Below are 57671 nucleotides of genomic sequence, written 5' to 3' on the forward strand. Positions count from 1 at the left end.
CCCCGAGAATATTTGAAGCCCAAAGAAGTGCGGGAGTGGCGCGCGGTCCCGGGTGAGAGTGTCAGTGAAGCGCCTTCCGAAGGCCCGCCGGCATCCGAACCGGACGGTCGTCCGGGCCGAGCGCGACAAGTGTCACCATCGCGCGGAACAGAACCTGCCCGTCACGCGTGACGTCCTGCTGCAGCACGATCCGGGCACCGCCGAGCTGATCGGTCTGGGTCACCACCTCGAGTTCATCGTCGAACTTTGCCGGGGCGAGGTAGTCTGCCTCCAGCCGGCGGACGGCGAAGACGATCCCCTCCTCCGCCTTCAGGCGGGTCTGGTCGACGCCGAGCATCCGCACCCACTCGGTCCGGGCGCGCTCGATGAACTTGAGGTAGTTGGCGTAATAGACGATCCCGGCGAGGTCGGTATCCTCGTAATAGACCCGAACCGTGAACCTGTTGATCATGCCTTCGCCCCTTTGCGTGAATTCGGGGCGATCATGCAGTCTGTGCCATCCGGCGCAAGGCCGGGATCCCCAGCGCATCGTCGAGCAACGGCCGGCGGTTGGATCGATGGCGCAGGATCAGCCGCCGTGCGCGCCGCCCGGTCGCCAGCGGGCGGGCGGCGCGCATAGGATGGCCGGCCTGCCCGAGCAGGGGGAAGAACTTCGCGATCTCATCCCGGTCGGTTGTGGAGAGGCCGGCGATCGCCTGGTCGCCGAGGAGCAGGCTCTCGCTCGGCAGGTCTTCGGCGAGGAGCAGTTCGAGCGAGGAGAGCAGCAGGTGGTGGTAACCGAGCAGCCGCAGGTCGCGTTGCCGGGTGATCCCGAGCATCCCGACAAGTGCGTGCGCCGGAACAATCACCTCCCCCGCGGCGACGGTCTGGCCGTTCATGTCGATCGGTTCGGTCGTGTCCTGCGACAGGTCGCCGCCCTCGAAATCGGGATCGCCATCCTCGACATCGATCAGGGTCGGACCGGCGGCCACCGAGAACACCGTGCCGACAGCGGCGCTGTCGAAGCTCGTGTCGCTCGCGAAGGGATCGACGCCGGAAAGGATCGTGACGTCGGCGATGTCGTATCCAGCGACCGTGTAAATGGCCATGACGCCCCCTGAAGCAGGCTCGCGGCGGCCGCAGACTTCGGCCGGCTCAGCACGTCCGGTCTATTCGGCACACCTTTCCCAAAGATGAAGGACGCCGCCGAGTCCGTTGAAAATCGGGTAAAATCAGAGCGATCGGGTGATCCGCGCATAGAGGCGAAGGGCGTGGCTCGGATCGTTCGCCGCGACGGGAAGAACCGGGTCGTAGGCCGCCCGGATGATTGCGCCAATCTCCGGGCGCAGGACCGCGGTACCGTTGGCCATCGCGAGCGGTGAGCGGTTCGCGAAGGTCTTGTCCGACCAGTGCAGGATGGCCTGCGCGGCCTGCGTCAGGGCCAGTGTCTCCGCCGGCATGTCGGCCATCGCGCCCTCGAGCCGCAGAAACAGGATCACGGCACGGATCGCGCCGGTCTCCTCGAACCGGAACAGGCGGTACTGGTGCGCATTCGCCGCGGCGAGGCGCCCGGCAAGATCACCCACACCGCCGACCAGCCGGTCGAGGTCGGGCACCGCTGCCAGTTCCGACCAGTCCCGGCAGAAGAAGATCATGAAATTGGCGCCAAGCTCCGGATCGGTCTCGGCCATCCGGTGCCCGGCGAGCGACACGATCGCCTCGATCGCGCCTTTCAGGACCGGCAGGCTTTCGTCGCCCACGCCGAAGATGACGGGGACCACCGGCCTCTCCCACCGGGCGAAGGCGTAGCGCCCGTCGGATTGGGTGAAGCAACCCTCGACATCGGCCGGGGTCAGAACGTCGTCAGTCATGAGTCACCAAGCGTTCGGGCATACATCAGTCGAACAGCCCGCCCTGTGATTTCGGCACGGCGAGGCCGAGGTGACGCCACGCCCCCTCCGCCAGCATCCGCCCGCGCGGCGTTCGCTGGATCAGGCCCTGTTGCAGCAGGAAGGGCTCGATCACTTCCTCCAGCGCGTCGCGGCTTTCGGACAGCGCGGCGGAGAGCGTCTCGATCCCGACCGGGCCGCCACCGTAGCTTTCAGCGATCAGCCGGAGATACCGACGGTCCGCCCCGTCGAGCCCCAGCCCGTCGACGCCGAGCCGCGTGAGCGCACGGTCGGCGATCTGCTCGGTCACGGTACCGTCGCCTTCGACCACGGCGAAATCGACGACCCGGCGCAGCAGCCGCCCCGCGATCCGGGGGGTGCCCCGCGCGCGGCGGGCGATCTCGTGCGCGCCGGCCTCGGTCGCGGGGGCGCCCATCAGGCGGGCGCCCCGGGTCACGATGTCATGCAGTTCCGCCACCGTGTAGAACTGGAGTCGCACCGGAATGCCGAACCTGTCGCGCAGCGGCGTCGTCAGCAGCCCCATCCGGGTGGTCGCGCCGACCAGCGTGAAGGGCTGAAGCTCGATCCGCACGGTCCGCGCGGCTGGCCCCTCCCCGATCACGAGGTCGAGTTCGAAATCCTCGAGCGCGGGGTAGAGCACCTCTTCGACCGCCGGGTTCAGGCGGTGGATCTCGTCGATGAACAGCACGTCCCGCGCTTCGAGGTTTGTGAGGATCGCGGCGAGGTCGCCCGCCTTGGCCAGCACCGGGCCGGAGGTCATCCGAAAGTTCACGCCGAGCTCCCGGCTGACGATCTGCGCCAGTGTCGTCTTGCCGAGGCCGGGTGGCCCGTGAAACAGCACGTGATCCATCGCCTCGCCCCGGCGGCGGGCGCTTTCGATGAAGACCGCGAGGTTGGCGCGCGCGTCTTCCTGCCCGATGAACTCGGCCAGCGCCTGCGGTCTGAGGGCGCGGTCCTTGTCCTCCGGCTGTCGGTCGGGGCGCAGGGTCGGGTCGGGTGCGTCCATGCCCTACCCCTTCGGCGCCAGCGCCTTGAGCGCGGCACGGATCAGCGCCGCCGTATCGCCGGCGCCGCCATCCGCCGCCTCGGCGACGGCGCGGGAGGCTTCGGCGGGCGCGTAGCCGAGGTTGACGAGCGCGGAGAGCGCGTCGGACTGGGCGGCGCCGTCATGCACCACGGGGTTCGGCGCGGGCGCGGCGACGGGGTCGATCACCGCGTCCGTATCCACCTCGGCCGGCGGGGTGCCCATCGCCGCCGCCATCGTCCCGGCGAGCGCCATGACGCCCGGCGCCTTGTCCTTCAGCTCGTGGACGACGCGCTGTGCTGTCTTCGGGCCGACCCCCTTGGCCACCGCGATCGCGCGCGCATCGCCGAGCGCGATCGCGCGGCTCACTCCCTCCGCCCCGATCGCGCCGAGGATGGCGAGCGACGCCTTCGCGCCGATGCCCTGCACCGACATCAGCAGCCGGTGCCACTCCTTCTCGACCAAGGTGGTGAAGCCGAAGAGCTGCAGCAGGTCCTCCCGCACCAGCAGGTCGGTATAGAGCGATACGGCCTCACCCGATCCCGGCAGGGAGGCCATGACCCGTTCGGAGACGTAGACCACGTAGCCCACGCCGCCGACCGAGATCAGCACGTGGTCGCTCGCCCGGTAGTCGAGCCGTCCCGTCAGTCGGCCGATCATGCGCCCGCCCTCTGAAGCGCAGCGGCGAGATGGCCGGAGGATTGCAGGTGATGGACGTGGCAGATCGCGATGGCGAGCGCGTCAGCGGCATCCGCCCCGTCGAGTTCCACCCCCGGCAGGTGCAGCCGCACCATGTGGGCGACCTGGCGCTTGTCGGCGTGGCCGACACCGACGACGGCCTTCTTCACCGCGTTCGGCGCATATTCCCCGATGGCGAGCCCGGCCTGCGCCGGCACGAGCATCGCGATCCCTCGCGCCTGGCCCAGCTTCAGCGTGCCCGCACCATCGCGGTTGACGAAGGTCTGCTCCACGGCCGCCGCGTCGGGCGCGTGCTGGCGGAGCACTTCGGCGAGTTGCAGGTGAAGGGACAGCAGCCGTTCCGCAAGGGTCGTCCCCTCGGAATTGCAGGTCCCGTTCGCGACATGGGAAATACGCGACCCGGACGAATCAACGACGCCCCAGCCGGTGTGCCTCAGCCCCGGATCTATCCCGATCACCCGCATTCTGCCCCTGCCTTCTTGTGTTTGAGAGCGACGCTAGCACAAAGAGCGAACATCGACCAACCCCCGTACGTGTCCCGAATGCGAAATCCAGCGGCCCGTTTGCGACATCAACAGAAAAACGCCGTCGTTTTTCAGCGGCTTACGCCGCTTTTTCGACATGCGCACAGAACATGGATGACATGCAATTTTCCCCCTTCCCGCCCGTTCAATTTCCGCCTAATTGCGCGGCAGAGAACGTAACGGAAGCTCATGGCTTCCCCACAGAAAGGACGACCGCGATGGCGATCTTCGACACGACCCGCTCCTACGCCGCCCCACGCGGTGTCTTCGGCCCCGGCCGCGCAATCGCGCGCATGGTTGCCTCCCTCAACGCATGGCACGAGGCGCGGATGACCCGCACCGCGCTGTCCAAGCTGACGGCTCACGAACTGGCTGACATCGGCCTCGATCACGGCGACATCGACGTCGTCGCGGAAGGCCGCCGCAGCCGCCGCTGAGAGCCACACTCACGGACAGTCGAAAAGGCCGCGATCCTCGTCCGGGATCGCGGCCTTTTCTCTTTCCGGGAGGCGGAAACTCAGCCGAAGACGCCGTGGGCGGCGTCGACGATGAAACGGGTCGCGGGATCGATCTGCATCACGAAGGCGCCGATCAGTTCGACCGGGTTCTCGCGATCAAGGCCGGAGAGCTTCGCGGCATAGGCCGCGTCGCCGAGGTAGTAGACGAGGAAACACTTGAAGAGGAAGAGCGCTGCAAGGACGTAGACAGCCGGCCGCAGGCTCAGCTTCAGGCCGCCGCGCCGGCCGCGCATGACCACGAGCCCGTCCTTGTTCAGCTTCGGCGTGCCGCCATTTTCGCGAATGCGCTCATGCTCGCGCGTGATGCGTTTCACACGTTCGTGGAAGGGGCGTTGGGCCGTGCCCATGGATCGACTCCGCGCGTAGGTCCTGTTCTGCGCAGGATGGATAATCCCGAAATCTGGCCATTTCGCGGCCCGGATGCGGAAAGGTCAGCGCTGCATCAGCAGCGTGGTCCAGTCACCGATCGGCTCCCGGCGGACAAGGCTCAGCCCCTGTTCCGAATAGGCGGCGATCACGTCATCGGCCTGCTCGTTCAGCAGTCCGGACAGGATCACGTGCCCGCCGGGCGAGAGGACGCCTGTCAGCGACGGTGCGAGGTCGACGAGCGGCCCTTTGAGGATATTGGCGAAGATCAGGTCGAACGGCGCGGCGCCGGCGATCTCCTCGCCCTCGACTCCGGTCGCCTCGAGGCAGCGCACCCGGCCGACGAGGTCGTTGGCGGCGACGTTCGCCTCCGCCACATCCACCGCGACTTCGTCGATGTCGGACGCCAGCACCCTGCCCGGCCAGAGCCGGGCCGCAGCCATCGCCAGAACGGCCGTGCCGCAGCCGACGTCGATCACGCTTTCCTTGGTGACACCCTCGTCCGCCAGCCCGTCGAGCACGCGAAGGCAGCCCAGCGTCGTGCCGTGGTGGCCGGTGCCGAACGCCATCGAGGCCTCGATCAGCAGCGCGATGCGCCCCTCGGGCACGCGGTCGGCATCATGGCTGCCATAGACGAAGAAGCGTCCCGCCTCGACCGGGGCGAGTTCACGCCGGACCTTCGCGACCCAGTCGGTCTCGGGCAGTTCGGAAACGAGGAAGGGCTTCGCACCCTGGCTCGCCGCCAGGAGGTCGAGCGCGATGACGTCCGGCTTGTCGGTGAAATAGGCTCCGACTTCCCAAAGCCCGGAGCCGTCTTCCATCTCGAACACCCCGACGCCGGTCGGAGCCGGATCGAGGTCCTCCAGGAACTCGCCCAGCGCCTCGGCAGAGGCTTTTGCCCCGACGGTGGTCATGGCGGTGAAAGTGGGCATGTGGGCGCTCCTCGGACAAGTCGCGGCCCCTATGCTCCGCCAGCGGCGAAGCGTCAATGGAGGCCGGGCGCGTCGGCGCCCGACCCCGGGTCGTCCGTTGGCCGATCAGGCGGCGGCGACGCCGATCGGGCAGGTCACGCCCGTGCCGCCAAGCCCGCAGTAGCCCGCCGGGTTCTTGGCAAGGTACTGCTGGTGGTAGTGCTCGGCGAAGTAGAACTCCGGCGCGGGAACGATCTCCGTCGTGATGTCGCCGTAGCCAGCCTCGTCCAGCTTCGGCTGGAAGGCCTCGCGCGACCGCGCAGCGGCCTTGGCCTGCGCGTCGGTGTAGGTGTAGATACCCGACCGGTACTGCGTGCCCATGTCGTTGCCTTGGCGCATGCCCTGCGTCGGGTCATGGCCTTCCCAGAACACCTTGAGCAGCTCGTCGTAGCTGACCTGGTTCGGGTCGTAGACCACGCGCACCACTTCGTTGTGACCGGTCTGACCGGTGCAGACCTCCTCATAAGTGGCGTTCGGCGTGTGGCCGCCTGCATAGCCCACCATGGTCAGCCAGACGCCGGGGACGTTCCAGAACTTGCGCTCGACGCCCCAGAAACAGCCCATGCCGAACATCGCCACTTCCATGCCCTCGGGCACCTCGGCGGTCAGCGGGCGGCCGGAGAGGAAGTGCGTCTCCGCCGTGGGGATCGGCCGGTCGCGGCCCGGCAGGGCTTCTGAGGGGGCGACCAATTCCATCTTCTTCGACTTCAGTCCGAACATGCGACTCTCCCTTCGGGGTTGCTTGCCCCCGATATAGGGGCGCGAGCGCGGTCCGGCTACTCGGCAGGGGCCGCGAGGGGGCCCGAAAACACGGTCTCGTGACCCGGCTCCGGGTGGCGCGGCACCATCATCGCCAGGACCAGCGACGTCACGGCCATCCCCGCCGCGAGCACGAAGACCGCGCCCGGCGAGACCAGCCAGAGGTAGCCGAGCAGCGCCGGCAGGAAGACCGCCGCGATGTGGTTGATGGTGAAGGCCACGGCCGCCGTCGGCGCGATATCCCCCGGATCGGCGATCTTCTGGAAGTAGGTCTTCAGTGCCAGCGCCAGCGCGAAGAAGATGTGGTCGATCACGTAGAGGACCGAGGCCAGCACGACGCCCCAGCCGAAGGCGTAGATGCCCCCGTAGGCAAGGAACACGATGGTCAGGCCGACATATTCGAACACCAGCGCGAACCGCTCCCCGAAGCGGCCGACGACGCGCCCCAACACGGGGGCGAGGATCATGTTCGCGACAAGGTTGATCAGGAACAGCGCGGTCACCTGGTGAACCTGGAAGCCGAACCGCTCGACCATCATGAAACCCGCGAAGACCACGAAGATCTGCCGCCGTGCGCCCGACATGAACTGCAGCGCGTAATAGAGCCAGTAGCGCTTTCTCAGCACGAAGGTCTTGAGCTGCGGGTTGGGTGCTTCGAACTGCGGATAGGCGAACAGGCAGAACAGCGCGATCAGGGCCGTGAAACCGCCGGAAACCCAGTAGACGAAGCTGTAGGACAGCTCGAACGTCTCCCAGGTCATGACGATCAGCACGTAGGCCACCAGCGTCGCGGCGGAGCCCGCCGCCATGATGAAGCCGAGCATCTGCGGCGCGCGCAGCTTGTCGATCCACTGCAGCTGCAGCGACTGGTTCACCGTCTCGAAATAGTGGAAGCCGATCGAGGACAGCATGGTGATCGTCAGGATGCCGCCCATGCTTGGAAACTGCGCGGTGACGGCCGTCGCAAGGCCCAGCATGATCAGCGCCACGATGCCGAGCACCTGCTCCCGGATGACCATGATGAGCGCGATCACCCCGATGGCGAGGAAGCCCGGTATCTCGCGCACCGTGTGCAGCCAGCCGATGTCCTGCCCGTCGAAGTCGGCGACCTCGATGACGAAGTTGTTGAGCAGCGAGGACCAGGTCGCGAAGGCGATCGGCTGGGCCATGGCCATCAGGAACAGCAGCGACACGGGCCGTCTCCAGAGCGGCAGGTGACGCGCTTCAGAGAGGGGTACAATGCGCATGGGAAAAGCCATTAGACCGCTTTTCGGGCTTTGACGAGACCCCTGTCCACCGATGGCTGCACAGGCCGTTGCGCATTTCCCGACGTGGCGTAACCTGTCGGCGTCTCGGGGGCCGAGTCCCCGGCTTTGTCAGTGGAACATTTCGATGCGCAGCTTCAGACGTATCGCCTTGGCCCTCGGTTTCGCCCTGCCGGGCGCGACGGCCTCGGCGGATCATTTCATGGCCACCGCCGACCCGGAGGTCGTCTACGCGATCAACCAGATCGTCGGCTATTATTACGGGGCCTGCCAGGCCGGCAACCAGATGGGCTGCCAGATGGCGGAAATGGCGCAGCAGGAGGGCTACGCCATGCTGAACGCCGGCTATGACTGCATGATGTACAATTACGAGGAGGGCTGCTGGTACTACAACCAGTCCTACCAGCGGCTCGGCATGCACCTCGCCCAGCTTCAGCAGGCCCAGCAGAGCGGGATGATCGGCGGGGGCGGCAACCCGCTCGGCGCGACTCACGAGGAGCGGATGACCAACATCCACAACTGGGGCCAGTCGCGGCTCGCCTGGGGCCAGCAGCAGAGCCAGCTGATGGACCAGCGTCACGAGCAGTTTATGCAGACCCTGCGGGAGTAGGCTCGGGTCAGGTGTGCCGGGGTACCGGGCGGGTAATTTGGTCGGGTGCGCCCCGTCCCCTCACCCTGCCCTCTCCCCCGCGGGGAGAGGGTTCCACCGCCCCAACGTAGGGTGCGCGCTCGATGCGCACCCGTCGTTACACACCGCCCCCTCACCCTGCCGTCTCCCCTGCGGGGAGAGGGTTCCGCCGCCCCGGCGTAGGGTGCGCGCTCGATGCGCACCCGTCGTTGCGCACCATCCCCCTCACCCTGCCCTCTCCCCCGCGGGGAGAGAGTTCCACCGCCCCAACGTAGGGTGCGCGCTCGATGCGCACCCGTCGTTGCGCACCTCCCCCTCACCCTGCCCTCTCCCCCGCGGGGAGAGGGTTTCACCACCCCGGCGTAGGGTGCGCGCTCGATGCGCACCCGCCATCCACCACCATCAATAAAAACTCTGCGGATCGATATCGATTGCCATCCGGGTCTCGCCCTTCAGCCGCACCTGCGCCGCCCATTCGGCCAGCGCCGCCTGGATCGGCGCGCCCTTGTCGGCCTTCACGAGCAGCCGCACCCGGTGCCGCCCCCGGATCCGGGCGATGGGGGCCGGGGCGGGGCCGAAGACCTGCGCCCCGATCCGCCGGAGCGGTCCGTCGTGCCGGGCGAGGTGGTTGCCGAGGTCGAAACACACCTGCACGTCCGGGCTCGACAGCACGATCCCCGCCATCCGGCCATAGGGCGGCACACCCGCGGCCTTGCGCTCGGCGGCCTCGGCCATCCAGAACGCCTCCTCGTCGCCGCCGAGGATCGCACGGATCACCGGGTGCTCCGGCTGGAAGGTCTGAAGCAGCGCCTCGCCCTTCGCCTCCGACCGCCCGGCACGGCCGGCGACCTGCCGCATCAGCTGGAACGTCCGCTCCGCCGCGCGCAGGTCCGACCCCTGCAGGCCAAGATCGGAATCGATCACGCCCACCAAGGTCAACTTCGGGAAATTGTGCCCCTTCGCAACGAGTTGTGTGCCAATGATGATGTCGGCCCCGCCGGCCGCGATCTCTTCGATCACCGCCTTCAACTGCCGCGCCGTGCCGTAGAGGTCGGACGACAGCACGACCACCTTCGCGTCGGGAAACCGCGCCACCGCCTCCTCGGCCAGCCGCTCGACCCCGGGTCCGACGGGGGCGAGCTTGTCTTCTGCCTCGCAGCTCGGGCACTTCGTGGGCATCGGTTTCGTCTCACCGCACTGGTGACACATCAGCCGCTTGAGGAACCGGTGCTCCACCATCCGCGCGTCGCACTGGTCACAGCCGATCTGGTGCCCGCACGCCCGGCAGACCGTCACCGGCGCATATCCCCGGCGGTTCAGGAACAGGAGCGACTGCTCGCCCCGCTCGAGCCGCGCCTCGACCGCTTTCTGCAGCGAGGGCGAGATCCAGGCCGAGCCCGGCAGGTCTTCGTCGCGCATGTCGATGGCCCGCATGTCCGGCATCACCGCCTCGCCGAAGCGCGAGGTCAGCTCGACCCGGCGATACTTGCCCTGCTCGACGTTGGCCCAGCTCTCGAGAGAGGGTGTGGCCGACGCCAGCACGACCTGCGCGTCGTTGATCGAGGCCCGCAGCACCGCCATGTCCCGCGCGTTGTAGAGCACCCCGTCCTCCTGCTTGTAGGAGGTGTCGTGTTCCTCATCGACGACGATCAGGCCGAGGTCGCGGAACGGCAGGAACAGCGCGGAGCGGGCGCCGACGACCATCCGCGCCTGCCCGTCGGAGACCATCTTCCACGCCCGCCGCCGCTCGGTCATCGTCACGCCGGAATGCCATTCCGCCGGCATCCCGCCGAACCGCGCCTCGACCCGGGCGAGGAACTCCGCCGAAAGCGCGATCTCGGGCAGCAGGACAAGGACCTGCCGGCCGGCGCGCAGGCATTCAGCCACCGCCTCGAGATAGACTTCGGTCTTGCCCGACCCCGTCACGCCCCGCAGCAGCGTCGTGCCATACTTGCCCGAGCGCACCCCGGCGCGCAGCACCTCCGCCCCGGCGAGCTGGTCGGCGGTCAGCGCCTTGGCGCCGTGGTCAGGATCGAGCGTGGCGTAGGGGCCGTCGCGCGGCGCGGCCTCCTCGTTCACGACGCCCTGCTTCACCAGCCCCTTGATGACCGAGGTGCCGACCCCCGCCATCTCGGCCAGCTCGCCCAGCGTGAAGGACAGCCCGCCGTACTCCTCGAGCACCGCCAGCACCTTCTCGCGCGCGCTCGTCATGCGGTCGGGCTCCGCATCGCCCAGCCGGTAGACCGTGCGCAGCGCCGGCGGATCGCCGAGGCCGGGGTTGCGGGTCGCGAGCCGGAGCATCGCGGGCATCGGCGTCAGCGTGTAATCGGCGGCCCGGCCAAGGAACTGGCGCATCTCCTCCGCCATCGGCGCGGTGTCCAGCACGCGGCTCACGGAGCGCACCTTGCTGTAGTCGAAATCGCCGCGCCCGGCGCCCCACACGACGCCCATCACCTTGCGCGGCCCCAGCGGCACCTCGACATAGGCCCCCTGCCAGCAGCCGCCCTCGGGCGCCTTGTAGTCGAGCAGCCGGTCGAGGGGTTGCGTCGTCAGCACCCCCACCAGCTCGCCCTCGTGAAAGAACGGAGTATCGCTCGCCATGGCCGTGATTTGCGCCTTCGGCCGGCCATTGTCGAGAGCGACCTCGGAACAGCTGTCCGGCGCGAACGTTCGGAAGAGAGGAACACCCCGCTCCGCCGACTTCCCCGTTAGCGCCTGACATGCTAGAGGCGACGCGAAGCCGGCGGGGCCCCCGCCTAAGGCAGCCTTGAAGGAGCAATCCCGTGAAATTCTTCGTAGACACCGCCGAAATCGACGCCATCCGCGAACTCCATGCCCTCGGCATGGTCGACGGCGTGACGACCAACCCCTCGCTGATCGCCAAGTCCGGCCGTGACATCAAGGAAGTCACCAAGGAGATCTGCGATCTCGTCGACGGCCCCGTCTCCGCCGAGACGGTCGCGCTCGACGCCGAGGGCATGATCAAGGAAGGCCACGAGCTGAAGAAGATCGCCGACAACATCGCGATCAAGGTTCCGCTGACGTGGGAAGGCCTGAAGGCCTGCAAGACGCTCACCGACGAAGGCCACATGGTCAACGTGACGCTCTGCTTCTCGGCCAACCAGGCGCTGCTCGCCGCCAAGGCCGGCGCGACCTTCATCTCGCCCTTCATCGGCCGCCTTGACGACCTCAACATCGACGGGATGGAGCTGATCGCCGACATCCGCGAAATCTACGACAACTACGGCTTCACCACGCAGATCCTCGCCGCATCCATCCGCTCGGCCAACCACATGAGCGAAGCCGCGAAGATCGGTGCCGACGTGGCGACCGCGCCGCCGGCCGTCATCCATGCGATGGCGAACCACGTCCTGACGGACAAGGGCCTCGACGCCTTCCTGAAGGACTGGGAGAAGACCGGTCAGAAGATCGTCTGATCGACCGCGTCCCCTCGGGGCCAGACAGGAACGCCCGGCTTCCGCCGGGCGTTTTTCGTTTCGGTCCCCGTGCGGGTGCGCATCAAGCGCGCACCCTACAGTCATCGTCGAACCACCGTAGGGTGCGCGCTCCATGCGCAGCCGACACCCCCCGTCGCAGCACATCCGAACCACCGCAGGGTGCGCGCTCGATGCGCACCCGACACCCCCGTCGCAGCATACCCGAACCACCGCAGGGTGCGCGCTCGATGCGTACCCGACAGCCCCCGGCACAGCACAGCCGATCCACCGTAGGGTGCGCGCTCGATGCGCACCCCGGACCGGCCACCTACTCCACCGGCGCCCCCAGCACCGCCATCGTCGCGCCCAGCACCGCCAGCCCGAACCACCCGACGGCGCGGCCTCCCTGACCGTCCCGCCGCGCGGCGATCCCGGCGATCAGCGCCTGCACGCCATAGTAGAGCGCGAACGCCCGGCTCGCATGGGCGATGATCTCGAACACGTTGAACGTCCAGGTCATCACCAGTCCGAGCCCCACCAGCACCACGTAGGACAGCCGCGGCCCCAGTTTGCCGCCTGTCAGCTCGTGCATGAGGCCTCCGGCACCGCTGGTGTCCGCCACGGCGGCGGAGAACTGCGCCGACAGCGCCGCCGCCACCAGCAGGACCGGCAGGACCGCCGCGACGACCCGCATCATGTCGATGATCGCCGCCTCGTCGACCTCGGGCATCTCACCGCCGAGCGACCACGCCAGCAGCACCACGTAGACCATGTAGATCGCCGCCGAGAGCATCTGCGCCAGCCGCATCGACCGGATACGCGTCGCCGCGTCGTAAGTTCTGCCGAGGTAGCGCGACGTCTCGAACCCCTGCACCGTCACGATCAGCCCGAAGGCCAGCGTCGTGCCCTCCCACCAGCCGACATGCACCGGCGTCAATGTCAGTTCACCGGCAGAAACCCTGCCGGCGAAGAACCACGCCAGCCCCGCCAGCAGCCCCGCGATGATGGCCAGCTTGATCCCCACCGAAACCTGCTCCATCCGCTCCAGCGCCTTGAAGCCCCAGGTCCAGCCGACAAGGAGGATGACGAGGAATACGGCGGTCGTCACGATCCGGGCATGGACCGGATCGTTCCACGGCGTGAGGTTCACGGCGAAGGACCCGAACAGGTTCAGGTAATAGGCCACCGCGATGAAATAGGCCCCCACCAGCGCCCAGGAGGCGGCGGCGTCGAGGCCCCGTTCCGCGCGTCCGCGCTGATCCTCGCCGTCGGCAAGGTCGGCGATGTTGCGCCGGATCGCCATGCCGAAGAGCCAGGCCACGACGCAGAGCAGCGCCATCATCGCCGGCGCCCAGAGCCCGTAGGCATGGCTCAGCACCGGCCCGAGGACGAGAAACCCGCTCCCGATGATCGAGGCAAGCGGCGTCATGGTGGCACGCCACCAGTCCTTCCGGGCGAGCGCCGGGCGGGCGAGCAGGAAACCGGTGGCGGCGACGACGATGAGGATAAGCACGTTCAGCATGGCAATAGCGCTAGCCCGACGCGTGGCGAACCGCCAGTGCCTGCGCGATGGCCGCGCATTAAGGACTAGGCGCAGACCCGCCGGATCTGCTATGGTTTCGGCAACAACAAGACGAGACAGGCATGAGCACCAAACCCCAGATCGACGCCGCCGTGCGCGAGCGGATCATGTCGGATCCAGAGTTCCTGCTCGAGGATCAGGACCTCATGCGGGCCCTCGTCGCGGCCAACGAGTCCGCGATGGGCAAGAACATCGTCGACCTGCGTGGCATCGCGATGGAACGTCTTGAAAGCCGGCTCGACCGGCTCGAGGACACCCACCGCAACGTCATCGCCGCCGCCTACGAAAATCTCGCCGGCACCAATCAGGTCCACCGCGCGGTGCTGCGCCTGCTCGACGCCGTGAAGTTCGAGGAGTTCCTCGGCAGTCTCGGCGGCGACGTGGCCGACATCCTGCGGGTCGACGCGATGATCCTCGTGCTCGAAAGCGATCATGGCGCGGAGGAGGAAGGCACCCTCTCCCGCCTCGGCGACGTGCTGCATGTCGGCGGTCCGGGCTACGTGTCCGACTACATCACCCGGGGCCGCAACATGGCGATGCGTCCGGTGACGCTGCGCCAGATCAAGGCCGAGGACGACAGCCTCTACGGCGACAAGGCGGAATACATCCGCTCCGAGGCCTGTATCCGGCTCGACTTCGGCGAAGGCCGGTTGCCGGGGATGCTGGTCATGGGCTGCGAGGATCCGCACCAGTTCACGCCCCAGCAGGGCACCGACCTGCTCGCCTTCTTCGGCGGGGTGTTCGAGCGCGCCATGCGGCGCTGGCTCTCCTGATCTCTCCCGCGCTCCGCGACGCGGCGCAGGCCTGGCTCGACCACGCCCGCGCGCTGCGCGGTGCGTCCGAGAAGACGATCGACGCTTACCGCGCGGACGTGCTCGGCTTCCTGTCCTTCATGACGCTGCACCATGGCGAGGCGCAGGGCCTCGGCCCCGTCTCCCGCGTGACGGTCAGCGACATGCGCGCCTGGATGGCGCACGAGCGTTCGCGCGGCGTGTCCGCCCGGTCGCTCGCCCGGGCGTTGTCGGCGGTGAAGGGGTTCTACCGCTGGCTCTCCGACCGCGAGGGGTTCGAACCGACGGCGGTGCTCTCCACCCGCTCGCCCAAGTTCCAGAACAAGCTGCCCCGCCCGCTGGCCGTCGACGCCGCGCAGGCGATGATCGACCGGGTGGAGCTTCAGGCGACCGCCCCCTGGGTCGCGGCCCGGGATGCGGCAGTCGTCACCCTGCTCTACGGTTGCGGGCTGCGGATATCGGAGGCGCTGTCCATCACCTTCGCCGACACACCGCTCGCCGACACGCTGCGCATCCGCGGCAAGGGCAACAAGGAGCGGATCGTCCCGGTCATCGGCCCCGCGCGTGACGCGGTGGACGCCTACCTGCGCCTCTACCCCGGCCCGCGTGAGCCGCAGATGCAGCTGTTTCGTGGCGTGCGCGGCGGTGCGCTGAACGCGCGCGCGATCCAGAAGGTGATGGAGCAGGCGCGGATGCAGCTCGGCCTGCCTGCCAGCGCGACGCCCCACGCGATGCGCCACAGCTTCGCGACGCACCTGCTCGGCGCCGGCGGCGATCTGCGGACGATCCAGGAACTGCTCGGCCACGCGTCACTCTCGACCACGCAGGCCTACACCGCAGTGGACACCGCCCGGTTGATGGAAGTCTATGACGCCGCCCACCCGAAGGCGAAACGCTGATCGCCGGACCAGTCGCCTCGGACGGCACTCCGGTCCGCCTTCCCTGCCGCGCCCCCTTTCAATCCGGGACCAATTCGGACATGACAATACCATGAAACCCGTCCGCCAGGCCGCGCTCGCCGTTCATTTCCTTACCGCCACCGGTGCCGTGTTCGCGATGCTCGCGCTGCTCGAGGCGGTCCAGCAGGACTGGCGCGCCATGTTCCTCTGGCTGGTCGTCGCCTTCGTGGTGGACGGCGTCGACGGGCCGCTCGCCCGCAAGTACGTGGTGAAGACCAACGCGCCGGAGTTCGACGGCGTCCTGATGGACCTCATCATCGACTACCTCACCTACGTGTTCATCCCGGCCTACGCGCTGTTCGGGTCGGACCTCCTGCCGGGCTGGACTGGCTGGGCTGCGATCCTCGTCATCACCTACACCAGCGTCGTCTACTTTGCCGACACGCGGATGAAGACGGCGGACAACAGTTTCTCCGGCTTCCCGGGATGCTGGAACATGGCGGTGCTCGTCTTCTTCGCGACAGAGCCGTCGCCCGCCGTGATGCTGCCGATCATCGTGATCCTCGCGGCGCTGATGTTCGTCTCCGTGAAGTTCGTCCACCCGGTGCGCACGGCCCGCTGGCGGTCCGTCACCCTGCCCGTCGCGCTGGTCTGGACGCTGCTGTCGGCCTATGCCGCATGGCGCAACTTCATCCTCCCCGACATCATCGAGGCGGGGCTGGTGCTGACGTCGATCTACCTGCTCTGCGTCGGCGGCGTGCAGCAGCTGATTCCGAGATCCCGGAAGAGCGGCTAGACCCGCGACAGCGGCCCGGTCGCGGACGGCGTTGATCGCTTGAAGCAGCCATGTCCCGCGCGGACCAAGGCATGACCGCCCCGGCAAAAACCGGGACGGTCAGTTTGCTTCAGCCGAGCGCCTCGTCGCAGCGGGCGCAGGTGCCGGGATGGGAATGGGTGCCGACGTCCGGCAGGACCTTCCAGCACCGCTCGCACTTCTCGCCCTCGGCCTTCTCGAACACCACGCCGATACCGGACACGTCCGTCAGCCGGAACGCTTCGGCCGGAGCCGGGTCCGATGTCAGACGGATGTCCGACGTGATACAGATGTCGTCGAAGGCGACCGTCTTCAGCGCCTCCAGCGTCTCCGCATCCTCCACGTGGACGACCGGCGCGGCCTCGAGCGAGGCACCGATCACCTTCTCCGAGCGCTGCACCTCCAGCGCGGCGGTCACGACCCGGCGCGCGCGCCGGACGTTCGCCCACTTGGCGGCCAGCGCGTCGTCCCGCCACCCGGCGGGCGTCTCGGGCATGTCCTCGAGGTGGACCGAACTCGTCTCGCCCGGGAAGCGTTCCAGCCAGACTTCCTCCATCGTGAAGACCAGCACCGGCGCGAGCCACGTCGTCAGCCGGTGGAACAGCAGGTCCAGCACCGTGCGCGCCGAGCGGCGGCGCAGCGTGTCGCCGTCGCAATAGAGCGCGTCCTTGCGGATGTCGAAATAATAGGCCGACAGCTCCACCGTGGAGAAGTTGAACAGCGCCTGGAACATCCCCTGGAAGTCGAACGTCCGGTAGCCCTCGCGGACCACGTCGTCCAACTCCGCCAGCCGGTGCAGGACCCAGCGCTCCAGCTCGGGCATCTCCGACGACTCGACCCGGTCGCTTTCCTCGAAGTGGGACAGCGCACCCAGCATGAAGCGCATCGTGTTGCGCAGCCGGCGATAGCTGTCGGCGACCCCTTTCAGGATCTCCGGCCCGATGCGCTGGTCGGCAGTGTAGTCCGTCTGCGCCACCCAGAGCCGCAGGATGTCGGCGCCGTACTGCTTCGTCACGTCCTCGGGCGACACGGTGTTGCCCAGCGACTTGGACATCTTGTTGCCCTTCTCGTCGAGCGTGAAGCCCGCCGTGACGACGTTCCGGTAGGGCGCGTGACCCGTGGTACCGACCGATTGCAGCAACGAGGAGTGGAACCACCCCCGGTGCTGGTCGGTGCCCTCGAGGTAGACATCGGCGATGCCGTCCTCCGTCCCGTCTTCGCGGTCACGCAGGACGAAGGCGTGGGTGGAGCCGGAATCGAACCAGACGTCGAGGATGTCGAACACCTGCTCGTACTCGTCCGGGTTCACCATGCCATCGAGGAACCGGGCCTTCGCCCCGTCCTTGTACCACGCGTCCGCGCCCTCGGCCTCGAAGGCTTCGGCGATCCGGGAATTGACCTTTTCCGACCTCAGAAGGAAATCCGGGTCCGTCGGAAGCAGTCCGACTTTCACAAAACAGGTCAGGGGCACGCCCCACGCGCGTTGGCGGGAGAGCACCCAGTCGGGCCGCGCCTCCATCATGGAGAACAGCCGGTTCCGCCCGGAGCGCGGGTGCCAGTTCACCTTGTCGATGGAGGTCAGCGCACGCTCGCGGATGGTCGTGCCGTTCTCGTCCTGCCCGTCACCGACGGGCCGGTCGATGGCGGCGAACCATTGCGGCGTGTTGCGGAAGATCACCGGTGCCTTGGACCGCCACGAATGCGGATAGGAGTGCGCCACGCGACCGCGCGCGATGATGCCGCCGGCCTCGACCAGCTTGTCGATCACGGCAGCGTTGGCCTTGCCTTCCTTGCCCTTGCGGTCGAACACCTGAAGCCCCGCGAAGAAGGGCACATGCGGCAGGAATTCCGATTCCTCGCCGACATTGTGCGTCATCCGGTCGAGCCAGTTGCGGCGCATGAAGCACTCGTAGTCGTCGGCCCCGTGGCTCGGCGCGGTGTGGACGAAGCCCGTCCCCGCATCATCGGTCACGTGGTCGCCGTCGATCATCGGCACCTCGTAGTCCCAGTAGCCATCCGCCCCGTCGAGACCGGCGAAGGGATGGCGCATCACCATCTGGCCAAGCTCTTCAGGCGAGACGTCCCGGACGCGCGTCCACATGCCCGGCTCCAGCCGCGCCTTGGTCAGCACCTCTTCGGCCAGCGCGTCGGCCAGCAGGTATTTGTCGCCGACCTTGCACCAGCATTCGTCCGGCGTGCCCGTCACCTCGTAGAGGCCGTAGGCGATCTTCGGATTATAGGCGACAGCCTTGTTGGACGGGATCGTCCAGGGCGTCGTCGTCCAGATCACGGCCTTCGCACCCGAGAGCGGCCCCTCGACCACCTCGAACGGCACCCAGATCGTGTGGCTCTTGTGGTCGTGATACTCGATCTCCGCCTCGGCGAGCGCGGTCTTCTCGACCGGCGACCACATCACGGGTTTGGAGCCCTGGTAGAGCGTGCCGTTCATGAGGAATTTCATGAATTCCTCGGCGATGACGCGCTCGGCGTGGAAATCCATCGTCAGGTAGGGCTTGTCCCACGTGCCCGTGACGCCGAGCCGCTTGAACTCTTCCCGTTGCACGTCGACCCAGCCGGCGGCGAAGTCGCGGCATTCCTGCCGGAACTCGAGCACCGGCACCTTGTCCTTGTCGAGACCCTTCTGGCGGTACTTCTCCTCGATCTTCCACTCGATCGGCAGACCGTGGCAGTCCCAGCCGGGGATGTAGCGGCTGTCGTGGCCCATCATCTGGTGGCTGCGCACCACCATGTCCTTGAGCACCTTGTTCAGCGCGTGGCCGATGTGCAGGTGTCCGTTTGCATACGGGGGGCCGTCATGCAGCGTGAAGGGCGTGCGGCCCTCCTTCTCGCGCAGGCGGTCGTAGACCCCGATTTCCTCCCACCGGGCGAGCCAGTCGGGCTCGCGTTTCGGCAGACCGGCCCGCATGGGGAAATCGGTCTGCGGCAGGTTGAGCGTGGTCTTGTAGTCGGGCGTGGCGACGGTATCGGCGCACATCGGCGGCGTCTCCTCGAAAATCGGTCGGTTGGGGAATAGTGCGCGTCACGCTTGGGCGCAACGACTTGACCCGGCGGCTCCGTGCTTCAGAGCGCCGGGAGGCTAATTCGACCGATGGGAAGGGCGAAATACGTCATGGCCGGCTTCTACGCCCCGCGTGCCGGTGGTGCAAGCGGCGCCTTCCCCGCCGCGCTGTCCCGCCATAAAGTTGCGCCCATGAGGTATCGGATTGCCATCGCCGGCGCGGGGATCGGGGGACTCGCCTGCGCGGGGCTGCTTCACGACGCGGGCCATCACGTCACGCTCTTCGACCAGTTCGACGCGCCGCGGCCCGTCGGTTCGGGCCTCGTGATCCAGCCCGTGGGCATGGCGGTGCTGGACCGGCTCGGCGCAGGTGAGGCCGCCGCGACCTTCGGCACGCCCATAACGCGGATGCTCGGGCGCGAATGCAAAAGTGGCCGGCGCGTCCTCGACGTGCGCTATGGCAAGGTGCCGGGTCTCGGCATTCACCGCGCATCGCTGTTCCAGTCGCTGCTGGAGGCGGTGGAGGCGCGGGGCATCGAGCTTCGGACATCGGCGATCGTTACCGGACAGGCGTCGGGCAGGCTGCACCTGTCCGATCACCGGACAGAGGGGCCGTTCGACCTGATCGTCGATGCCTGCGGAGCGGGATCTGCGCTCTCGCCGCTCCGGTCGCGCGCCCTGCCCTACGGGGCGATCTGGGGCACGGTCGACTGGCCGGAGACGGACCTGCCCGCCGACCGGCTCAGCCAGCGCTATCGTCGCGCCGACCGGATGCTCGGCATCCTGCCCATCGGACAACTTCCCGGAAGCGGACAGCGCAAGGCGGCGATCTTCTGGTCCCTGCCCTCGGGCGGGCACGCCGACTGGATCGGCGGCGGGCTGGAGCGCTGGACGGCGGAGGCGGCGGAACTCTGGCCCGCATTCATGCCCTTCATCGAACAGGTGTCCGATCCCGGACAGATGACGATGGCGCGCTACACCCACGGCACGCTTCACCGCCCCTGGGGCGACGGGATCGTCCACATAGGCGACGCCGCGCACCGGGCCAGTCCGCAGCTTGGCCAAGGGGCCAACATGGCGCTGCTCGACGCCGCGGCGCTGGCGGATGCGCTGACGCATTTCCCGCTTGCCGACGCGCCCCGGGCCTACGCGCTCGGCCGGCGCTGGCACGTCCGGGCCTACCAGACGATGTCGGCGGCCTTCACGCCGCAATATCAATCGGATAGCCGCTGGTTGCCGGTGCTGCGCGACCGCGTGCTCTTCCCGCTGAGCCAGGTGCCGCCGCTGCCGTGGGTGCTGTCGCACCTCGTCAGCGGCACGCTGCTGCCGGCATCGGGATCGCTGCCTACTCCCGCTCGCCGAAGAGCCCGGTCAGAGCCCGCCGCACCAGCGCGGTGACCGAGGGCCGCTTGACCGCGCCGAAGGGCAGCGGGCGGCAGACCTCGATCGCGGCGACGCCGACCCGCGCCGTGAGCGCTCCGTTCACCACGCCCTCGCCGAAGCGGCGCGACACGCGGGCGAGCAGACCGCCGCCCGCGACCGACCCGACGAGGTCGTCGCCGACTGCGACCGCGCCCGTGGCAATGAGGTGGGTGAAGACCGACCGCGTCAGCCGCCACGCCGACAGGCCCCCCGACCGTCCGCCGTAGACCTCGGCCACCCGGCGGATCATCCGCAGGTTCGCGGTCAGCGCCGTGATGACGTCCGCGAAGGCCAGCGGCACGACGGCGGTGACCGTCGCCACCTGCCGGGCGGACGCCTCGACCTCGCGCATCGCGCGCTGATCGAGGGGGACGAGGATGTCCGTCTCGATCAGGCCAAGCAGGCCGTCGGCATCCATTACCTCGGCCCGACGCTCGGCGAAGCGGGCGCGGCCCCACTCCGTATCGGGGCGCCCGGCATAGAGCGCGACGACGCTGTCGGCCACCTTGCGCGCGCCGGTCAGGTCGTGGTTCGTCAGCGCCTCGGCCGCGCCCCGGTGAATATCGTCGAGCCGTTTTAATCTGTTGAACGCCGCGAGCTCCTTCACCGCGATGATGAGCAGGACCAGCGCGAAGCAGGCCAGCAGCACCAGCGCCACGAAGCCGAGCAGCGGCGAGGCAAGTAGCAGGCCTTCGACGAAGCGCCAGGCGGCGACCGAGATCACGAAGCCGAGGATCGTCGCCAGCAGCGACCAGAACCAGCGCGACAGGGGCGAGGGTTTCGACGCGGCGAGCGCGGCGACCTGCACCATGGCCGCTTCCCGCGTGGCGGGATCAAGCTCGGGGACCGGCGCGGCATCCGCCGGCGAGGGGCCGGGCGCATCCTCGTCGAGGTCGATCAGGACCGGGCCGTCACGCTCCGCCATGGGACCACTCCATCCTGACGTCGGGCAGGCCCTCGTCGTTGTCGCCGTCCGTCGCCTCCACCTCGCGGAACCCGTGCCGGGTGTAGAAGGCGATCGCGCCGTCATTGGCGCGGAAGGTCCAGAGCGACAGCTGTACGGTTTCGGACATTGCCTGTTTCAACAGGGCCGAACCGATCCCCTGCCCCCGCCATCCGGGATCGAGGTAGAGCGCCGGGATTTCGCCGTCGCGCCGCGCGAGGAAGCCCGCGACGCCGGTGTGCAGGTCGGGCGACGCGGGTCCGGTTCCGGTCGCGTGCCCGGTATCGGCCACAGTGATGCGGGCGGTGCTGAACAGGCGTCCGAGAAAGCCGAGGTCCTCGGCCCGCGTGTGCAGCGACGGCATCCAGATCGTATCGCGACACCAGTCGCCGAGGATGCGCGCGCAGTCGGGCAAATCGTCGTGGGTCGCGGGGCGCAGGGTGACAGTCATAGCCGGTCTCCGAACAGGAACTGGGCGGCCCGGTCGAGCCGGATGTGCGGCGGCCCGTCGCCCGGCTCGAGCGTCAGGCGCGCGGGCGCGAAATCCATGATCTCGTAATCCGCGTCGAGCCACCGCTCCGCCCCTTCCCGCGCCGGGGCCAGCAGGTGACCGGGATCAGAGGGCAATTCACCGGGATAGAAGGCGGCCTGCTTGCCGGTGCTCTTGAGCCGGCCGCGCACCACGTCGAGCGTGCGGCCACCGTGCTCCACCCGGTCCTCGACCGTGGTACGCAGCGAGGCGATCGACATCGCCTCCGTCTTCGCGCCGGCGAAGGCGGCCCGGTCGCGGGCGTCGCGCAACAGCGCCTCGGTGATCGCCGTCAGTTCGGGGTGTTGCGTATGGTGCAGGTGGTCGGCCTTGGTCGCGGCGAAGAGGATCTTCTCCACCCGGCGGCCCTGGAAGATGCGGGACAGGAAGGAGTTCCGCCCCGGCTGGAACGCCGACAGGATATCGGCGAGCGAATGGCGCAGATCCTCGACCGCCCGCGGCCCGGCGTGGATCGCGCCGAGCACGTCGACCAGCACGATCTGCCGGTCGATCCGGCTGAAATGGTCGCGGAAGAAGGGGCGCACCACGTTGCGCTTGTAGCTTTCGTAGCGGCGCTCGAACTCCCGCCAGAGCGAGCGGCGGCCGGTCTCTTCAGGTTTGGCCAGCGGCGCGAAGGTCAGCACGGGCGAGCCTTCGAGATCGCCGGGCAGCAGGAAGCGCCCCGGCGTGCAGTCCGACCAGCCCTTCGCCCGCGCGACGTTCAGGTAATCGGCGTAGGCCGACGACAGCCGCTTCGCCGTGGCCTCGTCGAGGTCGGCGGCGCCATCGGTGGCGCTGGCCATGGCGAGGTAGCCCGCCGCCTCCTTGCGGTTGGCGATACGTGTCAGCGTCTCGTCCGACCAGCTGGCGAAATCCTTGTCCATCAGCCCGAGGTCGAGCAGCCACTCGCCCGGATAGTCCACGATGTCGAGATGCACGGTGCGCGGCCCCTGCCAGCCCGACAGGAGCCCCGTCGGCTGCACCCGGAGCGACAGGCGCAGCTCGCTGATCCGGCGCGTGCCCTCGGGCCATCGCGGCTCGGGCGAGGTGAGCGCGGCGAGGTGGTCCTCGTACTCGAACCGAGGGATCGTGTCGTCCGGCTGCGGCTGGAGGTAGGCGGTGCGGATCGCGCCGTTCTTGGCGGCCAGAAGCTGCGGCATCCGTCCCCGGTCCATCAGGTTCGCCACCAGCGAGGTGATGAAGACCGTCTTGCCCGCCCGGCTCAGCCCCGTGACGCCGAGCCGGATCACCGGGTCGGAAAACGGCGCCGAGGCATAGTCCGTCATCGTCTCGACACTGCGGGATATTCCGTCCGCTATCGCGGTGATGACCAAGACCTGCCCCTTTCACTTCTTTCGCGGCAAGATAGGGCGGGTGTGCCGCGATGTGTAGGGCCGACTGGCCCGCTTGCTCCGGACACGGCCTTCGGCTACGCGCCGGACATGCCCCGCTACGCGCTCAAGGTGGAATATGACGGCGGCCCGTTCTCGGGCTGGCAGCGGCAGGTCGACCTGCCGACCGTGCAGGGCGCGATCGAAGCCGCGCTCGCCCGGCTGGAGCCGCGCGACCACACGATCGCCGCCGCGGGCCGGACCGATGCCGGGGTGCATGCCTTCGGGCAGGTGGCCCATGCCGACATGGAAAAGGACTGGGACCCGTTCCGCCTGTCGGAGGCGCTGAACTTCCACCTCAAGCCCGCGCCGGTCGCGATCATCGCCTGCGCCAAGGTCGCCGACGACTGGCACGCTCGCTTCACGGCGATCGAACGGCGCTACCTGTTCCGGCTCGTGGCCCGGCGCGCGCCGCTGACCTTCGAGAAGGGCCAGGTCTGGCAGGTGGGCCATCCGCTCGACCTCGCCGCGATGCGTGAGGGGGCGGCGCATCTCGTCGGGCGGCACGACTTCACCACCTTCCGGTCGTCGATCTGCCAGGCGGACAGCCCGGTGAAGACGCTCGACAGGTTCGAGATCGAGGAGATCACCCGCCCCGACGGCTTCCCGGAATACCGCTTCCGCCTGCGCGCCCGGTCGTTCCTGCACAACCAGGTCCGCAGCTTCGTCGGCACGCTGGAGCGGGTCGGCGCGGGGGCCTGGGCGCCCGACCGCGTGGCCGAGGCACTCGCGGCGAAGGACCGCGCGGCCTGCGGGCCGGTGTGCCCGCCGCATGGGCTGTATCTCGCCGGTGTCACATATCCGCACGATCCGTTCGGCCAATGACGTCCCTTTGACCGCCGACCCCACATCTAGGTTTTGACCCCGCCGCTTCGCCCGTTATGATGCGTGAGACCGGCGTTAAGACCGTCCTTTTGGCACTGGGGAGCCATCTTTTGAAATCGATTGCGAAGAGTACCGTCGCGGCCGTGGCACTGTTGGCCGGAGCGGGGCTCCCTGCACTTGCCCAGACTGTCGAGATCACGACGACGGACGAAGACCTCGAGGACTCGCTGAGCGACGCGTCCCTGCTGCGCTCGCTCGAAGACAACGAGACCGAGGCCCCGGCACCGTCCGACTTCGTGAGCGCCGCGCGCGCCGACTACCGGCGGATGCTGACCGCCCTCTACAACGACGGCTACTACGGCGGCACCGTGTCGATCCTGATCGACGGGCGCGAGGCGTCGGGGATCGAGCCGCTCGACGCACCGTCGTCCATCGGGCGCATTCAGGTTCTGGTCGATCCGGGCCCCCGCTTCACCTTCGGCCGCGCGGTCATCGAGCCCGTCGCGCCCGAGACCGAAGTGGACGAAGGGTTCGCCCCGGGCGAGCCCGCACGGTCGGGCGTCGTGCGCTCCGCCGTGTCGGACGTCATCGGCGGCTGGCGCGACTACGGCCATGCCAAGGCCGACGTTGCGGACCAGCAGGTCACCGCCAACCACGCCGCCGACCAGCTGAACGTCGATGTCGCCATCGCGCCGGGGCCGCTACTGACCTTCGGCCCGCTCGTCGTGTCGGGCAACCGCCGCGTCCGGACCGAACGGATCATCGCCATCGCCGGCCTGCCGACGGGCGAACGCTTCGACCCCGAGGAAATCGACCTCGCCACCGAGCGGCTGCGCCGCACTGGTGCCTTCTCCGCCGTCTCGCTCGAAGAGGCCGAGGAGATCGGCCCGAACCAGACGCTGCCGATCGAAGGCCTGTTCGTCGAGGACAAGTTGCGCCGCGTCGGCTTCGGCATCGAGGTCAGCTCGGTCGAGGGGCTGACGCTGTCGACCTTCTGGCTGCACCGCAACCTGCTTGGCGGGGCCGAACGGTTCCGCATCGACGGGGAGATCAACGGCATCGGGGCCGAGACGGACGAGATCGACTACGAGGTCGACCTCTCCTTCAACAAGCCCGCGATCTGGGGCCCGGACGTCGACCTCTACGCCAACCTCGGCTTCGGCGCGATCCAGGATCCGGCCTTCGACCTCCTGCTGGCGGAGGGTGAAATCGGCCTCACCCGGATCGTCACGCCGGACCTTACGGTCAGTGGCGGCGTCGGCTTCCGCGCCGCCGAAGTCACGATCGACTCCCAGACATCGGATTATTTCCTGCTGACGCTGCCGCTGTCGGCGGAATTCGACCGTCGCAACAACGAGCTGAACCCCGAGAGCGGCTATTACATCGATGCCGAGCTGACCCCCTTCTACGGCGTCGAAGGGTCGGAAAGCGGGGCGCGGCTCTACAGTGATGCGCGCTACTACCGGAGCTTCGGCAACGACGACCGCTTCACCCTTGCTGGTCGGCTGCAGTTCGGCTCCGTCGTCGGGCCGACCGGGGCCGATGCGCCGGCCGACTACCTGTTCTACTCCGGGGGTGGCGGCACGGTGCGCGGGCAGGAATTCCAGTCGCTCGGCGTCACCATCGACGGCACCGATTTCGGCGGCAACGCCTTCCTCGGCGCGCAGGCGGAAGCCCGGATCGGCGTGACCGACCGGATCGAGGCCGTCGCGTTCTACGATTACGGCCAAATCGGCGAGGAGTCCCTGCCCGCCTCCGGCGACCCGAGCCACGCGGGCGTCGGGCTCGGCATCCGGTACGACACGGGCATCGGCCCGATCCGCCTCGACCTCGCGACCCCTGCCTCGGGGGATGATGCCTACAACTCCGTCGCCGTCTACATCGGGATTGGACAGTCGTTTTGAAGACACGTGTCTGGAATCGGGCGTTTGCTCTGCTCGCCCTGCTTCTCCTGCCATTTCAAGCTGTTGCACAGGATGAGGACGACGACGTCGGCTACCTGACCCGGCTGTTGCAGGACAACCTGTCCGACGTCAGCCGCGATGTCCGCATTCGCGGCTTCGAAGGCGCCCTGAGCACCGCCGCGTCCATCGAGTCGCTGTCCATCGCCGACGGCGAAGGGGTCTGGCTGGAGGCCGAGGGCCTCGTGCTCGACTGGAACCGCTCCGCCCTGCTGCGCGGCCGCGTCGATGTCGAAACGCTCTCGGCCGAACGGATCGCCATTCTGCGCGCGCCGATCCCCGACCCGAACCTCGACCTGCCGCCGCCGGAAGCGCGCGTTTTCAGCCTGCCGGAACTGCCCGTTTCGATCGAGATCGGTGAGCTGCTGGTCGAGCAGATCGAGCTCGGCGAGACGCTGATCGGCCAACCGGTCGAGATGCGCCTCGAGGGGGCCGTGTCGCTGATCGGTGGCGAAGCCACCGCCGACATCCGTGCCGACCGCACCGACGGTGTCGAGGGGAGCTTTGTCATCGCCGGCGATTTCTCCAACGATTCCCGCAACCTCGAGATTTCCGCGCGGGTCGATGAGGCCCCCGGCGGCATCGTGGCAAGCACGCTGGACCTGCCCGGCGACCCGTCCGTTTCCATGCTGCTTGAAGGCAATGCGCCGATCGACGACTTCAGCGCCGAACTCTCCATCGACACCGATGGGGAAGAGCGGATCGCCGGCAGCTTCGCACTCTCCACGGAGCGGGAGGAAACCGACGGCGACGGGCCCCTGCCCCCGGCGACCCGCGCGTTCTCGGTCGATATCGGCGGCGACGTCACGACGCTCTTCGCGCCTGATTACCGGGAGTTCTTCGGCCCCGACATCCGTCTGGCCGCAAACGGACGCCTGTCGCCCGACGGCGCGCTGGACCTGCCGGAGCTGTCCATTACCGCACAGTCGATCAATATCGACGGCTCGCTGGAGCTCGGCCCCGGCGGCTGGCCCGAACGGTTCGCGCTCGACGGGACGCTCGAAGGTGACGGCGAACAGGTGCTGCTGCCGCTCGGCGGGCCGCGCACCTACGTCGACCGTGGCGAGATTTACGTGGCCTACGATGTCGAGACCGGCGACGAATGGAGCGGCTTCGCCCTGCTCGAAGGGTTCGAGCGGCCTGGCCTCTCCCTCCCCTCGCTGTCGCTGTTCGGCGACGGTGTCATCACGCAGTCCGAGGGCAACGCGCTCGGCGATGCGACGGCGAACCTCAACTATTCCGCCTCCGGCATCGTGATCGACGACCTCGGCGTCGCGGAGGCGCTCGGCGACACGATCAGCGGCCTCGCCAACATCCGCTTCGACGAGGGCGAGCCGGTCGAGATCGAACAGATCACGATCGAGGGCGACGGCCTCTCGGCAGAGGCGAACGCCACGCTCGAACTCGTCGGCGATCTTGCCGTGCGCTTCGCCACGGTCGCGGAAGTCGCTGATTTCGGACGGTTCTCCACGCTCGCCGGCACTCCGCTGGAGGGCAGTGGCCAGATCGACGTGTCGGGCAACTACCTCGCCCTCGGCGGGTCGTTCGACATCGACCTGACTGCCGAGACCGCCAGCCTCGCCATCGGCAACGAGATGGTTGACCCGCTGATCGGCGGCGACGGCACCGTGCGCCTCGTTGCGGAACGCGACCTCGCCGGCACCCGGGTGGAAACGTTTTCGGTCAGCACCGATGCGGTCACGGCAACGGGCGATGCCTCGCTCACCAGCACCGTCGCGACGATCGACCTGAACGCGGAAATCAGCGACCTCGGGCTCGTCTCACCACAGCTCGCCGGGCCGGGAACGCTCGATATCGCGCTCGAACGCGATGCGGAGCTCGTGACCGTGTTCGACGGCGACCTGGTGGCCGGCACCGCGAACCTCGCGATCGACGGCACCGCCCAGTCGGAGGAGAACGGCTACCTCACCGATTTCACCGTCAGCGGCATGGTCGAGGACCTCGCCAGCTTCGCCGATATCGCCGGACAGGATCTGGCCGGTAGCGCACAGCTGGAGGTTACCGGACAGGTGCAGCCTGTCGATCAGCTGTTCGATATCGATCTCGCGGCCGAGACCGAGAACCTCGCCATCGGGATCGAGCAGGTCGATCCTCTCATCGCCGGGTCGGGCCGCCTGAACGTCAGCGCGGCGCGCGACGCGGCGGGGATCACCGTGGACCGGCTCGACCTGACGACCGACGAGGTCACCGTGACCGGCACCGCCCAGCTTGGCGAGGCGATGCGCAGTGCCGACATCGACGCGGAGCTTCGCGAAGTGGCGCTTGTGCTCGACGGGTTGTCGGGGCCGGCGACCCTGTCGCTGACCGCCGATCAGGACAACACCGGAAACGTTGCCGTCGACCTGTCCGCAACCGCGCCGGAGACGAGCGTGTCCTTCGACGGCACCGTGGCGCCGCCCGAGCAGGACTATGTCACGCAGGGCGTTCTGACCGCGGACATCGCGACGCTGGCGCCGTTCGGCGACCTAGTCGGCCGGCCGCTGGCCGGTGCGGTGGAGCTGAGCGCATCAGGCATGGTCGAACCGCTGACCCGGTTCTTCGATCTGGACCTTCAGGCCGATACCGAGGACCTCGCCATCGGGGAAGAGCGGGTCGATCCGCTGATCGGCGGCACCGGCCGGCTGCGGGCGGACGCCAAGATGGATGCCGAAAGCCTGCTGGTGCGCAGCTTCTCCCTGACCACCGACGCGATCGAGGCGTCGGGCGAAGGCGAGTTCGGTGACGAGCGCCGCTCCGCCCGGATCGACGCGGCGCTGTCCGATGCCGGACTGGTGTTGCCGCAGCTCTCGGGCCCCGCAAACGTTTCCGGCACGGCCGAACAGGATGCCCAAGGCAACGTCGACATCGACCTGACCGCCACCGCGCCGAGCGCGACCGTCTCGGTCGATGCCGTCGTCGCACCGCCGGAGCAGAACTACCGCACCGAAGGCACGGTGAGCGCCGATATCACCTCGCTCGCGCCCTTCTCGGAGATCGCGGGCCGGCGGCTCGCCGGTGCGATCCAGCTCCAGGCGTCGGGGATGCTCGAGCCGATCAACCAGTATTTCGACCTCGAAGTGGCTGCCGATACCGAAGACCTCGCTGTCGGACTGGGCCTTGTCGATCCGTTGATCGACGGCACGGGCCGCTTGCGGGCCAACGCGGCGCGGGACGCCGAAAGCCTGACTGTGCGCAGCCTCGAGCTGACGACGGATCAGCTCGACATCACCGCCGAAGGGCAGCTTGGCGACGAGGTGCGGACCGCCCGCATCGATGCGCGGCTGAACGAGGCGGGCATCCTGCTGAACGGCATTTCCGGTCCGGCGACGCTCGTCGGGACGGCGGATCAGGACGCGGCCGGAAACGTTACGGTCGACTTCACCGCCACCGCGCCGGAGACCCGCGCAGAGATCGACGCGGTGATCGCGCCGCCGGAGGAGAACTACCGCGCGACGGGCAGCCTGTCGGCGACGGTCGGTTCACTCGCACCGTTTTCGCGGCTTGTCGGACAGCAGTTGCGCGGGTCTGTCGCGCTCGAGGCGGAGGGCAGCGTCGCCCCGCTCGACGCGGCATTCGACCTTGACGTCAACGCGCGGACGTCCGACCTCGGCATCGGGATCGAGGCGGTCGACCAGCTTCTGCGGGGACCGGGCAACCTGAACGCCAGTGTCGCGCGGGGCAGTGACGGGGCACTGACCGTGCGCGCGCTGAACGTCGGCCTGCCGAACCTGACGGTGTCGGGCGGAGCGACATCGGGCAGCAACGGCGACACGGTGCAATTCGACGCCCGGCTTGCGGATGTCGGCATCTTCGTCCCCGACCTGTCGGGGCCCGTCACCGCGAGCGGCACGGCAAGCCGGAACGGCACCGTCTGGACTGTCGACACGGATATCGACGGCGCGGGCGGCGTGAGCTCGTCCATTTCCGGACAGGTGTCGCAGAACGGCAATCTCGCGCTCAATGCGAACGGGTCCGTGAACCTCGAACTGGCCAACAATATCCTCGCGCCGCGTCGGCTGGCGGGCACGGCGAACTTCAACCTGTCCGTTAACGGACCGCCGTCGTTCAACGCGATTTCCGGCACGATCAGCAGCAGTGGATCCACGCTCTCCCTGCCCTCTTTCGACAATGCGCTGGAGGATATCCAGGCGAACCTGTCGCTGGGTGGCGGGACCGGCACGCTCGACGTGCAGGCGCAGGTGGCGAGCGGCGGGTCGGTATCGCTGACCGGGCCGGTTACCGTGACTGTGCCGTTCAACGGCAACCTCGACCTGGCCATCAACGAAGTCGTGCTTCGCGATCCGCAACTCTACGAGACCACGATCAACGGCAACCTGTCGGTCGACGGTCCGATTTCGGGCGGTGCGACGGTGTCCGGTGTCGCGGTGCTTGGCCGCACCGAGATCCAGGTGCCGTCCTCCTCGGTCGGCGCTCTCGGACCGCTGCCCGAAGTCAGACACGTGAACACGCCCGGCGACGTGGCGGCGACGCTGAACCGGGCGGACGTCTCGCTCGACGGGACGGATCGGGATGACGACGCCGAAAGCGACGGCGGTCGCGACCGCCCCTACCCGCTCGACATCCGGGTGGAGGCACCGGCGCGGATCTTCGTGCGGGGTCGTGGCCTCGACGCGGAACTGGGGGGTGAGCTCCGGATCACCGGCACCTCGGACGACATCCTGCCGGTGGGCCGGTTCGACCTGATCCGCGGCCGGCTCGACATTCTGCAACAGCGGTTCGAGCTGTCGGAGGGTTACGCGCAGCTTCAGGGCGATTTCGAACCCTACCTGCGTCTCGTCGCCTCGACCGAGGCGCGGGACGGCACGGTCGTTACCATCACGCTCGAAGGGCCGGCATCGGACCCGGACGTGTCGTTCACCTCTTCGCCGGAGCTGCCGCAGGATGAAGTGCTGTCGCGGCTTCTGTTCGGGCGCGACCTCGCCAGCATCTCGCCCCTGCAGGCGGTGCAGCTCGCGGCGGCGGTCGGCACGCTGGCCGGGCGCGGCGGTGGTGGCCTGATCGGCGGCGTGCGCAATGGACTCGGCCTCGACGATCTCGACATCACGACGGATGACGAGGGCAACGCGGCTGTGCGGGCGGGTGTCTACCTGTCGGAGAACATCTACACCGACCTGACCGTGAATGCCGAGGGCGAGACCGAGATCGACCTCAACCTCGACATCACCGACAACGTCACCGCGCGCGGCACGGTGGGCGGCGACGGGGAGACCTCGCTCGGCATCTTCTACGAGCGCGACTACTAGAGCGGCAGGCCGACGTAGTTCTCCGCGAAGGCGGCCTGCGCGCGGGGTGACGTGGCGAGCAGGTCGAGCTCGGCCTCCCGCAGGTGCTGGTCGAACGGGTGCTGGTCCGGGAAGCGGTGCATCAGCGTCGTGAACCACCAGCTGAAACGGGTGGCTTTCCAGACGCGCGACAGGGCGCGGGCCGAATAGCCGTCGATGGCTGCGCGGTCGCCCTCGTACCAATGCCGGAGCGCCTCATGCAGGTAGTGGACGTCCGACATGGCGAGGTTCAGCCCCTTGGCACCGGTCGGCGGCACGATGTGGGCCGCGTCGCCGACGAGGCACAGCCGGCCCCATCGCATCGGCTCGGCCACGAAGGAGCGCAGCGGCGCGATCGACTTCTCGATCGAGGGGCCGGTTTGCAGAACCTCCGCCGCGGCCGAGGGGATGCGCTTGCGGAGTTCGGACCAGAAGGCGTCGTCCGACCAGGCGTCGGCCGTGTCGGTGTTGGGCACCTGCAAGTAATAGCGGCTGAGGTTGGCGTTGCGCATGGAGCAGAGCGCGAAGCCACGGGCGTGGTTGGCGTAGATCAGTTCCTCCGCGACCGGCGGCGTCTCGGACAGGATGCCGAGCCAGCCGAACGGATAGACCCGTTCGTATTCCGTCAGGACGCTGGCGGGGATCGACCGGCGGGAGACGCCGTGGAACCCGTCGCACCCGGCGATCCAGTCGCAGTCGAGCCGGTGTTCGGTGCCGTCCTTCACCCACGTGACGTGCGGCGTCTCTCCGCCGGCGTCGTGGAGCGTCACGCCCTCGACCTCGTCGATGATGGTGCCTTCATGCGCGTCGCGTGCGGCGTAGAGGTCCTTGGTCACCTCGGTCTGGCCGTAGACGATCACCTGCTCGGAGACGAGCGCCTCGAAGTCCACGCGGAATCCCTGATTGCGGACAGAGAGATGCGTGCCGCCGTGGGGGTGGCCTTCGCGGTCCATCCGGTCGCCCACGCCGGCGCGGCGCAGCAGGCGCGCCGTCCCCGGCTCGAGGACGCCGGCCCGGATGCGGCCCATCACGTGCGCGCGCGAGCGACGCTCCAGCACAACGCTTTCGATGCCAGACAAGTGGAGCAATTGCGACAGCAGCAGGCCCGACGGCCCGCCCCCGACAATTGCAACCTGCGTCCTCACCCGTTCATGTCCGACAAGCGGTCGAGGTTGGCCATCATCCGCTGCATGGTGGACAGCAGCTGTTCGAGGTCCTCTTCGTCGATCCCGCGCAGCAGCGTGTTTTCCCGGTCGAGCGCGATCGGCAGGATCATGTCGTGTAACGTGTCCCCTTTTGCCGTGGGGCGCCACGATTTGCGCCGGGGGTCGCTCGGGTCCTCTTCGTATGTGATGTGGCCGAGGCGATGCAGCGTGGCGAGCGACCGGCTCACCGCGCCCTTGTCTATCATCACCAGTTCACTCACGCGCTTGGCGCTCACATTGGGGTAGACTGACAGGCTCGCCAGCACGCGCCAGTCCACGACGCCGATGCCGAACCGGTCGAGGTAGACGCGCGAGGATCCGCGCGAGATGGCGTTGGTGATGGAGACGAGCATGTAGGGCAGGTAGCGGTCGAGATCGAGAACGTGTCGGCCGTCCCTCTCTTGCGTCGGAGGCCGTCGCTTCGTCATGGTGTCCTCCCGTTGGTGTCGGACGGGGATGATCTCCCTATCCGTTCCCTCAACCTCCGAAACTAACCTTGAGTTGCATCAATCCGCAATCTCGACAACATCGACCGCCTGCGACGTGCGTTGCTTGCCGGAGGTGCGCAGCGCGCCACGGACCGGGGCGACGTCTGCATAGTCGCGGCCGCGCGCGATCACGATATGATCGGCGCCCGCGCGGGTGGCGTTCGTGGGGTCGAGCTCGACCCAGCCCATGTCGGTGCCGCACCATGCCATGATCCACGCGTGCATCGCGTCCGCCCCCTCGAGACGGGCCTGCCCCTTGGGCGGAATGGTGCGGAGGTAGCCGCTGACGTAGCCCGCCGGAATGCCGAGGCTGCGCAGCGCCGAGATGGCGAGATGGGCGAAGTCCTGGCAGACGCCGCGTTTCAGCTCGAACGCTTCTTCGATGGGGGTGTCGACCATCGTGGCCTGCGAGTCGAAGGTCCATTCCTCGTGCAGCGCGTTGCTCAGCGTCTCGGCGATGCGATAGGCGGAGCTCGCGCCGGCCGTCCGCTCCGCCGCCCATGCGGCAAGCGGCCCGTGCCGATGGATGCGCTCGCTGGTCCAGCGGAAATGGTGGGGCGAGAGCGGCTGAACGGAGGTGAGCGTATCGAGCTGGCGCTCGATCCCGTCCATGTCGGGCGAGACGTCGAACAGTTCGTCGGGGTCGAACCGTTCGATGCGCGAGCGGACCTTGAATTCGGTCCGCTTGACCGCCCCGTCATAGCCGATGTCGGCCCATGAGTTGCCGAAGAAGTCGGTGTGCCAGGTCTGCTCGGTCGGGGACGGATCGACGGTGAGGGACGAGGCGATCACCCGCTGCTCGCCCGGCAGGTCCGCGGGCATCAGGCAAAGCTGGTGCCGGCCGGACTCTGCGGCGGTCTCGTAGGCGTAAGTGATCTTCAGCGTGATGTCGTAGAGCATGGCCCTATCGCAAATGGGTTTGGGCAAGCAGTCCGGACAATCCGGCCACCTGGTTGGCGATCTCTTCCAGCGCGGCCTGGTCGAGGTCCGGCGGCTCCGCCACGGCGAGACGGGTCTCGAGCTTCATGACCTCGCGGCGCAGCGGTGTCATCTCTCCGCCCCCGGCGGGGATCGGCAGATACTTGAGGTGGGCGTGGATCTCGCTCAGCTGGTAGAGCACGGAGCGCGGGTTCATCGCGTCGAGCATCAGCAGGTCGATCACCGTCTCGCGGCTGTCGGACACGACGTAGCGGCGGCGGTGGGTCATCACGGAATCCCCGGCTTCGATCGCGATCTCGTAGGAGCCGTCCGGCGCTTTCGGCCCGGTCAGCGCGACGACGCTGTTGGCCGTGGCCCAGGCCCGCTCCATCGAGCGACCGATCGACAGGAAGCGCCAGCCGATGAAGCGGTACATGTTCTCGTGGATCAGGCCGGAGAAGCCGGAGAGCTTGCGCAGCAGCTGGTTCTGGGCGCGCACGGCGTCGTCGCCGGGACTGGCACTGCCGGCCAGCGCCTCGGCCGTGTCGAGCAGATCGACCAGCGCGCTCCAGCCATCGACGGAGAAGCGGTCCTGGATGCGGCCGGCGCTCGTCTTCGCCGCGCGGATGTCGTTTATGAGGGAGGCGGGCAGCGGTTCGTCAGGCTTGAGGCCCAAGCCTTTGAGGTACTTGCGGAAATAGGTGGTGAGCGGCAGTTTTGCGTCGCCCTGCTCCGCCAGCCGCAGGTGGTAGGAGCGGACCATGCGAACCTTCTGCTCGGCCCGTTCGATATAGCGGCCCAGCCAGAACAGGTTGTCGGCGGCCCGTGTCGGCAGCGAGTTCGAAAAGCGCCGCCGCTTGGCCGAGCCTTCCGTGCGCAGCAGGGTATCTTCCTCGACCGGACGGTCGCCCATGACCCAGACGTCGCAGACCGAGCCGCCCCTCTGGACGGAGATCGACGTGCCCTGCCCCGCGTGGCCGATCCGGGCGAAGCCGCCGGGGGCGACGATCCATCCCTGTGGCGTGCGGGCGAGGAAGACGCGCAGGCTCATCGGGCGGGACACAAGGCGCCCGTCCTCCAGCGCCGGCGCGGTCGAGAGCGAGACGATCTCCTGCGCGGCGAGCGACTTGCCCATCTGGTCGATCCAGGCGGGATTTACCTTGCCGCCGGTGACGGTGCGGCCGCCGATCACGACGTCCTCGCCGTGATCGAACGGCAGGCGCGTCGACAGCGCCTGGTCGATCGTCATGCGGTGGAGGTTTTCCTTCACGTAGTCGCGTTCCGCCTGACTGCCGCACCACCATGTCGCGATGTTGGGCATCGCCAGCGGGTGTCCGTTCAGGTGGCGCGCGATGCGCGGGATGAAGGCCATCAGCGCCCGCGCCTCCAGCGCGCCGGTGCCGAGCGCGTTGATCATCGTGACCGAGCCGCCGCGCAGGGCGCTGACCATGCCCGGCGTGCCGATGCGGGAGGCGGAGTTCAGCTCCAGCGGGTCGGCCCATTGGGAATCGAGCCGCCTCCAGAGCACCGAGATCGGCTGAAGCCCCGAGGCGGTGCGCACCAGAAGCTGGCCGTTCTGAACCGTCAGGTCCTCGCCCTCGACCAGCATCATGCCGAGGTAACGGGCGATGTAGGCATGTTCGAAGTAAGTGTCGTTCAGCGGCCCCGGCGTGAGGATCGCGGCGCGGCTGCGGTCGGGTCCGCGCAGCCCGTTCAGCGCATCACGGAACGCGCGGAAGAAGCTGGCGAGCCGCTGGACGTTGGCGCGGGCCTTGGTGTCGGCGAAGCTGCGCACCGTCGCCATCCGGGTCTCGAGCGCGAAGCCCGCGCCTGACGGCGCCTGCATCCGGTCGCCGAGCACCCACCAGTTGCCGTCCGGACCGCGTCCGATGTCGAAGGCGACGAAATGCAGGAAATTGCCCGACTGCGGCCGGATCCCGACCAGCGGGCGCAGCCACTCGCTGTTGCCCATCACCAGTTCCGGCGGCAGCAGCCCCTGCGCGACGAGGTCGTTCGGCCCGTAGATGTCCGCCGCCACCCGTTCGAGCAGGTCGGCCCGTTCGATCAGCGCGGCGCCGATCTGCTGCCACTCGTCGTTGCCGATCAGCAGCGGCAGACTGCCAAGCGGCCAGTCGCGCTCCGCGCCGCTTTCCTCGCCGTAGTGGCGGAAGTAGACCCCTGCGTCGCGCAGATATTGCTGGCCCTTGGCGATGTTGCGGTCGAGCTGCTCCGGCGAGAGCGTCGCGAGCTCTTCGAGGAACGGCCGCCAGACGGGGCGGATGTTGCCGGACGTGTCCAGCAGCTCATCCGCGACACCGGGTTCGACCCGGTAGTCGGCCATGAGCCGTCCGAGGTCCTCCCTCGTTCCCGTCCGGACCGTCTCAGACATGCGCGGCGCGCCTGAGGTCGAGCGTCGCCGGGAACTCGCCATGCGGGTATTCCGGCGGCGGCATGTAGAGACCGGGCTTGTGGCCGTGCGGTTCGAACCGGGCGAGGCGACGGGCCTCGGCCTCGTTGGCGTTGACCGGGAAGGTGTCGTAGTTGCGCCCGCCCGGATGCGCGACGTGGTAGGTGCATCCCCCCAGCGAACGCCCGGTCCAGGTATCGAAGATGTCGATGGTGAGCGGGGTATGAACCGGGATCGCCGGGTGCATCGCCATCGAGGGTTGCCACGCCTTGTAGCGGATGCCGCCGACCGAGACTCCGTTCGTGCGGGTCTTCTGCAGCGGCACGCGGCGGCCGTTGCAGGTGACCGCGTAGCGGGTCGGGTCGAGCGTCGTGAGCTTCACCTGCAACCGCTCGGTCGAGCTGTCGGTGTAGCGCACCGTGCCGCCGATCGCGCCGGTCTCGCCCAGCACGTGCCACGGCTCCAGCGCCTGCCGCACCTCCAGGTTCACGCCGTCGATGTCGACTTCGCCGCAGAACGGGAAGCGGAATTCCGACTGCGCCTCGAACCACTCGGAGCGGAACTCGAACCCGTGGTCCTGCAGGTCGCCGAGCACATCGGTGAAATCCTCCCACAGGTAGTGGGGCAGCATGAAGCGGTCGTGCAGCACCGTGCCCCAGCGGGTGAAATGCCCGGCGAGCGGCGCCTTCCAGAGCCGCGCGATCAGCGCCCGGATCAGGAGCTGCTGCGCCAGCGACATGCGCGGATCGGGCGGCATCTCGAACCCGCGGAACTCGACGAGGCCGAGCCGTCCGGTCGGCCCGTCGGGAGAGAACAGCTTGTCGATGCAGATCTCGGCCCGGTGGGTGTTGCCGGTCACGTCCGTCAGCAGGTTGCGCAGCAGCCGATCGGTCAGCCACGGCATCGGCTGGTCGCCCTGTCCGGGATGCGGGATCTGGGCCAGCGCGATTTCCAGCTCGTAGAGGCCGTCGTGCCGGGCCTCGTCGATCCGGGGGGCCTGGCTGGTCGGGCCGATGAACATGCCCGAGAAGAGGTAGGACATCGACGGATGCCGCTGCCAGTGCAGGATCAGCGAGCGCAGCAGGTCGGGCCGGCGCAGGAATGGGCTGTCGAGCGGGTTTGAGCCGCCGACGACCACGTGGTTGCCGCCGCCGGTGCCGGTGTGCCGCCCGTCGATCATGAACTTGTCCGCGCCAAGGCGGCATTGCCGGGCCTCGTCGTAAACGCCGGCGGTGATGTCGACGCACTCGTCCCAGCTGGTGGCGGGGTGAATGTTCACCTCGATCACACCGGGGTCGGGCGCCACGCGGATGACGTTGATGCGGGAATCCGGCGGCGGGGCATAGCCCTCGATATGGACCGGCATCTGCAACCTGCTTGCCGTGTCCTCGACCGCGGCGAGCAGTTCGAGCCAGTCCTCGACTCGCTCGACCGGCGGCAGGAACACGCAGAGCCGTCCGTCACGCGGTTCGATCGCGATCGCGGTGCGCACCGCGCCGCCGTCGGCATTGAGTTCCTGCTCGACGCGATGCTGACCGGGCTCGTCCGCGGTGAAGCTGGCGCGGGCCTGATCGCGGGACTCCTCCGGGGCGGCGGCCTCCGCACGCTCCGCCGGACGGTCGGGCCACGAGGGCGGTGCGGCGGGCCGATCGGGCAGCGGATCGGTCAGGACCGAGGGATCGGCGGTGTTGATGTAGGGATAGGACGAGGGCGGCACGTAGGGCAGCGCCTCGAGCGGCAGGCGATAACCGACCGGGCTGTCACCGGGGACAAGGAAGATCTTGCCGCGCCGGGGTTTCCACATCTCCGACTGCCACCGTTGCCCGGTCGCCCGGCCCTGCCAGCGCTGCACCGGCAGGACGTAGCCGCGCGGCTCGGTCAGGCCGTTGGCGAAGACCTTGGCGATGCGGGCACGGGCCTCGGCGTCCTTCAGCTCGGAATTCTCGGGCGTCACGTTCGGCGGCAGGTTGGCTTCCTTGAGCAGCCATTCGCCCGGATCCTCGTAGGCGGGCACCGCGTGCCCGGACTCGACGCCGAGCTCCTCGGCGACGCCGCGCAAGAGCGACGCGGCCTGCTCCACCGTCGGCGCGGCATCGGCGCTTTCGTCGGCGATCAGGCTGGCATCGTTCCAGATCGGCTTGCCGTCGCGGCGCCAGTAGAGCGAGAAGGTCCAGCGCGGCAGCGTCTCGCCCGGATACCACTTGCCCTGCCCGTAGTGCAGGATTCCGCCCGGCGCGAAACGGTCGCGCAACCGGCGGATCAGCTGGTCGGCGAGGCCGCGCTTCTGCGGGCCGACGGCGGCGGAATTCCACTCCTCCGACTCGAAATCGTCGATGCTGACGAAGGTCGGCTCGCCGCCCATCGTCAGGCGCACGTCGCCCGCCGTCAGCTGGTCGTCCACCTTGCGGCCGAGCGTGTCGAGCGCCTCCCAGCTTTCTTCGGAGAAGGGCTTGGAAATGCGCGGATGCTCCGCCACCCGCGTGACGTTCATGTCGAAGGCGAAGTCGACCTCCGGCGCCCCGGCGGAGGAAAAGCCCCCCGCGATCGGCGCGGCGTTGCGGTAGTGCGGCGTGGCGGCAAGGGGAATGTGGCTCTCGCCCGTCAGCAGGCCGGACGTCGGGTCCAGCCCGACCCACCCGGCGCCGGGCAGGTAGACCTCGCACCAGGCGTGGAGGTCGGTGAAGTCGTGATCCGTTCCCGACGGCCCGTCGAGCGCCTCGAGGTCCGGCTTCAGCTGGATCAGGTAGCCGGAAACGAAGCGCGCGGCGAAGCCGAGGTGACGCAGGAGCTGCACCAGCAGCCACGAGCTGTCGCGGCAGGATCCCTTGCCGATGCCGAGCGTTTCCTCCGGGGTCTGCACCCCTGCTTCCATCCGGATGACATAGCCGATCTCGCGCGCCAGCCGCGCGTTCAGCCCGACCACCATGTCGACGGTGCGCTGACCCGGCGTGCGGTCGACGCTGTCGAGCAGCTTCTGCAGGTGCGGGCCCGCCGGCTCCGGCTGGCGGTAGATGGTGAGGTCGTCGACATAATCGTTCGGGTAGTCGAAGGGCCATGCCTCGGCCTCTTCCTCCACGAAGAAGTCGAAGGGATTGTAGACGGACATGTCGGCGACGAGGTCGACTTCGATCTTCAGCTCGCGCACCGGCTCGGGGAAGACGAAGCGCGCCATCCAGTTGCCGTAGACATCCTGCTGATGGTTCACGAAGTGCCCGCCCGGCGACACCTTGAGAGAGTGCGACAGCACCCGCGTGCGGCCATGCGGCGCGGGACGCAGACGGATGATCTGGGGCCCCAGCGTCACCGGCCGGTCGTACTTGTAATGGGTGAGGTGGTAGATCGCAGCCTTGATCGCCATGTCGCCTTCCGTCTCCGCTATCGGACGAGACTTACCGCAGGTGGTTGCAAATGCCGAGGGTGCTTGGACCGCCCGGGGGCCATCGGGTGTGCAGACGCCTGTTTTTTGGACTGTCCCGCGCCGCAGCGCGGTGCTCCATCCCGCGATGTCAGCTCATCATCTAGCGTGCAAAGGGGTCCCGGCATCGGCTGACGTGACATCCGCATCGAATTGTTCGGAATTTCAGGCCCTGGCATTTACCGGCGCTTTACCTCCGCGTTGCAGGGTGACCCACATGGCGGCGGCAAGGATCAGGACCGCGCCGCCCCAGAAGCGTATGGTCGGGACCTCGCCGAACAGCAGGTAACCCGACGCCGTCGAGAAGACGAGGGTGAGGTAGCCGAGCACGCCGAGGAACCCGGCCTCGCCCAGCTTGTGCGCCTGGACGAAACAGAACTGCGCGCATTGCGCGAACAGCCCGATGCCGATCAGCGCCGGCCATGTCCCGGCCGGCACCGGCTGCCAGTTGAGGGCCGTGAACGGGGCCGTCAGGACGGTCAACCCGGCGGTGTAGAAGGTCATGAGCACCACGGTCGGCGCGCCCTTCAGCCGTCGCGTCAGGATGACCGCCGAGGTGCCGAGCAGGACCGTCAGGAACGTCGCCGCAAGGCCGAGCGACGCCTCGATGCGGCCCGGCTCGACCGCGATCAGGACGCCGGCAAAGGCGATCGCGACCGCGATCCAACGGCGGCGACCGATCGTCTCCTTCAGGAGCAGCGCCGCCATGATGAGCATCACGATCGGCCGGGTGAAGCCGATGGCGGTGAACAGCGCGAAGGGCATCCGCGCGATGGCGAAGAAGCTCGCCGTCAGGGTCGCTGCCGAGAAGGCGACGCGCAGCAGGTGCAGCTTCAGGTCCGGCAGGCCGACGAAAGCCTCCCTGCGGCTGAGGATCCACGGCAGCATCAGCAGCAGCCCCGTGCAGGCCCGAATGGTCACCAGCTGCACCGACGGCAGGTCGAGCCCGACCGCCTTCACGATGGACAGCGCCCATATGTTGAGCGCCATGTCCCCGATCAGCCACGCGCCGCCAGTGAGGTTCGCGCGATCCGCCGCGTCGCCTCGTTCTGGCGGGCGCGCGGGATCAGCCCGCGTCAACGAGGTTCGCCATCAGTCGGAACGCGCCGGGCACGAGCCGTTCCATCTGGTGATGCAGGATCAGCGCGCAATGCGTGTGCCGGCCCTCGCCGATACTGGCCGACAGCAGCGATCCTTCGTGCGGCGCCTCGCCCGGATCGGCCATCGACAGGAGCGGTCGGTAGGCCTCGTCCCAGCTCTTGGCGAAATAGAGGCCCCGTTCCTTGTGCCAGCCGGTCCAGTCTTCCGGCACGATCCGGTTCGGCCCGGTCAGCAGCGGATGATCGGGGGCGAGCACCGTCACCTCGGCCTGCTCATCGGTGACCCGCCACCGCAGTGACGGTTGCCCGACCTCCAGACGCGCGGGCGGCGTGCTGTCCGGGTCCCACAGGTCCCACGGCCGGTGGTAGAGCGTGACGAGGTTGCCACCCTCACGCACCCACTCATGCAGTATCGGGGCAAGATTGATCAGGCCGGGCCGGAAGCGGAAGGCGAAGACCCCGATCAGGATCGTGTCGTATCCTGCGAAGGGTGTGGTGCCGGCGAGGTCGGCATCGCTCAGCTGCGTGACGTCGGCGCCGATCGCGGCAAGCCAATCCCCGGCGCGGTCGTTACCTGCGCCGATATAGCCGATCCGCCCTCTCGGGGCGGCAATCGCGGCCGTCCGCACGTCGAGCTCCGCCGGCGTGGCGAGGAACCGGCTCGCCACGTGCGGATGTTCGATCCGGCGTACCGTGCTGGCAGGCGCGCCGTCCAGCAATAGCGGAAACGTTTGCAGGGCTTCGGACAGGTCGTCGGGCGCCGTGATCGTCACGTCCCGCCCCTGCCAGTCCTGCCTCCAGCAGTCCGGCAGATCAAACGCGGGTGTGCCCCCGCCGGTGTCGGTGATCGACAGAGACAGGCTCCGCCCCGGCAGCGTGGTGTTCAGGATCGCCCGCTGCCGCGACAGAGTCGCGCGGGGCGCGGGCAGGATCAGCGGCGGGTTGTCGAACGCGACGGCAGAGGTCGCCTCTGCCCCGTGCGCCGCAACATGCACCAACAGCGCCGGGGCCGCGGGCCGGAGCGGGTCGTAATCCATCGGCACAGGGCTTTGCGCGGCATCGGACGCGACGATCAGCGCGTCTTCCGTCGCCGTCACACCGTCGGGCAGCGACAGGTCGGTCCGGGTCTCGCCGTGATCGGGGTCACGCGCCTCGACATGCAGCGGCACCGTGTCGCCGGGGGCGAGGAAGGTGCGCTCGGTCCGCGCGCTCGCGTCGGGCAGCGCGCAGAGCCGCATCACGCGGGCCAGCTGGTCGATCTTGCGGGCGAGGCGATGGTCTTCGCCCGGAACGGTCGCCTGTCGGATAACGGACAGCGCCTCCGCCGCCGCCGACAGGATCGCTGCCCGGTCGGGAAAGGCTGCGATGGCGCGGTCGATGGCCGCGTCGGCAGGGGCGAGCGCGGAGTCGATGTCGGACAGGCGTCGCGGCAGGTTGTCGGACGGATGTCCGCTATCGGACCCGACGCGGGTCTCGAGCAGGTGCAGCGGAAACGTTTGCGACGTCCCCGACGGCACCCAGCGCCCCATGCCCTGCGTGCGGTGGAAGGCGCGCGACTGCTGTCCGATCCGGAGGTAGCCGAAGCCCAGCACGGGATCACTGCCGCTGGCGTCGACCTCGACCGTGGCGAGGGGCGGCGGTTCCTCGTCGTCGTAGGCGCCGCCGGCGCCGGACCATGCGGGCAGATAGAGCTTGCTGACCTCCCACGGCGGCAGGTCGTTACCGCCGAATGCCGGGTCGGCGGCCAGCGCCATGACCTCCTGCGCCGCCAGGGTCATGGCGCGGTGGTGGCCGTGTTGACCGGGAATGTTCAGAAAGGTCGGGCAGAGAATGTCGGGCCGCTCGGTGCGCACGATCTCGACGAAGCGGGCGAGCGTGCGGTCACGACCCCATCGGTCGATCGTCTCCTCCCCGGACTTGGAAAAGCCGAAGTCGTGGATCGGATCGGCAGGCCCCTCGCCGAACCAGTAGAGCCGCATGTCGAGCACGTCCGCCGCGCGCTCCATCTCGGCGGTGCGCAGGGTGCCGATCTCGGCCCCGGCCTCCGTGCCGATGTCGTTCTGGCCGCCCTCGCCGCGGGTCGAGCAGGCGTAGGCGAGCGCCATGCCGTCGCGCAGGCCGAGCGTGGCGAGCATCGCCGACGTCTCGTCATCGGGATGCGCGCCGGTCTGCATGAAGCTGGTCACCGAGCGCAGCGGCTGCAGCGCCTGCCAGAGGCGGGCAGCGAGCGGTCGCGCGGCTTCTGTCTCGATACGGGACTGGTCGGGCGTTGGCATGGGCGTCTCCGGTGAGGGTCAGGCCGGGAGGGTGAGGCTCGGCGTCAGGGCCTGGTCGATGACCAGAGCGGCGGCGCCGAGGGTGGCGCTCATCCGGCCGGTCGCGCCGGCCATCAGGCGGGGTCGCTGGCGGTCCGCGCGGTTGGCGACGGAAGCGTCGGACAGCTGTATGCTATCGGTCAGGTGTTGCAGCAGCGCGGGTGGCAGCGCGCCACCGAAGATCACTGTCTCCGGGTCCAACAGGTTTTCGAGCACGTGAACGGCATGGCCGAGCGCTGGCGTCGCGACGTCGAGCCATGCCTCCAGCGCGGGGTGCCGGGCAGTGAAGAGGCGATCGAGATCATCGACCGTCTCGGCCGCCTGTCCGCTTCCGCGCAACCGCGCGGCAAGGGCCATCCGGCTGGCGACGGCCTCGAGCGGGCGGACGCCGCCTTCGGCCGGGACCGGCATGTGTCCGATTTCTCCGGCGTTGCCGAAGGCACCGCGCAACAGGCCGCCGTTCGACACGAAGCCGAGGCCGATGCCGGTGCCGAAATAGACGTAGGCGTAGGTCGACAGGCCCGTAGCGACGCCGACGAGCCGCTCGGCCATCGCCGCGGCGTTGGCGTCGTTCTCGACCGTGACCGCGAGGCCGAGCGCGTCGGAGAGCAGCGCGCCCGGGTCGTCGTGTTCCCAGTCGGGAAGTTCGGTCGAGAGGCCGGAAAGACCGGTTTCGCCGAAGGGACCGGGAAGCACGACGCCGGCGCCGAGGATGCGGCTTGCGGGCACGCGTGTGCGGGCAACGGCCTGCGCATAGAGCGCGCGCACTTCCGGGACGACGTGGTCGGGATCGGCGGAGGACAGGGCGGCGCGGCCGGTGTGGACCACCCTGCCCTGCAGGTCGATCAGCGCGCAGAGGACGGCATCGGGGCGGATCTCCACGCCGAAGGCAAGGCCGGCACCTGCTTCGATCGCGTAGATGACGGACGGCAGCCCGCGCCCGCCGGTCCGCTTGCCGGCCTCGCGCAGCCAGCCGTCGGCGACGAGATCGGCGATGATGTTGCTGACCGCCTGGATCGACAGGCCCGATGCGCGTGCAATCTCGGCCCGGCCGGACGGGCCGGAGCGTTGGATATGGCTCAGCACAAGGCTGCGATTATAGGCACGGCTGCGCTCTGCATTCGATCCGGGGGGCGAAATCGTAAGGCTCATGGGATCGGATTAATTCAACTCGCTTGATAACTCAAATGGTTTGACTTAACCGTAGGACATCTCGGCACTGAATCGGGAACCTCAACGACAGGGAGCTTGCGAGATGAATTCCAAAACGATGAATTCCAGACTACGGACGACCATTGCCGCGACCATGACTTCGGGCGTCGCCCTTCTGTCCGCAGCGCCGGCCATGGCGCAGGTCGAAATCGAATATTGGCAGTATTTCTTCGACGCGCGGGTCACCGCGATGGAGCAGCTCATCGAGAATTTCGAGGAGGCCAATCCTGACATCACCGTCAAGATGACGACCTTCCCCTATGACAATTACCGCACGCAGGTCGCCGCCGCGATCCCGGCGGGTGAAGGGCCGGACGTCGTGCAGCTGTTCTACGGCTGGCTGAACGACTACGTCGAAGCCGAGCTGATTCAGCCCCTGCCGACCGACACGTTCCCCGCGGAGACCATCGAGTCCGAGTACTTCCCGATGGTGCAGGCGATGGAGATCGACGGCGAATACTGGGCGCTGCCGACCGCCGTGCGCTCGCTCGCCCTGTTCTACAACAAGCGCCTGTTCGAGGACGCCGGCATCGAAGGCCCGCCCGAGACGCTGGACGAGCTGGTCGACTACGCGATCCAGCTGACCGAGCGCGACGGCGCGGGCAACCTCACCCAGGCCGGCCTGACCACGGGCATGACCGCGCAGGACCACCATTGGTGGCGCGAAGTCCTGGTGCGCCAGTTCGGCGGCACGCCCTACAACGAGGACTATACCGAGGTCACCTACGACGACGAGGCCGGCATCGAGGCGCTGGAATATTACCTCGCCTTCCAGACCGAGCACGGAGCGTCCGAGAGCAGCTTCATGGACGAGCCGCAGGCCGCCTTCCGGGCCGGCCGTGCGGGGATGCACATCGACGGCTCCTTCCGGATCGGCGCGCTGAACGACACGCGCGGGCTGGACTGGGGCGTGGCGGAACTGCCGGCGGGGCCGGACGGCACGCAGTCGAACTATTCCTCCTACTGGGTGAACGCGATCACGAGCTCCGCCGAGGGTGAGGAGTACGAAGCATCCGTGAAGTTCATGGAGTACGTCACCTCCCCCGAGGCCATGCAGATCTGGCTGGAGGTGGTTGGGGAGCTTCCCGCCAAGCAGGCGGTCGGCATGACCGACGAAAACGCCAATGACGAGGTCTACGGCCCCTTCATTCGCGGGCTCGAATATGCGCACACGACGATCTTCGCAGACGAGAGCGCGCAGCGGCAGTTGATGGTCGAGATGGTCGAGCGGGTGTTCCTCGAGGATATGGACCCGGCCGAAAGCCTCGGCATCGCCGCCGAGGCGGAGCAGGCCATCCTCGACGATTACTACAGCGAGTGATCGCGACCGGGGCGCGGGCGGGGTCTTCCCTGCCCCGTCCGCGCCCCACCTGATTTCCGCGGGCCGTGATCCCGACACCCTAGCCACACCTGACACGCCGGAGAGCGAGCGGACTTGGCCGACATACCTGACAGTACCGGACCCGGATCAAGTGGCCTGAAGGGCCGCTGGCACCGCCTGAGCATCCGCCAGAAACAGGTGGTGTGGGCGTGGGGTTTCCTCGCGATCCCGATCGTCTTCTACGTGGTGGTGCGCTTCTACCCGACCGCCGACGCCTTCATCCTGTCGTTCCAGGAATGGAACATGCTGAGCGACCGGGAATGGGTCGGCTTCGACAATTACGTCCGGCTCTGGAACGATCCGGTGTTCTGGAAAGTGTTCGTCAACACGTTCGAATACCTCATTATCGGCACGCCGATCAGCCTCGTGCTCGCCTTCATCGTGGCCTACCACCTCGACAAGGTGCGCTTCATGCACGGCACGATCCGGGCGCTATACTTCCTGCCGTTCATGACCTCCGCCGTCGCGATGGCGTGGGTCTGGCGGTGGTTCTACCAGCCGGTGCCGACCGGGCTGTTCAACAACTTCCTCGCACAGTTCGGCATACCGCAGTTCCCGTTCCTGCAATCGACGACGACCGCCCTGCCCTCGATCCTCGCGCCGGCGGTGTGGGCCGGGCTGGGCTTCCAGATCATCATCTTCATGGCCGGTCTGCGGGCGATCCCGGTCACCTATTACGAGGCCGCGCGGGTCGACGGGCTCTCGAACTGGGCGCAACTCTGGCAGATCACCATCCCGCTGTTGAAGCCGACGATCGTGTTCCTCGTTGTGTTCAGCTCCATCGGATTCCTGCGGATCTTCGACCAGGTCTTCAACATGACCTCGACCAATCCGGGCGGGCCGCTCAATTCCACCAAGCCGCTGGTGCTGATGATCTACGAGACCGCGTTCGGGGGCCGCAGCCGCATGGGACAGGCCGCCGCGCAGACGGTGGTCCTGTTCACCATCCTGCTGATCGTGAGCCTGCTGCAGCTCCGCATTCTGAGAGACCGCTGATGAGTGTCGCCGACGACATCGAAGTGCGCGCCTCCTCCGAAACGCTGCTGAAGGCGGAGCGGGGGCCGCGCCGGCCGCGCAACATGGGGCAGATCATCCGCTGGATCGTGCTGTTCCTCGGCGGGATCCTGATGGTGATGCCGCTGGTCTACATGCTGTCGACCTCGCTCAAGTTCCCGTTCGAGGTCTACAACCTGAACCTGATCCCCGAGGAGCCGACGCTCGAGAACTATGCCTACGTGCTGGAGGACGGGCGCTTCTATCGCTGGCTGCTGAACTCGACCGTGATCGCGACGATCACCACGATCTCGACGCTGATCTTCGACAGTCTCGTCGGTTATGTCCTGTGCAAGTTCCGCTTTCGGGGCCGTTACATCGTCTTCATCGCGATCCTCTCCACGCTGATGATCCCGACGGAGATGCTGGTGATCCCGTGGTACCTGATGAGCCAGGCGCTCGGCTGGCTCGACACTTACTGGGGCATCATGTTCCCGGGGCTGATGACGGCCTTCGGCACGTTCCTGATGAAGCAGTTCTTCGAGACGGTGCCCGACGATTTCATCGAGGCGGCACGGATCGACGGTCTGAACGAGTTGCAGATCTGGTGGTCGGTCGCGATGCCTCTGGTGCGGCCTGCGCTGGCCGCGCTCGCCATCTTCGTCTTCCTCGGCAACTGGACGGCCTTCATCTGGCCGCTGATCGCGACGAACGATTTCGACAAGTTCACGCTGCCGGTCGGGCTCGCGACATTCGGCGACGAGGCGGACGTGCAATGGGAGCTCATCATGACCGGCGCGGCCATCGCGACGCTGCCGACGCTGATCTTCTTCCTAATCTTCCAGCGCTTCATCATCCGGGGCGTGGTCATGGCGGGGCTCAAGGGATGACGGACCGAAGCACCTTTCCCGATCCCGTCTACCGCGACACGGTCCTTGCCCCGCTGTTCGAAGGGGTGAAGACCCATTACGCCGGCCACATGGGCGAGATCGACCGCGCCCACCTCGTGATGCTCGTCGAGACCGGCATCCTGTCGGCGGAGGTCGGCGCGAAGATCGCGGGCGCCCTGTCGGAGATCGAGGCGGAGACGGACCCCGACGCGCTGACCTACACTGGCGAGTTCGAGGATTACTTCTTCTACGTCGAGAGCCGGCTGAAGGCGAAGCTCGGCGCGGACACCGGCGGCGCGCTGCATACCGCGCGGTCGCGCAACGACATCGACCACACGCTCTTCAAGATGGCGCTCAGGACCCGCGCGGACGGGATGGAGACGCTGCTGCTCGACCTTGCGGACGCGCTGATCGGCAAGGCGCGGGCGGAGGCGGCGACGCCGATCGTCGCGTACACTCACGGTCAACCGGCGCAGGCCTCGACCTTCGGTCACTACCTGTCGGCGGTGATCGAGGTGCTGCTCGGCGACATCACCCGGCTGGCGCAGGCGCGCGCGTCGATCAACCTCTGCCCGATGGGCGCGGCGGCGATCACCACCTCGGGCTTCCCGATCGACCGGGGGCGCGTGTCGCACCTGCTGGGCTTCGCGGAGCCGAAGCGGAACGCCTACGGCTGCATCGCCTCGGTCGACTACATCACCGGTTATTACTCGGCGCTGAAGCTGCCCTTCCTGCACCTCGGCCGGGTGATCCAGGACATGGCCTTCTGGTCGGCGTTCGAGGTCGGGCAGCTCTACGTGCCAAACGCGCTCGTGCAGGTCAGCTCGATCATGCCGCAGAAACGCAACCCGGTGCCGGTGGAGCACATGCGCCACTTGGCCAGCGTCACGGTCGGGCGGTGCGAGACGATGCTGACCACGATGCACAACACGCCCTTTACCGACATGAACGACAGCGAGGGCGAGGTGCAGTCCGCCGGCTACGGCGCGTTCGAGACCGGCGCGCGGGTCGCGGCGCTGATGGCGGCGTTCCTGCCGGCCTGCTCGATCCGGGCGGACCGTGTCGCGGCGAACGCCGACGCCGCCTGCGTCACGATCACCGAGCTTGCCGACACGCTTGTGCGGGCCGAGGGGCTGTCCTTCCGGCAGGCGCATCACGTCGCTTCCGTCACAGCCAAGGCGGTGATCGCGAAGGGCGAGCCGCTCGGCGCGGGCTACGACGCCTTCTCCGCCGCGTTCGAGGCCGAAGCGGGTCGCGCGACCACGCTGGACGCAGCCGCCTTCGCCGACGCGGTCTCCGTCGAGACCTTCATCGCCCGCCGCGACCGCTTCGGCGGGCCGGCGGAGGGCGCGCTGTCCGAGGCGCTCGACGCCTACACAGCAGACGCCGCCGATCTGCGCCTCACGCTCGAGGGTGACAAGGCGCGGCGCGACAAGGCCGGGGCGGAGCTCGCCGCGGCATTCCTGAATTTGACGGAGCCCCGCTGATGGCCACCCTTGCCCTGCGCGACCTCGTGAAGACCTTCGACAAGACGGAGGTTCTCCACTCGATCAGCCTAGACGTTGAGGACGGCGAGTTCGTCGTCTTCGTCGGCCCTTCCGGCTGCGGGAAATCGACCACCCTGCGGATGATCGCGGGGCTGGAGGAAGTGACCTCCGGCACCGTGTCGATCGGCGGCAAGGTCGTGAACAACCTGGAGCCGAAGGACCGGGACATCGCCATGGTGTTCCAGAACTACGCGATCTACCCGCACCTTTCGGTGCGCCGCAATATCGCGTTCGGGCTGCGGACCTCGAAGATGTCGAAGGCCGACAAGGAGAAGCGGATCGAGGAGGTTGCAGGCATTCTCGGCATGACCGAATACCTCGACCGGCGGCCGAACCAGCTGTCGGGCGGTCAGCGGCAGCGTGTCGCGATCGGCCGGGCGATGGTGCGCGACCCGGCAGTATTCCTGTTCGACGAACCGTTGTCCAACCTCGACGCGCAGCTTCGGACGCAGATGCGCCTCGAGATCAAGAAGCTGCACAAGCAGGTCGGCAACACGATCGTCTTCGTCACCCACGATCAGGTTGAGGCGATGACGATGGCCGACCGGATCGTCATCATGAAGGACGGCCATATCCAGCAGATCGGCACGCCCGCCGAGGTCTATCACCATCCCGCCAACAGCTTCGTCGCGCAGTTCATCGGCGCGCCGGCGATGAACATGCTGCCGGTCGAGCTTGGCCCCCAGGGGGCGACCCTGCCGGGGGGCGGCGTGATCCGCCTTCCCGTCGACAGGACCGGCCCCGCGATGCTGGGGGTGCGGCCCGACGACCTGACGCCGGACCCGGAGATCGTGCTGATCGAGGGCGAAGTGACGGTGCAGGAGCCGCTCGGCTCGGAGACGCTGATCTACGTGACTACGCCGGCGGGCGAAGTCGTGGCGCGGGCGGACGGACGGACGCCACCTGCGCTCGGCTCGCAGGTGCGGCTCGGCGCGTCGCCGGACACGCTCCACCTGTTCGATGCAGAGACCGGCCAGGCCCTGAGATGAGCGCCGCCCCCGCCCCTTCCGGCGGCGCGGTTCTCTGTGTCGGCCGGCTCTATTGCGACCTCGTCTTCACCGGCGTGCCACGGCTGCCGAGCCTCGGGACGGAGGTGTTCGCCGAAGGGCTGTCGCTTCATGCGGGCGGCGGGCCGACGATCACGGCCGCCTGCCTCGCCGCACTCGGCCGTCCCGTGGGGCTGGCCGCGACGCTTCCCGTGGCGCCCTTCGATACACCGATGCGGGCGGAGCTCGACCGGCTCGGCGTGTCAGACGCGCTCTGCGATGTCGCGCCGGAGGGGAGCGATCCCCAGCTGACGGCGGTCATGGTGTCGGGCGGGGAACGTGCGTTCCTAACGCGCGCTCCGGGTGCCGCCCTGCCCCGCCTCTCGGCTGGCGACCTCGACGGGTTCGCACATGTCCACATCGGCGAGCTGAAGTCGCTGATGGAGAACCCGTGGCTGGTCCCGCTGGCGCGGGGGGCCGGGTTGACCATCTCGCTCGACTGCGGGTGGGAGGACGTGCTGCCGGACGGCGCGGCGGACCTGATCGCGTCGGTCGATTTGTTCCTGCCCAACCGGGCGGAGTCTTTCCGGCTGGCGGAGGCCGGGCTGGGCGACAGCCCGGCAATGCTGACGGTCGTGAAGGCCGGTGCAGACGGGGCCTTCGCTCACCAGTTCGACAACGTGCTGCATGTGCCGGCGGAGCCGGTCGCGGTCGTGGACACGACGGGTGCTGGCGACGCCTTCAACGGCGGCTTCCTGCATCGCTGGCTGGAGAAGGCGCCGCTGGAAGAGTGCCTCGCGCTCGGCAACATCTGCGGGGCGCGGGCGGTCTCTGCCGTGGGCGGGACCGCAGGTCTTGCCGGACTGGGCGACAGACTTGCCGGAAAGCGGGCGACGACGGGCTGACCGTCGCCGCCCCGTTTCATCAGGCGCCGGTCACGCGCCAGACCACGTCGCCGACGTCGTCGGCCATCAGCAGCGACTTGCCGTCCGGGCCGACCTTCACGCCGACGGGACGACCGTAGGATGTCTTCTCATCCTCGGAGAGGAAGCCCGACAGGATGTCGCGCGGCGGGCCCGAAGGCTTGCCGTTCTGGAACGGGACGAAGATCAGCTTGTAGCCCGAGAGCGTCGAGCGGTTCCACGAACCGTGCTGGCCGATCGCCATGCCGTCGGGGAAGCCCGGCAGCGTGCCCGCCGGCACCCAGCAGAGGCCGAGCGAGGCGGTGTGACCGCCGAGCGCGTAGTCCGGCTTGATCGCGCTGTCGACCTTCGCCTTGTCCTGCGGGACGCGGTCATCGACGATCTTGCCCCAGTAGCAGTAGGGCCAGCCGTAGAAGCCGCCGTCCTCGACCGAGGTGAGGTAGTCCGGCGGTGTCTCGTCGCCGAGACCGTCGCGTTCGTTGACCACGGTCCAGAGCTTGTCGGTCGTCGGCTCGAACGCCGTGCCGACCGGGTTGCGCAGGCCGCCGGCAAAGACGCGCGCCTTGTCGGTGGCGATGTCGTATTCCCAGATGCAGGCCCGGCCCTCTTCGGCCTCCATCCCGTTGTCGCCGATGTTGGAGTCAGACCCGACGCCGGCATAGAGCTTGGTGCGGTCGGGCGAGACGATCAGGCTGCGCGTCCAGTGGCCGCCCGGCTTGAAGTCGACGAGCTTGCGGCCCGGCCCCTTGAGGGAGGTCGCGCCCTCCTCGTAGTCGAAAGCGACGATGCCGTCGGTGTTGCCGACGTAGAAGGTGCCGTCGACGAGGGCCATGCCGAAGGGCTGGCGCTGGTTCTCGAGGAACACGTGCCGTTCTTCCGCGACGCCGTCGCCGTCGGCATCCCGCCAGAGCGTGATGCGGTTGGCGCTTTTGCCGAGCGCGCGGGCGCGGCGCATCGTGGCCTGCATCGCGCGTTCGAACATGCTGTTCGGCGGGCCGGCTTCCTGCAGCGCCTCGGCGATCAGGACGTCGCCGTTCGGCAGCACTTCGATCCAGCGGGGGTGCTGAAGCTCGCTGGCGAAGGCGTTGACCTTCAGGCCGGACGCAGTCTTCGGCACCTGCCCGTCCGACCAGCCTTTCGCGGTCGGCATCTTCAGGGTCATGATGCCCTGCTTTTTGGCGTCGGGGATCGAGGGGTCGCCCCCCATCGCCTGTGTCCCCGGCGCACCCATGCGCCGCAGGAGCACCATCGTTCCGCCCACCATCGAGGTGGCTCGCGCCATGAAGTCCATGGTTTCCTCCGGTATAAAGATCTTGATGTGTCTATCGCAAAGCTGCGGGTGATAGAACCGCATTCACCCCGGCGCGGCCCTCAGCAGCATTCCGAACAGGTCGCGCGGTTCGTCGGGGTCGGCGAGCAGGTCGAGCTGCTCGCAATAGGGATGGGACTTCAACGCGGCGTGGATGTAGCGCAGGGCGGAGAAATCCTCCGTCGCGAAGCCGACGCTGTCGAACACGGTGATCTGCCGCTCGTCGCGGCGGCCCGTGGCGGTGCCGGTGATCACCTGCCAAAGCTCGGTGACCGGGTGGTCATCGTCGAGTTGCTGGATCTCGCCCTCGATCCGGGTCTGCGGCGGGTATTCCACGAAGATGTCCGACCGCAGGAGGATGTCGCGGTGCAGCTCGGTCTTGCCCGGGCAGTCGCCACCGACGGCGTTCACGTGCAGCCCCGCGCCGACCATGTTGTCAGTGAGGATCGTCGCATATTGCTTGTCCGCCGTCGCGGTGGTGACGATGTCCGCGCCCTCAACCGCCTCTTCGGGCGCCGCGCAGCACGTGATGTCGAAGCCGAAGGCGGCAAGGTTGGCGGCGCAGCGCTCTGTCGCGGCGGAGTCGATGTCGAACAGGCGCAGCCGGTCCACGCCGAGCAGCGCCTTGAAGGCGAGCGCCTGGAACTCCGACTGGGCGCCGTTGCCGATGATCGCCATCGTCTTCGCCCCCGGCCGGGCGAGGTATCTGGCCGCGACGGCGGATGTCGCCGCGGTGCGCAGCGCGGTGAGGATCGTCATCTCGGTCAGCAGCAGGGGATAGCCCGTCTCGACCTCGGCGAGCAGGCCGAAGGCAGTGACCGTCTGCCGGCCGCTCTTCGTGTTGCCGGGATGGCCGTTGACGTACTTGAACCCGTAGAGCGTGCCGTCGCTGGTCGGCATCAGCTCGATCACCCCGATCTTGCTGTGGGAGGCGACGCGGGGCGTCTTGTCGAAGCTCTCCCACCGGGTGAAGTCATGCTCCACGTGCTCGGCCAGTTCGCGCAGGAAACGCTCGATCCCGATCGCGTGGACGAGCTTCATCATGTTTTCGACGCTGACGAAGGGAACGAGGTTTAGGTCCTTGAGCATCTGCACCCTGCCTGAAACGGAAGACGGGGCGATGCTAGCATCGCCCCGTCTCCCTTGGCTATCTCGGGAAAGATCAGCCCTTCACGCCGGACGAGATCATGACGGCCTCGGTGACCCGGCGCTGGAAGACAAGGTAGGCGACCGCGACCGGCATGGCGGCCAGCAGCGCGACGGCCATCAGCTTGGCGTAGAAGACGCCGAAGGTGTCGTTCACCTGCGTGATGCCGACCGGGATCGTCATCTTGCTTTCGGTCGTGGTGACGAGGAACGGCCAGAAGAAGTTGTTCCAGGCCCCGATGAAGGTGATGATCGCGAGCGCGGTCGTGATGCCCCAGTTCAGCGGCATGTAGACCTTGAACAGCAGGGTGTAGTCGCGGCCCCCGTCAAGCAGCACTGCCTCCTTCAGCTCTTTCGGCACGGCGTCGAAGAACTGTTTGTAGACGATGATGACCACCGGAACGACGAGCTGCGGGATGATGATCCCCGCCCACGTGTTGATGAGGCCGAACTGGTTCATCATGATGAACTGGGAGACGACGAGCGTCTGGCTTGGGATCATGAAGCAAGCCAGCACGATCCCGTAGAGGAGCCGCCGCCCGGGGAAGCGCATCTGGCTGATGGCATAGGCGCACATCATGCCGGAGATGATGACCAGCACCGTGATGATGAGCGCGGTGCCGATCGAGTTCAGATACCAGGTCAGGATCCGGGTGTTGGTCAGCGTCTGCACGAAGTTGTCGGGCACGAACTGGTCCGGCAGCAGCCCGGCCTGCGGGCTCACCACCCGCTCCTCGGTACGGAACGAGGTGACGAGCGCCCAGTAGAGCGGGAAGAACCAGATCGCCCCGGCGATCAGCGTGATGAAGGTGAGAATGCGGTTCTCGATCTTGCGCGTTTTCATCAGCGCCGCCCTCCGATCCGAAGAAGCTGGAATTGCAGGATGGACACCACGGCGATCAGCACGAAGGCGACGAGCGCGATGGCCGAGGCATAGCCCGAGTTATTGAGCTGGAAGGCCTCGCGGTAGACCATCATCAGTAGCACGTAGGAGGAGTTGAACGGTCCGCCCTGCGACAGCAGATAGACCTGGTCGAAGATCTTGAGCTGCAGGATGAGCTGGAGCGTCAGGACGAGCGCGGTCACCGGCCAGAGCAGCGGCCATGTCACCCGCCAGAACTTCTGTCCCGTGGTCGCACCGTCGAGCGATGCCGCCTCGTAGAGTTCGGAGGGAATGTTGCGCAGGCCGGCGATGAACAGCAGCACGTTGAAGCCGTTGGTCCACCAGATCGTCACGACGGCGATCATGGGCATGACCCAGTAGGGGTTGCCGAAGACCTTCACGGGCTTGCCGGTGAAATATTCGAAGAGCGGCTGAAGCACGCCGAAGGTGTTGTCCAGCATCCAGCTCCAGATGATCGTGACGACCGAGACGGGCAGGATGTAGGGTAGGAAGAAGACCGCGAGAATGAAGGCCTGCATCCGCCCCGACAGCCGGTTCACCATCAGCGCGATACCAAGCGCGATGATTGTCGTCGGGATGACGGTCAGCAGGATGAAGTAGCCGTTGTTCTTGAGCGAGGTCCAGAACAGTCGGTCGCCGAACAGGCGGGTGTAGTTGTCGAGGCCGACCCACTCACCCTCGCCGATCAGCGGCGCGTTGGTGAAGGACAGCCGTACGACGTCGATCATGGGGTAGAGGAACGCCAGGGCGAACATGACCACGAACGGGGCGATCATTGTGTAGGCGACGATGATATGCCGTCTTCTGTTTCGTTTGCTGGCCATGCGGTCGGGCGCCCTTCTGAGGTGTCTTGTCTTTGATGGAGGGCCCGCGCCGGGCGATGCCGGCGCGGGCCTTGGTCATGTGACCGCTTAGCGGTTCATCATGCCGGAGAGTTCGGCCTTCATCTGCTCGATCGCGTCAGCGGGCTCGAGGTAGCCGGCGAGCGCCGGGACGAGCACGTTGAGCGCCTGGTCGTAGACCGGGGAGGCCACGCCGGCGATCGGGTCGGCCGGGTCGAAGGACGCGGTGTCGGCGAGCGAGGCGTAGGTCGCGTTCGGCTCCATCGACTGGTACTCGTCGCTTTCGGTGGTCGCCACGTAGGCCGGGATGTGACCGGCGGAGGCCCAGCCGATGGAGTTCTCTTCCATCCAGCCGATGACGGTCATGACCGCTTCACGCTTCTCGGGGTCCATTTCCTCGTCCTGCGCCGGGATGGCGAAGGCGTGGGAGTCGGCCCAGGTGGCGGACTCGTCGAGAAGGGTCGGAACCTGCACGGCGCCCCACTCGAAGCCGAGCGTGCCGGCGTCGGCCATGTCGGTCATCGTCGGGACTTCCCAAACGCCGTTCAGCTGGAACGCGCTCTGGCCGCCGGTGAAGAGCGCGACGGAGGCTTCGTATTCCGCCTGGTCGGGCACCCAGCCCTGCTCGTTCCAGTTCGTCATGATCTCGAGCGCGCGCACCGCCTTGTCGGTGTTGTCGCCGGGGAGCACTTCGCCGTCGACGATGAACTCGCCGCCCTGCTGGCTGAGCAGGGTGTAGAAGACGCGCCACACGCCACCGTCACCACCGGTCTGGTAGGACAGCGGGGTCTGGGAGCCGTTCTCGGCCGCGGCCTGAAGGGCGGCTTCGAAGTCCTCGAGGCTCTCGATGCCGGTCAGGTTGCCGTCGGCGTCGAGGTAGTCGGTGCCTTCGAGGAAGCTCTTGTTGTAGTAGAGCACGAGCGAGTGGATATCGAACGGGATGGCGTAGAGTTCACCGTCCGGGCCGGTCGCGGCTTCGATCGAGGACGCGAAGAAATCGTCCTTGGTGAGGCCGGCCACTTCGAGGTCGGCATCGGTGATCGGCGACAGGACGCCCTCTTCCAGCGCGAGCGGCACGCGGGACAGGTGGTAGGTCATGACGTCGGGGCCTTCGCCGACGGCGGCGGAGGTGCGGACCTTCGTGTAGAACGGCACGCCCCACTCGAGCGTGGTCGCGTCGATCTGGATGTCTTCGTGCTCTTCATTGAAGCCGTCGATCAGGGCCTTCATGCGAACGCCGTCACCGCCGGAAAGGAAGTCCCACCAGACAACAGTCTGCTGAGCCGCCGCGGGCAGCGCCAGAATGGACGCCGTCGTGGCCGCAAGGATAGTTCTCATACCGATCATTGGTTTTCCTCCCTGTTGATCGTTGGTTACCCCCTGCCCCGTTGGTCCGGGGCAGGAGACGATTGATTAGCGGAGCCGCTGTCCATCCGGGTCGAAGACCAGGACGTCTTCCGGCTTCGCGCCGAGGCCGATGGTCTGGCCCTCGAGTGCTTCGCGCAGGCCGTGGCGTTCCACGACCAGCTGGGTGTCGTCAGCCATCTTGAGGTGCAGGTAGGAGACGCCGCCGAGCTGTTCGGCCATGTCCACCGTCGCCTGCACGCCACCTTCCACGATGTCGAAATGCTCGGGCCGGATGCCGATCAGCACGTGCTGGCCGGGCTCGAGCTTCGATTGCCGGACGGACGCCTTCATGTGCGCCGTTTCGCCGTCGGTCAGCTTCACCGTGACAGTTTCCCCCTCGACCGAGGCGACCTCGGCGTTGAGGAAGTTCATCGACGGAGAGCCGATGAAGCCGGCAACGAACCGGTTGTCGGGATCGTCGTAGAGCGACAGCGGCGTGCCCGCCTGCTGCACCACGCCCGACTTCAGCACGAAGATGTCGTCGGCGAGCGTCATCGCCTCCACCTGGTCGTGCGTGACGTAGATCATCGTCGCGCCGATCTGGCGGTGAAGCCGCGCCAGTTCGAGCCGCATCGCGACGCGCAGTTCGGCGTCGAGGTTCGACAGCGGCTCGTCGAACAGGAAGACCTTCGGTTCGCGCACGATGGCGCGGCCGATGGCGACCCGCTGACGCTGACCGCCCGACAGGGCGGACGGCTTCTTGTCGAGGTGATCGGTGAGCTGGAGGATGCGCGCGGCTTCCTCC

46 protein-coding genes (1 of these 46 running past the window's edge) are annotated in these 57671 nt (G+C 67.9%); 16 read left to right on the top strand and 30 right to left on the bottom strand.

Translation table 11 applies throughout. From position 1 onward, the window contains the following. Positions 1 to 61 precede the first annotated feature (61 nt). The 6 genes from ybgC to ruvC form a co-directional block, all read right to left on the bottom strand. Complete coding sequence (gene ybgC, locus I8N54_RS12690) at positions 62 to 451, bottom strand: tol-pal system-associated acyl-CoA thioesterase (protein ID WP_140197211.1); 390 nt, start codon at positions 449 to 451, stop codon at positions 62 to 64. A 31-nt stretch (positions 452 to 482) separates the two neighbouring features. After that, positions 483 to 1088 carry a Hint domain-containing protein gene (locus I8N54_RS12695; protein ID WP_140197212.1) on the bottom strand — a complete coding sequence of 202 codons (606 nt, stop codon included), beginning with the start codon at positions 1086 to 1088 and terminating at the stop codon, positions 483 to 485. Between the two features lie 123 nt (positions 1089 to 1211). Next, complete coding sequence (locus I8N54_RS12700; RefSeq protein WP_197097663.1) at positions 1212 to 1850, bottom strand: hypothetical protein; 639 nt, start codon at positions 1848 to 1850, stop codon at positions 1212 to 1214. A 25-nt stretch (positions 1851 to 1875) separates the two neighbouring features. Continuing rightward, positions 1876 to 2895 carry a Holliday junction branch migration DNA helicase RuvB gene (gene ruvB / locus I8N54_RS12705; protein ID WP_140197213.1) on the bottom strand — a complete coding sequence of 340 codons (1020 nt, stop codon included), beginning with the start codon at positions 2893 to 2895 and terminating at the stop codon, positions 1876 to 1878. 3 nt (positions 2896 to 2898) lie between these two features. Beyond that, entirely contained in the window at positions 2899 to 3573 is a 675-nt protein-coding gene (gene ruvA, locus I8N54_RS12710) for a Holliday junction branch migration protein RuvA (protein ID WP_140197214.1), read from the bottom strand. After that, positions 3570 to 4076: a crossover junction endodeoxyribonuclease RuvC gene (ruvC, locus tag I8N54_RS12715; RefSeq protein ID WP_140197215.1), complete on the bottom strand. Its 507-nt coding sequence runs from the start codon at positions 4074 to 4076 to the stop codon at positions 3570 to 3572. The genes ruvA and ruvC overlap by 4 nt, the downstream gene beginning before the upstream one ends. Positions 4077 to 4354: 278 nt before the next feature. Between ruvC and I8N54_RS12720 the strand changes: the two genes are divergently transcribed. Next, on the top strand, positions 4355 to 4573 hold the full coding sequence (locus tag I8N54_RS12720; RefSeq protein ID WP_140197216.1) for a DUF1127 domain-containing protein: 219 nt from the start codon (positions 4355 to 4357) through the stop codon (positions 4571 to 4573). Positions 4574 to 4653: 80 nt separating this feature from the next. Here I8N54_RS12720 and I8N54_RS12725 read toward each other — a convergent pair whose 3' ends face one another. The 4 genes from I8N54_RS12725 to I8N54_RS12740 all read right to left on the bottom strand — a co-directional run bounded on the left by I8N54_RS12725 (position 4654) and on the right by I8N54_RS12740 (position 7997). Continuing rightward, positions 4654 to 5001: a hypothetical protein gene (locus I8N54_RS12725; protein WP_140197217.1), complete on the bottom strand. Its 348-nt coding sequence runs from the start codon at positions 4999 to 5001 to the stop codon at positions 4654 to 4656. A gap of 84 nt (positions 5002 to 5085) precedes the next feature. Further along, a complete protein-coding gene (locus tag I8N54_RS12730) occupies positions 5086 to 5952 on the bottom strand; it encodes a 50S ribosomal protein L11 methyltransferase (RefSeq protein ID WP_140197218.1) in 867 nt (288 codons plus the stop codon). A 105-nt stretch (positions 5953 to 6057) separates the two neighbouring features. After that, positions 6058 to 6711: a peptide-methionine (S)-S-oxide reductase MsrA gene (gene msrA / locus I8N54_RS12735; protein ID WP_140197219.1), complete on the bottom strand. Its 654-nt coding sequence runs from the start codon at positions 6709 to 6711 to the stop codon at positions 6058 to 6060. 56 nt (positions 6712 to 6767) lie between these two features. Next, positions 6768 to 7997, bottom strand: coding sequence for an MFS transporter (locus tag I8N54_RS12740; protein ID WP_140197220.1), 1230 nt, complete (start codon positions 7995 to 7997; stop codon positions 6768 to 6770). Between the two features lie 145 nt (positions 7998 to 8142). Between I8N54_RS12740 and I8N54_RS12745 the strand changes: the two genes are divergently transcribed. Further along, positions 8143 to 8625 carry a hypothetical protein gene (locus tag I8N54_RS12745; protein ID WP_140197221.1) on the top strand — a complete coding sequence of 161 codons (483 nt, stop codon included), beginning with the start codon at positions 8143 to 8145 and terminating at the stop codon, positions 8623 to 8625. 420 nt (positions 8626 to 9045) lie between these two features. Here the strand turns inward: I8N54_RS12745 and I8N54_RS12750 are convergent, their stop codons facing one another. Further along, on the bottom strand, positions 9046 to 11244 hold the full coding sequence (locus tag I8N54_RS12750) for a primosomal protein N' (protein WP_140197222.1): 2199 nt from the start codon (positions 11242 to 11244) through the stop codon (positions 9046 to 9048). Positions 11245 to 11426: 182 nt separating this feature from the next. Between I8N54_RS12750 and fsa the strand changes: the two genes are divergently transcribed. After that, positions 11427 to 12080 carry a fructose-6-phosphate aldolase gene (gene fsa, locus I8N54_RS12755; protein WP_140197223.1) on the top strand — a complete coding sequence of 218 codons (654 nt, stop codon included), beginning with the start codon at positions 11427 to 11429 and terminating at the stop codon, positions 12078 to 12080. Positions 12081 to 12408: 328 nt separating this feature from the next. Here fsa and I8N54_RS12760 read toward each other — a convergent pair whose 3' ends face one another. Further along, entirely contained in the window at positions 12409 to 13602 is a 1194-nt protein-coding gene (locus I8N54_RS12760) for an APC family permease (RefSeq protein WP_140197224.1), read from the bottom strand. 122 nt (positions 13603 to 13724) lie between these two features. Here I8N54_RS12760 and I8N54_RS12765 point away from each other — a divergent pair, with 122 nt between their 5' ends. From I8N54_RS12765 to I8N54_RS12775, 3 genes are all read left to right on the top strand, one after another. Further along, complete coding sequence (locus I8N54_RS12765) at positions 13725 to 14435, top strand: DUF484 family protein (RefSeq protein ID WP_140197225.1); 711 nt, start codon at positions 13725 to 13727, stop codon at positions 14433 to 14435. Continuing rightward, positions 14432 to 15352, top strand: a complete 921-nt coding sequence (locus I8N54_RS12770) for a tyrosine recombinase XerC (RefSeq protein ID WP_140197226.1) — start codon at positions 14432 to 14434, stop codon at positions 15350 to 15352. Before I8N54_RS12765 ends, I8N54_RS12770 begins: the two co-directional genes overlap by 4 nt. A 91-nt stretch (positions 15353 to 15443) precedes the next feature. Then, a complete protein-coding gene (locus I8N54_RS12775; RefSeq protein ID WP_140197227.1) occupies positions 15444 to 16148 on the top strand; it encodes a CDP-alcohol phosphatidyltransferase family protein in 705 nt (234 codons plus the stop codon). Positions 16149 to 16257: 109 nt separating this feature from the next. Here I8N54_RS12775 and ileS read toward each other — a convergent pair whose 3' ends face one another. Then, entirely contained in the window at positions 16258 to 19161 is a 2904-nt protein-coding gene (ileS, locus tag I8N54_RS12780; RefSeq protein ID WP_140197228.1) for an isoleucine--tRNA ligase, read from the bottom strand. A 216-nt stretch (positions 19162 to 19377) separates the two neighbouring features. Between ileS and I8N54_RS12785 the strand changes: the two genes are divergently transcribed. Then, positions 19378 to 20583, top strand: coding sequence for an FAD-dependent oxidoreductase (locus I8N54_RS12785; protein WP_140197344.1), 1206 nt, complete (start codon positions 19378 to 19380; stop codon positions 20581 to 20583). On the opposite strand, the gene I8N54_RS12790 is transcribed toward I8N54_RS12785, so the two are convergent. From I8N54_RS12790 to I8N54_RS12800, 3 genes are read right to left on the bottom strand one after another with little or no spacing between them, the layout of a single operon-like run. Then, on the bottom strand, positions 20531 to 21532 hold the full coding sequence (locus tag I8N54_RS12790) for a YcjF family protein (RefSeq protein WP_140197229.1): 1002 nt from the start codon (positions 21530 to 21532) through the stop codon (positions 20531 to 20533). The genes I8N54_RS12785 and I8N54_RS12790 overlap by 53 nt on opposite strands. Beyond that, on the bottom strand, positions 21519 to 22001 hold the full coding sequence (locus I8N54_RS12795) for a GNAT family N-acetyltransferase (protein ID WP_140197230.1): 483 nt from the start codon (positions 21999 to 22001) through the stop codon (positions 21519 to 21521). Before I8N54_RS12795 ends, I8N54_RS12790 begins: the two co-directional genes overlap by 14 nt. After that, positions 21998 to 23413, bottom strand: coding sequence for a YcjX family GTP-binding protein (locus tag I8N54_RS12800; RefSeq protein WP_140197231.1), 1416 nt, complete (start codon positions 23411 to 23413; stop codon positions 21998 to 22000). The genes I8N54_RS12795 and I8N54_RS12800 overlap by 4 nt, the downstream gene beginning before the upstream one ends. A gap of 108 nt (positions 23414 to 23521) precedes the next feature. On the opposite strand from I8N54_RS12800, the gene truA reads away from it, so the two are divergent. From truA to I8N54_RS12815, 3 genes are all read left to right on the top strand, one after another. After that, the gene (gene truA, locus I8N54_RS12805) at positions 23522 to 24295 is read left to right on the top strand and encodes a tRNA pseudouridine(38-40) synthase TruA (protein WP_140197232.1); all 774 of its coding nucleotides are present in this window, start codon (positions 23522 to 23524) and stop codon (positions 24293 to 24295) included. Between the two features lie 110 nt (positions 24296 to 24405). Then, positions 24406 to 26199, top strand: coding sequence for an autotransporter assembly complex protein TamA (locus I8N54_RS12810; RefSeq protein ID WP_231592750.1), 1794 nt, complete (start codon positions 24406 to 24408; stop codon positions 26197 to 26199). Continuing rightward, on the top strand, positions 26196 to 31520 hold the full coding sequence (locus tag I8N54_RS12815; protein WP_140197234.1) for a translocation/assembly module TamB domain-containing protein: 5325 nt from the start codon (positions 26196 to 26198) through the stop codon (positions 31518 to 31520). The genes I8N54_RS12810 and I8N54_RS12815 overlap by 4 nt, the downstream gene beginning before the upstream one ends. Here I8N54_RS12815 and pobA read toward each other — a convergent pair. From pobA to I8N54_RS12855, 8 genes are all read right to left on the bottom strand, one after another. Continuing rightward, positions 31517 to 32683, bottom strand: coding sequence for a 4-hydroxybenzoate 3-monooxygenase (gene pobA / locus I8N54_RS12820; RefSeq protein ID WP_140197235.1), 1167 nt, complete (start codon positions 32681 to 32683; stop codon positions 31517 to 31519). The two genes, I8N54_RS12815 and pobA, sit on opposite strands and share 4 nt — an antisense overlap. Further along, positions 32680 to 33171, bottom strand: coding sequence for a MarR family winged helix-turn-helix transcriptional regulator (locus tag I8N54_RS12825; RefSeq protein ID WP_140197236.1), 492 nt, complete (start codon positions 33169 to 33171; stop codon positions 32680 to 32682). Before I8N54_RS12825 ends, pobA begins: the two co-directional genes overlap by 4 nt. Positions 33172 to 33249: 78 nt before the next feature. After that, positions 33250 to 34131, bottom strand: coding sequence for a transglutaminase family protein (locus I8N54_RS12830; protein ID WP_140197237.1), 882 nt, complete (start codon positions 34129 to 34131; stop codon positions 33250 to 33252). A gap of 4 nt (positions 34132 to 34135) precedes the next feature. Next, positions 34136 to 36538, bottom strand: a complete 2403-nt coding sequence (locus tag I8N54_RS12835; RefSeq protein WP_140197238.1) for a circularly permuted type 2 ATP-grasp protein — start codon at positions 36536 to 36538, stop codon at positions 34136 to 34138. Continuing rightward, on the bottom strand, positions 36531 to 39914 hold the full coding sequence (locus I8N54_RS12840; RefSeq protein WP_140197239.1) for a transglutaminase family protein: 3384 nt from the start codon (positions 39912 to 39914) through the stop codon (positions 36531 to 36533). The genes I8N54_RS12835 and I8N54_RS12840 overlap by 8 nt, the downstream gene beginning before the upstream one ends. A 222-nt stretch (positions 39915 to 40136) precedes the next feature. After that, on the bottom strand, positions 40137 to 40961 hold the full coding sequence (locus I8N54_RS12845) for a DMT family transporter (protein WP_140197240.1): 825 nt from the start codon (positions 40959 to 40961) through the stop codon (positions 40137 to 40139). A 76-nt stretch (positions 40962 to 41037) separates the two neighbouring features. Next, positions 41038 to 43347 (bottom strand): PIG-L family deacetylase, encoded by a 2310-nt coding sequence (locus I8N54_RS12850; protein WP_140197241.1) that lies wholly within the window; start codon positions 43345 to 43347, stop codon positions 41038 to 41040. 18 nt (positions 43348 to 43365) lie between these two features. Next, positions 43366 to 44538 (bottom strand): ROK family transcriptional regulator, encoded by a 1173-nt coding sequence (locus I8N54_RS12855; RefSeq protein ID WP_140197242.1) that lies wholly within the window; start codon positions 44536 to 44538, stop codon positions 43366 to 43368. 103 nt (positions 44539 to 44641) lie between these two features. Between I8N54_RS12855 and I8N54_RS12860 the strand changes: the two genes are divergently transcribed. From I8N54_RS12860 to I8N54_RS12885, 6 genes are all read left to right on the top strand, one after another. Beyond that, positions 44642 to 45919, top strand: a complete 1278-nt coding sequence (locus tag I8N54_RS12860; protein ID WP_231592751.1) for an extracellular solute-binding protein — start codon at positions 44642 to 44644, stop codon at positions 45917 to 45919. Between the two features lie 114 nt (positions 45920 to 46033). Next, positions 46034 to 46975 carry a carbohydrate ABC transporter permease gene (locus I8N54_RS12865; protein WP_231592752.1) on the top strand — a complete coding sequence of 314 codons (942 nt, stop codon included), beginning with the start codon at positions 46034 to 46036 and terminating at the stop codon, positions 46973 to 46975. Further along, positions 46975 to 47862, top strand: coding sequence for a carbohydrate ABC transporter permease (locus I8N54_RS12870; protein WP_140197243.1), 888 nt, complete (start codon positions 46975 to 46977; stop codon positions 47860 to 47862). Before I8N54_RS12865 ends, I8N54_RS12870 begins: the two co-directional genes overlap by 1 nt. Beyond that, entirely contained in the window at positions 47859 to 49349 is a 1491-nt protein-coding gene (locus I8N54_RS12875) for an argininosuccinate lyase (protein WP_140197244.1), read from the top strand. Before I8N54_RS12870 ends, I8N54_RS12875 begins: the two co-directional genes overlap by 4 nt. After that, positions 49349 to 50398, top strand: coding sequence for an ABC transporter ATP-binding protein (locus I8N54_RS12880; protein WP_140197245.1), 1050 nt, complete (start codon positions 49349 to 49351; stop codon positions 50396 to 50398). The genes I8N54_RS12875 and I8N54_RS12880 overlap by 1 nt, the downstream gene beginning before the upstream one ends. Next, positions 50395 to 51300 (top strand): carbohydrate kinase family protein, encoded by a 906-nt coding sequence (locus I8N54_RS12885; RefSeq protein WP_140197246.1) that lies wholly within the window; start codon positions 50395 to 50397, stop codon positions 51298 to 51300. The genes I8N54_RS12880 and I8N54_RS12885 overlap by 4 nt, the downstream gene beginning before the upstream one ends. Positions 51301 to 51319: 19 nt before the next feature. Here I8N54_RS12885 and I8N54_RS12890 read toward each other — a convergent pair whose 3' ends face one another. The 6 genes from I8N54_RS12890 to I8N54_RS12915 all read right to left on the bottom strand — a co-directional run. After that, on the bottom strand, positions 51320 to 52609 hold the full coding sequence (locus tag I8N54_RS12890; protein WP_140197247.1) for a PQQ-dependent sugar dehydrogenase: 1290 nt from the start codon (positions 52607 to 52609) through the stop codon (positions 51320 to 51322). A 63-nt stretch (positions 52610 to 52672) separates the two neighbouring features. After that, positions 52673 to 53716, bottom strand: coding sequence for an ornithine cyclodeaminase (locus tag I8N54_RS12895; protein ID WP_140197248.1), 1044 nt, complete (start codon positions 53714 to 53716; stop codon positions 52673 to 52675). Positions 53717 to 53789: 73 nt separating this feature from the next. Next, positions 53790 to 54617 carry a carbohydrate ABC transporter permease gene (locus tag I8N54_RS12900; RefSeq protein WP_140197249.1) on the bottom strand — a complete coding sequence of 276 codons (828 nt, stop codon included), beginning with the start codon at positions 54615 to 54617 and terminating at the stop codon, positions 53790 to 53792. After that, complete coding sequence (locus tag I8N54_RS12905; protein ID WP_140197250.1) at positions 54617 to 55501, bottom strand: carbohydrate ABC transporter permease; 885 nt, start codon at positions 55499 to 55501, stop codon at positions 54617 to 54619. Before I8N54_RS12905 ends, I8N54_RS12900 begins: the two co-directional genes overlap by 1 nt. Positions 55502 to 55588: 87 nt before the next feature. Next, positions 55589 to 56866 carry an extracellular solute-binding protein gene (locus I8N54_RS12910; RefSeq protein ID WP_140197251.1) on the bottom strand — a complete coding sequence of 426 codons (1278 nt, stop codon included), beginning with the start codon at positions 56864 to 56866 and terminating at the stop codon, positions 55589 to 55591. Between the two features lie 66 nt (positions 56867 to 56932). Next, positions 56933 to 57671, bottom strand: the 3' portion of a protein-coding gene (locus I8N54_RS12915) for an ABC transporter ATP-binding protein (RefSeq protein ID WP_140197252.1). Its footprint extends 344 nt past the window's final position; the window shows 739 of its 1083 coding nt (coding positions 345-1083); its start codon lies off the right edge, out of view — the gene reads right to left on this strand; it ends in the stop codon at positions 56933 to 56935.

This window comes from Pelagovum pacificum, assembly GCF_016134045.1.
Taxonomy (GTDB): Bacteria; Pseudomonadota; Alphaproteobacteria; order Rhodobacterales; family Rhodobacteraceae; genus Oceanicola; species Oceanicola pacificus_A.

Excerpts from the sequence above, each read along its gene's own strand:
- I8N54_RS12870 (WP_140197243.1), top strand. The coding sequence starts at position 46,975 with ATGAGTGTCGCCGACGACATCGAAGTGCGCGCCTCCTCCGAAACGCTG.
- I8N54_RS12765 (WP_140197225.1), top strand. The coding sequence starts at position 13,725 with ATGAGCACCAAACCCCAGATCGACGCCGCCGTGCGCGAGCGGATCATG.
- I8N54_RS12740 (WP_140197220.1), bottom strand. The coding sequence starts at position 7,997 with ATGCGCATTGTACCCCTCTCTGAAGCGCGTCACCTGCCGCTCTGGAGA.
- I8N54_RS12890 (WP_140197247.1), bottom strand. The coding sequence starts at position 52,609 with ATGGACTTCATGGCGCGAGCCACCTCGATGGTGGGCGGAACGATGGTG.
- I8N54_RS12905 (WP_140197250.1), bottom strand. The coding sequence starts at position 55,501 with ATGGCCAGCAAACGAAACAGAAGACGGCATATCATCGTCGCCTACACA.
- ruvC (WP_140197215.1), bottom strand. The coding sequence starts at position 4,076 with ATGCGGGTGATCGGGATAGATCCGGGGCTGAGGCACACCGGCTGGGGC.
- ileS (WP_140197228.1), bottom strand. The coding sequence starts at position 19,161 with ATGTGCGCCGATACCGTCGCCACGCCCGACTACAAGACCACGCTCAAC.
- I8N54_RS12900 (WP_140197249.1), bottom strand. The coding sequence starts at position 54,617 with ATGAAAACGCGCAAGATCGAGAACCGCATTCTCACCTTCATCACGCTG.
- I8N54_RS12695 (WP_140197212.1), bottom strand. The coding sequence starts at position 1,088 with ATGGCCATTTACACGGTCGCTGGATACGACATCGCCGACGTCACGATC.
- I8N54_RS12720 (WP_140197216.1), top strand. The coding sequence starts at position 4,355 with ATGGCGATCTTCGACACGACCCGCTCCTACGCCGCCCCACGCGGTGTC.
- I8N54_RS12785 (WP_140197344.1), top strand. The coding sequence starts at position 19,378 with ATGAGGTATCGGATTGCCATCGCCGGCGCGGGGATCGGGGGACTCGCC.
- I8N54_RS12910 (WP_140197251.1), bottom strand. The coding sequence starts at position 56,866 with ATGATCGGTATGAGAACTATCCTTGCGGCCACGACGGCGTCCATTCTG.
- ruvB (WP_140197213.1), bottom strand. The coding sequence starts at position 2,895 with ATGGACGCACCCGACCCGACCCTGCGCCCCGACCGACAGCCGGAGGAC.
- I8N54_RS12750 (WP_140197222.1), bottom strand. The coding sequence starts at position 11,244 with ATGGCGAGCGATACTCCGTTCTTTCACGAGGGCGAGCTGGTGGGGGTG.
- I8N54_RS12830 (WP_140197237.1), bottom strand. The coding sequence starts at position 34,131 with ATGCTCTACGACATCACGCTGAAGATCACTTACGCCTACGAGACCGCC.
- I8N54_RS12835 (WP_140197238.1), bottom strand. The coding sequence starts at position 36,538 with ATGTCTGAGACGGTCCGGACGGGAACGAGGGAGGACCTCGGACGGCTC.
- I8N54_RS12825 (WP_140197236.1), bottom strand. The coding sequence starts at position 33,171 with ATGACGAAGCGACGGCCTCCGACGCAAGAGAGGGACGGCCGACACGTT.
- I8N54_RS12845 (WP_140197240.1), bottom strand. The coding sequence starts at position 40,961 with ATGGCGCTCAACATATGGGCGCTGTCCATCGTGAAGGCGGTCGGGCTC.
- I8N54_RS12790 (WP_140197229.1), bottom strand. The coding sequence starts at position 21,532 with ATGGCGGAGCGTGACGGCCCGGTCCTGATCGACCTCGACGAGGATGCG.
- I8N54_RS12875 (WP_140197244.1), top strand. The coding sequence starts at position 47,859 with ATGACGGACCGAAGCACCTTTCCCGATCCCGTCTACCGCGACACGGTC.
- I8N54_RS12795 (WP_140197230.1), bottom strand. The coding sequence starts at position 22,001 with ATGACTGTCACCCTGCGCCCCGCGACCCACGACGATTTGCCCGACTGC.
- I8N54_RS12725 (WP_140197217.1), bottom strand. The coding sequence starts at position 5,001 with ATGGGCACGGCCCAACGCCCCTTCCACGAACGTGTGAAACGCATCACG.
- I8N54_RS12745 (WP_140197221.1), top strand. The coding sequence starts at position 8,143 with ATGCGCAGCTTCAGACGTATCGCCTTGGCCCTCGGTTTCGCCCTGCCG.
- ruvA (WP_140197214.1), bottom strand. The coding sequence starts at position 3,573 with ATGATCGGCCGACTGACGGGACGGCTCGACTACCGGGCGAGCGACCAC.
- I8N54_RS12855 (WP_140197242.1), bottom strand. The coding sequence starts at position 44,538 with ATGAGCCTTACGATTTCGCCCCCCGGATCGAATGCAGAGCGCAGCCGT.
- I8N54_RS12885 (WP_140197246.1), top strand. The coding sequence starts at position 50,395 with ATGAGCGCCGCCCCCGCCCCTTCCGGCGGCGCGGTTCTCTGTGTCGGC.
- I8N54_RS12760 (WP_140197224.1), bottom strand. The coding sequence starts at position 13,602 with ATGCTGAACGTGCTTATCCTCATCGTCGTCGCCGCCACCGGTTTCCTG.
- I8N54_RS12895 (WP_140197248.1), bottom strand. The coding sequence starts at position 53,716 with ATGCTCAAGGACCTAAACCTCGTTCCCTTCGTCAGCGTCGAAAACATG.
- I8N54_RS12850 (WP_140197241.1), bottom strand. The coding sequence starts at position 43,347 with ATGCCAACGCCCGACCAGTCCCGTATCGAGACAGAAGCCGCGCGACCG.
- truA (WP_140197232.1), top strand. The coding sequence starts at position 23,522 with ATGCCCCGCTACGCGCTCAAGGTGGAATATGACGGCGGCCCGTTCTCG.
- ybgC (WP_140197211.1), bottom strand. The coding sequence starts at position 451 with ATGATCAACAGGTTCACGGTTCGGGTCTATTACGAGGATACCGACCTC.
- I8N54_RS12730 (WP_140197218.1), bottom strand. The coding sequence starts at position 5,952 with ATGCCCACTTTCACCGCCATGACCACCGTCGGGGCAAAAGCCTCTGCC.
- I8N54_RS12700 (WP_197097663.1), bottom strand. The coding sequence starts at position 1,850 with ATGACTGACGACGTTCTGACCCCGGCCGATGTCGAGGGTTGCTTCACC.
- I8N54_RS12880 (WP_140197245.1), top strand. The coding sequence starts at position 49,349 with ATGGCCACCCTTGCCCTGCGCGACCTCGTGAAGACCTTCGACAAGACG.
- msrA (WP_140197219.1), bottom strand. The coding sequence starts at position 6,711 with ATGTTCGGACTGAAGTCGAAGAAGATGGAATTGGTCGCCCCCTCAGAA.
- I8N54_RS12840 (WP_140197239.1), bottom strand. The coding sequence starts at position 39,914 with ATGGCGATCAAGGCTGCGATCTACCACCTCACCCATTACAAGTACGAC.
- I8N54_RS12860 (WP_231592751.1), top strand. The coding sequence starts at position 44,642 with ATGAATTCCAAAACGATGAATTCCAGACTACGGACGACCATTGCCGCG.
- I8N54_RS12775 (WP_140197227.1), top strand. The coding sequence starts at position 15,444 with ATGAAACCCGTCCGCCAGGCCGCGCTCGCCGTTCATTTCCTTACCGCC.